46 protein-coding genes and 2 pseudogenes (1 of these 48 running past the window's edge) are annotated in these 57,671 nt (G+C 66.5%); 28 read left to right on the forward strand and 20 right to left on the reverse strand.

All coding sequences use genetic code 11. The features are described from left to right. A partial coding sequence (locus ABZY11_RS01050; RefSeq protein WP_356477085.1) for a hypothetical protein occupies window positions 1-472 on the forward strand: 472 nt, incomplete at its 5' end. A 195-nt stretch (window positions 473-667) separates the two neighbouring features. After that, window positions 668-1,093 (forward strand): hypothetical protein, encoded by a 426-nt coding sequence (locus tag ABZY11_RS01055; protein ID WP_356477086.1) that lies wholly within the window; start codon window positions 668-670, stop codon window positions 1,091-1,093. Window positions 1,094-1,369: 276 nt separating this feature from the next. On the opposite strand, the gene metG is transcribed toward ABZY11_RS01055, so the two are convergent. The 4 genes from metG to ABZY11_RS01075 form a co-directional block, all read right to left on the reverse strand. Then, window positions 1,370-3,091 carry a methionine--tRNA ligase gene (gene metG / locus ABZY11_RS01060; RefSeq protein WP_356477087.1) on the reverse strand — a complete coding sequence of 574 codons (1,722 nt, stop codon included), beginning with the start codon at window positions 3,089-3,091 and terminating at the stop codon, window positions 1,370-1,372. A 377-nt stretch (window positions 3,092-3,468) separates the two neighbouring features. After that, window positions 3,469-4,974, reverse strand: a complete 1,506-nt coding sequence (locus ABZY11_RS01065; protein ID WP_356477088.1) for a LacI family DNA-binding transcriptional regulator — start codon at window positions 4,972-4,974, stop codon at window positions 3,469-3,471. Between the two features lie 30 nt (window positions 4,975-5,004). Then, the gene (locus ABZY11_RS01070; RefSeq protein WP_356477089.1) at window positions 5,005-5,355 is read right to left on the reverse strand and encodes a helix-turn-helix domain-containing protein; all 351 of its coding nucleotides are present in this window, start codon (window positions 5,353-5,355) and stop codon (window positions 5,005-5,007) included. Window positions 5,356-5,551: 196 nt separating this feature from the next. Then, on the reverse strand, window positions 5,552-5,803 hold the full coding sequence (locus tag ABZY11_RS01075) for a helix-turn-helix transcriptional regulator (protein ID WP_356477090.1): 252 nt from the start codon (window positions 5,801-5,803) through the stop codon (window positions 5,552-5,554). A gap of 625 nt (window positions 5,804-6,428) precedes the next feature. Between ABZY11_RS01075 and ABZY11_RS01080 the strand changes: the two genes are divergently transcribed. The 6 genes from ABZY11_RS01080 (at window position 6,429) to ABZY11_RS01105 (ending at window position 12,257) form a co-directional block, all read left to right on the forward strand. Then, window positions 6,429-7,346, forward strand: coding sequence for a hypothetical protein (locus tag ABZY11_RS01080; RefSeq protein ID WP_356477091.1), 918 nt, complete (start codon window positions 6,429-6,431; stop codon window positions 7,344-7,346). Beyond that, window positions 7,343-8,041 carry an ATP-binding protein gene (locus tag ABZY11_RS01085; RefSeq protein WP_356477092.1) on the forward strand — a complete coding sequence of 233 codons (699 nt, stop codon included), beginning with the start codon at window positions 7,343-7,345 and terminating at the stop codon, window positions 8,039-8,041. The genes ABZY11_RS01080 and ABZY11_RS01085 overlap by 4 nt, the downstream gene beginning before the upstream one ends. A gap of 94 nt (window positions 8,042-8,135) precedes the next feature. Next, entirely contained in the window at window positions 8,136-9,431 is a 1,296-nt protein-coding gene (locus ABZY11_RS01090) for a hypothetical protein (protein WP_356477093.1), read from the forward strand. 539 nt (window positions 9,432-9,970) lie between these two features. Next, window positions 9,971-10,237 (forward strand): mobilization protein, encoded by a 267-nt coding sequence (locus tag ABZY11_RS01095; protein WP_329865336.1) that lies wholly within the window; start codon window positions 9,971-9,973, stop codon window positions 10,235-10,237. A 17-nt stretch (window positions 10,238-10,254) separates the two neighbouring features. Further along, window positions 10,255-11,997, forward strand: coding sequence for a mobilization protein (locus tag ABZY11_RS01100; protein WP_356477094.1), 1,743 nt, complete (start codon window positions 10,255-10,257; stop codon window positions 11,995-11,997). A gap of 104 nt (window positions 11,998-12,101) precedes the next feature. Continuing rightward, complete coding sequence (locus ABZY11_RS01105) at window positions 12,102-12,257, forward strand: hypothetical protein (protein WP_356477095.1); 156 nt, start codon at window positions 12,102-12,104, stop codon at window positions 12,255-12,257. Window positions 12,258-12,507: 250 nt separating this feature from the next. Here the strand turns inward: ABZY11_RS01105 and ABZY11_RS01110 are convergent, their stop codons facing one another. Both ABZY11_RS01110 and ABZY11_RS01115 read right to left on the reverse strand, forming a co-directional pair. Beyond that, a complete protein-coding gene (locus tag ABZY11_RS01110; RefSeq protein WP_356477096.1) occupies window positions 12,508-13,332 on the reverse strand; it encodes a DUF317 domain-containing protein in 825 nt (274 codons plus the stop codon). A 332-nt stretch (window positions 13,333-13,664) separates the two neighbouring features. Then, a pseudogene (locus tag ABZY11_RS01115) lies at window positions 13,665-14,003 on the reverse strand (DUF317 domain-containing protein). A 362-nt stretch (window positions 14,004-14,365) separates the two neighbouring features. Between ABZY11_RS01115 and ABZY11_RS01120 the strand changes: the two are divergent. From ABZY11_RS01120 to ABZY11_RS01135, 4 genes are all read left to right on the forward strand, one after another. Next, complete coding sequence (locus tag ABZY11_RS01120; protein WP_356477097.1) at window positions 14,366-15,274, forward strand: aminoglycoside phosphotransferase family protein; 909 nt, start codon at window positions 14,366-14,368, stop codon at window positions 15,272-15,274. 457 nt (window positions 15,275-15,731) lie between these two features. Next, entirely contained in the window at window positions 15,732-17,147 is a 1,416-nt protein-coding gene (locus ABZY11_RS01125) for an AAA family ATPase (RefSeq protein ID WP_356477098.1), read from the forward strand. Further along, window positions 17,147-18,031 carry a hypothetical protein gene (locus tag ABZY11_RS01130; RefSeq protein ID WP_356477099.1) on the forward strand — a complete coding sequence of 295 codons (885 nt, stop codon included), beginning with the start codon at window positions 17,147-17,149 and terminating at the stop codon, window positions 18,029-18,031. The genes ABZY11_RS01125 and ABZY11_RS01130 overlap by 1 nt, the downstream gene beginning before the upstream one ends. Window positions 18,032-18,361: 330 nt before the next feature. Further along, window positions 18,362-19,066, forward strand: coding sequence for a nucleotidyltransferase domain-containing protein (locus tag ABZY11_RS01135; protein WP_356477100.1), 705 nt, complete (start codon window positions 18,362-18,364; stop codon window positions 19,064-19,066). A 138-nt stretch (window positions 19,067-19,204) separates the two neighbouring features. On the opposite strand, the gene tyrS is transcribed toward ABZY11_RS01135, so the two are convergent. From tyrS to ABZY11_RS01180, 9 genes are all read right to left on the reverse strand, one after another. Further along, on the reverse strand, window positions 19,205-20,608 hold the full coding sequence (tyrS, locus tag ABZY11_RS01140) for a tyrosine--tRNA ligase (protein ID WP_356477101.1): 1,404 nt from the start codon (window positions 20,606-20,608) through the stop codon (window positions 19,205-19,207). Between the two features lie 97 nt (window positions 20,609-20,705). After that, a complete protein-coding gene (locus ABZY11_RS01145; RefSeq protein WP_356477102.1) occupies window positions 20,706-21,617 on the reverse strand; it encodes a glycosyltransferase family 2 protein in 912 nt (303 codons plus the stop codon). After that, on the reverse strand, window positions 21,614-22,678 hold the full coding sequence (locus tag ABZY11_RS01150; RefSeq protein WP_356477103.1) for a hypothetical protein: 1,065 nt from the start codon (window positions 22,676-22,678) through the stop codon (window positions 21,614-21,616). Before ABZY11_RS01150 ends, ABZY11_RS01145 begins: the two co-directional genes overlap by 4 nt. 23 nt (window positions 22,679-22,701) lie before the next feature. Beyond that, window positions 22,702-23,412: a methyltransferase domain-containing protein gene (locus ABZY11_RS01155; protein ID WP_356477104.1), complete on the reverse strand. Its 711-nt coding sequence runs from the start codon at window positions 23,410-23,412 to the stop codon at window positions 22,702-22,704. Between the two features lie 15 nt (window positions 23,413-23,427). Beyond that, window positions 23,428-24,444 carry a hypothetical protein gene (locus ABZY11_RS01160; protein WP_356477105.1) on the reverse strand — a complete coding sequence of 339 codons (1,017 nt, stop codon included), beginning with the start codon at window positions 24,442-24,444 and terminating at the stop codon, window positions 23,428-23,430. Further along, window positions 24,441-25,337, reverse strand: a complete 897-nt coding sequence (locus ABZY11_RS01165; RefSeq protein WP_356477106.1) for a radical SAM protein — start codon at window positions 25,335-25,337, stop codon at window positions 24,441-24,443. The genes ABZY11_RS01160 and ABZY11_RS01165 overlap by 4 nt, the downstream gene beginning before the upstream one ends. Continuing rightward, window positions 25,331-26,482: a hypothetical protein gene (locus ABZY11_RS01170; protein WP_356477107.1), complete on the reverse strand. Its 1,152-nt coding sequence runs from the start codon at window positions 26,480-26,482 to the stop codon at window positions 25,331-25,333. The genes ABZY11_RS01165 and ABZY11_RS01170 overlap by 7 nt, the downstream gene beginning before the upstream one ends. Before the next feature lie 17 nt (window positions 26,483-26,499). After that, a complete protein-coding gene (locus ABZY11_RS01175; RefSeq protein WP_356477108.1) occupies window positions 26,500-27,501 on the reverse strand; it encodes an alcohol dehydrogenase catalytic domain-containing protein in 1,002 nt (333 codons plus the stop codon). Continuing rightward, window positions 27,498-28,307: an HAD family hydrolase gene (locus ABZY11_RS01180; RefSeq protein ID WP_356477109.1), complete on the reverse strand. Its 810-nt coding sequence runs from the start codon at window positions 28,305-28,307 to the stop codon at window positions 27,498-27,500. Before ABZY11_RS01180 ends, ABZY11_RS01175 begins: the two co-directional genes overlap by 4 nt. A 451-nt stretch (window positions 28,308-28,758) precedes the next feature. Between ABZY11_RS01180 and ABZY11_RS01185 the strand changes: the two genes are divergently transcribed. Beyond that, window positions 28,759-29,997: a helix-turn-helix transcriptional regulator gene (locus ABZY11_RS01185; RefSeq protein WP_356477110.1), complete on the forward strand. Its 1,239-nt coding sequence runs from the start codon at window positions 28,759-28,761 to the stop codon at window positions 29,995-29,997. Between the two features lie 183 nt (window positions 29,998-30,180). Here ABZY11_RS01185 and ABZY11_RS01190 read toward each other — a convergent pair whose 3' ends face one another. Next, a complete protein-coding gene (locus tag ABZY11_RS01190; RefSeq protein ID WP_356477111.1) occupies window positions 30,181-30,387 on the reverse strand; it encodes a hypothetical protein in 207 nt (68 codons plus the stop codon). 1,331 nt (window positions 30,388-31,718) lie between these two features. Between ABZY11_RS01190 and ABZY11_RS01195 the strand changes: the two genes are divergently transcribed. Both ABZY11_RS01195 and ABZY11_RS01200 read left to right on the forward strand, forming a co-directional pair. After that, window positions 31,719-32,105, forward strand: coding sequence for a hypothetical protein (locus ABZY11_RS01195; RefSeq protein ID WP_356477112.1), 387 nt, complete (start codon window positions 31,719-31,721; stop codon window positions 32,103-32,105). A 606-nt stretch (window positions 32,106-32,711) separates the two neighbouring features. Then, window positions 32,712-33,365 carry a class I SAM-dependent methyltransferase gene (locus tag ABZY11_RS01200; protein ID WP_356477113.1) on the forward strand — a complete coding sequence of 218 codons (654 nt, stop codon included), beginning with the start codon at window positions 32,712-32,714 and terminating at the stop codon, window positions 33,363-33,365. A 129-nt stretch (window positions 33,366-33,494) separates the two neighbouring features. Here ABZY11_RS01200 and ABZY11_RS01205 read toward each other — a convergent pair whose 3' ends face one another. Continuing rightward, the gene (locus ABZY11_RS01205) at window positions 33,495-35,813 is read right to left on the reverse strand and encodes a DUF262 domain-containing HNH endonuclease family protein (protein ID WP_356477114.1); all 2,319 of its coding nucleotides are present in this window, start codon (window positions 35,811-35,813) and stop codon (window positions 33,495-33,497) included. Window positions 35,814-36,328: 515 nt separating this feature from the next. Between ABZY11_RS01205 and ABZY11_RS01210 the strand changes: the two genes are divergently transcribed. From ABZY11_RS01210 to ABZY11_RS01230, 5 genes are all read left to right on the forward strand, one after another. Then, on the forward strand, window positions 36,329-37,507 hold the full coding sequence (locus ABZY11_RS01210; protein ID WP_356477115.1) for a cysteine desulfurase family protein: 1,179 nt from the start codon (window positions 36,329-36,331) through the stop codon (window positions 37,505-37,507). 62 nt (window positions 37,508-37,569) lie between these two features. Next, on the forward strand, window positions 37,570-38,676 hold the full coding sequence (locus ABZY11_RS01215) for a DUF4007 family protein (RefSeq protein ID WP_356477116.1): 1,107 nt from the start codon (window positions 37,570-37,572) through the stop codon (window positions 38,674-38,676). A gap of 2 nt (window positions 38,677-38,678) precedes the next feature. Beyond that, window positions 38,679-42,281, forward strand: coding sequence for an ATP-binding protein (locus tag ABZY11_RS01220; RefSeq protein WP_356477117.1), 3,603 nt, complete (start codon window positions 38,679-38,681; stop codon window positions 42,279-42,281). Further along, window positions 42,278-43,114 (forward strand): phosphoadenosine phosphosulfate reductase family protein, encoded by an 837-nt coding sequence (locus tag ABZY11_RS01225; RefSeq protein ID WP_356477118.1) that lies wholly within the window; start codon window positions 42,278-42,280, stop codon window positions 43,112-43,114. Before ABZY11_RS01220 ends, ABZY11_RS01225 begins: the two co-directional genes overlap by 4 nt. 192 nt (window positions 43,115-43,306) lie before the next feature. Continuing rightward, window positions 43,307-43,849 (forward strand): hypothetical protein, encoded by a 543-nt coding sequence (locus tag ABZY11_RS01230; RefSeq protein ID WP_356477119.1) that lies wholly within the window; start codon window positions 43,307-43,309, stop codon window positions 43,847-43,849. 24 nt (window positions 43,850-43,873) lie between these two features. Here the strand turns inward: ABZY11_RS01230 and ABZY11_RS01235 are convergent, their stop codons facing one another. Then, on the reverse strand, window positions 43,874-44,644 hold the full coding sequence (locus ABZY11_RS01235) for a phosphoadenosine phosphosulfate reductase (RefSeq protein ID WP_356477120.1): 771 nt from the start codon (window positions 44,642-44,644) through the stop codon (window positions 43,874-43,876). 730 nt (window positions 44,645-45,374) lie between these two features. On the opposite strand from ABZY11_RS01235, the gene ABZY11_RS01240 reads away from it, so the two are divergent. Continuing rightward, complete coding sequence (locus tag ABZY11_RS01240; protein ID WP_356477121.1) at window positions 45,375-48,200, forward strand: ATP-dependent DNA helicase; 2,826 nt, start codon at window positions 45,375-45,377, stop codon at window positions 48,198-48,200. A gap of 747 nt (window positions 48,201-48,947) precedes the next feature. Here ABZY11_RS01240 and ABZY11_RS01245 read toward each other — a convergent pair. Then, window positions 48,948-49,394 (reverse strand): arsenate reductase ArsC, encoded by a 447-nt coding sequence (locus ABZY11_RS01245; protein ID WP_356477122.1) that lies wholly within the window; start codon window positions 49,392-49,394, stop codon window positions 48,948-48,950. A gap of 70 nt (window positions 49,395-49,464) precedes the next feature. Here ABZY11_RS01245 and ABZY11_RS01250 point away from each other — a divergent pair, with 70 nt between their 5' ends. Both ABZY11_RS01250 and arsB read left to right on the forward strand, forming a co-directional pair. Then, window positions 49,465-49,773: a metalloregulator ArsR/SmtB family transcription factor gene (locus ABZY11_RS01250; RefSeq protein ID WP_356477123.1), complete on the forward strand. Its 309-nt coding sequence runs from the start codon at window positions 49,465-49,467 to the stop codon at window positions 49,771-49,773. Next, window positions 49,770-50,885: an ACR3 family arsenite efflux transporter gene (gene arsB, locus ABZY11_RS01255; protein ID WP_356477124.1), complete on the forward strand. Its 1,116-nt coding sequence runs from the start codon at window positions 49,770-49,772 to the stop codon at window positions 50,883-50,885. Before ABZY11_RS01250 ends, arsB begins: the two co-directional genes overlap by 4 nt. A 397-nt stretch (window positions 50,886-51,282) precedes the next feature. On the opposite strand, the gene ABZY11_RS01260 is transcribed toward arsB, so the two are convergent. Continuing rightward, window positions 51,283-51,648, reverse strand: coding sequence for a metalloregulator ArsR/SmtB family transcription factor (locus tag ABZY11_RS01260; RefSeq protein ID WP_356477125.1), 366 nt, complete (start codon window positions 51,646-51,648; stop codon window positions 51,283-51,285). A 104-nt stretch (window positions 51,649-51,752) separates the two neighbouring features. Between ABZY11_RS01260 and ABZY11_RS01265 the strand changes: the two genes are divergently transcribed. From ABZY11_RS01265 to ABZY11_RS01285, 5 genes and pseudogenes are all read left to right on the forward strand, one after another. After that, window positions 51,753-53,150 (forward strand): NAD(P)-binding domain-containing protein, encoded by a 1,398-nt coding sequence (locus ABZY11_RS01265; protein ID WP_356477126.1) that lies wholly within the window; start codon window positions 51,753-51,755, stop codon window positions 53,148-53,150. Between the two features lie 58 nt (window positions 53,151-53,208). Then, window positions 53,209-53,493: pseudogene (locus ABZY11_RS01270) on the forward strand (VOC family protein); the annotation flags it as partial. Window positions 53,494-53,698: 205 nt separating this feature from the next. Next, entirely contained in the window at window positions 53,699-55,324 is a 1,626-nt protein-coding gene (locus tag ABZY11_RS01275) for a TIGR02677 family protein (RefSeq protein WP_356477127.1), read from the forward strand. Continuing rightward, a complete protein-coding gene (locus tag ABZY11_RS01280; RefSeq protein ID WP_356477128.1) occupies window positions 55,321-56,646 on the forward strand; it encodes a TIGR02678 family protein in 1,326 nt (441 codons plus the stop codon). Before ABZY11_RS01275 ends, ABZY11_RS01280 begins: the two co-directional genes overlap by 4 nt. After that, window positions 56,643-57,671, forward strand: the beginning of a protein-coding gene (locus ABZY11_RS01285; RefSeq protein WP_356477129.1) for a TIGR02680 family protein. Its footprint extends 3,210 nt past the window's final position; 1,029 of the gene's 4,239 nt are visible here — the first part of the coding sequence; the start codon lies at window positions 56,643-56,645; its stop codon lies beyond the right edge, outside the window. The genes ABZY11_RS01280 and ABZY11_RS01285 overlap by 4 nt, the downstream gene beginning before the upstream one ends.

A 57,671-nucleotide genomic window follows, 5' to 3' on the forward strand; every position in this document is an offset into this window, starting at 1 on the left:
GACGCGACAGCCGGGCCACCAGCATTCCCACGACCAACCCGCAACAGCGAAACGGCCCGACGGAAGAACCGACGGACCGTCATGCAAGATCGAGGTTAAGGTCGCCAAGGTCCGGGAAACTGAGTCGATCAACGTGGCCGGTCGGGTTAAGAAGGCGGGAGGCGACGCCAAGTACGTAATCTTGGAAACCGTGGTTTTCAACGACTCCAAGGCCAGCATGGACCTCACCTGCTCGCTGCCCATCGTGAATAGCCTGCTCGACGAGCAAGAGCGACGCTACGACACCATCGATGACCTATACGAAGTAGCAGGCAATCCCGAGTGCAACGAGCAGCTTCAGCCGGGCTTCAAGGATGAGATGCTGTTTGTCTACCGGGTCCCGAAAGACGCGAAGATCATCGCCTGGGAGTTCTCCGAGTACGACCTCACTTCGAATCGGGAACCGTCGACCATCACACTAGACAGCGCCTGAGGCTTCAGAGGCTGGGGGCGACATGGGAGCCTGTACGGACATCGAGCACAACCAGTGCTTGTCCCCGCCCTGGCTGGGCCCTGGCATCCCTGCCGTGCGAGGGTGGCCGCTCCTCCGACCGCATGAACGATTGTGGTAGTTGCGGCGTCACTGTACGTTGCCGCGCACGGATTGATTTGGCTCGGAGGGGGCGGAATGCCTGAGTACGGCCGCGCGGACAACGAGTGGGACATACTGGTGAAGGCTGGGCGGGATTTTCTTGTCGAGCGCGCGAAGCTCGGCAGGCTCACCTCATACACAGAGCTCAGCGTCACTGTGGCCCGGCGAACCGGCTGCCGTGCCTTCGACTTCGAGCGTGCTGATGAGCGGGCGGCCATGGGGGAACTGCTGGGACGGATCGTGGTCCAAGATCAGGAGATCGCCCCCTCCGACCCTCCTGTCATGCTCTCGGCACTGGTGAATTATTTGGGTGCCAACGACGCTGGACCCGGTTTCTATCAGTTGGCCAAAGACCTGCAGCTTCTGCCCATGAGTGCGTCCTCGGACGAGAAGTTCGAGTTCTGGATCAAGCAGGTAAAACGGCTCTACGAACGCCATGGGGCCAGGCCGGCCGTGGCCTGAGCAGTCCGGGCCATTGCAACGCGTGCTCAGCAGAGCGCTAACGGTCGATCGCAGGCCCAGCAGCTGCTTTCGGACGAAGAGGACAGCGCCGACCCGCGTGTCAGCGCCGGCGCCGGTTCGCTTCGGCTTCGAGGAATGCCCAGCTTCGAAACGTGCTGATGGCACTGTTCGACGAATACGAATCGGTTCGGCAACTCGGTACGCCACGAATCGTCCGGGCACCCCCGCGCCCGTACCACCCGATGACGTCGCGTGATACGGGCGCGGACGCCGCCGTCAGGCGTCGGCACCACCGAAGCGCTCGCGGTAGGACTCCAGTTCCTCCCCGGTGATCTTCGCGAAGAGAACCGGCGGCACGGTGAAGGCCGTACCGGCCGGGACGGCGTCCAGGGACTTGGCCTGCTCGGCGGTCACCCAGGTCGCGGTGTCGGCTTCCAAGGCGAAGGCATCGCGCATTGCGGCAGCCGAGGCGGGGATGAACGGCTCGGAGACGATCGCGTAGAGGTGGATGAGATTCATCGCCGTACGCAGGGTCAGGGCCGCACCCTCCGGGTCGGTCTTGATCTCCAGCCAGGGGGCCTTCTCCTCCAGGTAGGAGTTGCCCGCCGACCACAGGGCGCGCAGCGCGGCCCCGGCCTTGCGGTACTGGAGGGCCTCCATGTACTCCTCGTACTCGGCCAGCAGCCGCGCGATCTCGTCCCCCAGCCGCGCCTCCACCTCGCCGGCCGCGTTGCCCGCAGGAACGTCGTCCCCGAAGCGCTTGCGGGAGAAGGACAGCACGCGGTTGACGAAGTTGCCGAGAGTGTCGGCCAGGTCCTTGTTGACCGTGGCGGCGAAGTGCTCCCAGGTAAAGGAGGAATCGTCGGACTCGGGGGCGTTGGCGATCAGGAAGTAGCGCCAGTAGTCGGCCGGCAACGTCTCCAGTGCAGCGTCGGTGAAGATGCCCCGCTTCTGGGAGGTGGAGAACTTACCGCCGTAGTACGTCAGCCAGTTGAAGCCCTTGACGACGTCGACCTTCTTCCACGGCTCGCGCACACCGAGCTCCGTGGCCGGGAACATCACCGTGTGGAACGGGACGTTGTCCTTGGCCATGAACTGGGTGTAGCGCACGGTGTCGTCGGCCTCGTACCACCACGACTTCCAGTCGCGGGTCTCACCGTCCGGGGCGGCGTCCGACCATTCCTTCGTCGCACCGATGTACTCGATCGGGGCGTCGAACCAGACGTAGAAGACCTTGCCCTCGGCCGCCAGCTCCGGCCAGGTGTCAGCCGGGACCGGCACACCCCAGTCCAGATCCCGGGTGATGGCCCGGTCGTGCAGGCCCTCGGTCAACCACTTGCGGGCGATCGAGGACGACAACTGCGGCCACTGCCCATCGTGTAGCGCCACCCACGCCTCGACCTCGTGCTGGAGCTTCGACTGGAGCAGGAACAGGTGCTTGGTCTCACGGACCTCCAGCTCGGTGGAGCCGCTGATCGCCGAACGGGGGTTCAGCAGGTCGGTCGGGTCGAGCACGCGGGTGCAGTTCTCGCACTGGTCGCCGCGGGCCTTGTCGTAACCGCAGTGCGGGCAGGTGCCCTCGACGTACCGGTCGGGGAGGAATCGGCCGTCGACGGGCGAGTAGACCTGGCGGATCGCCCGTTCCTCGATGAAGCCGTTCTCGTGGAGCTGGCGCGCGAAGTGCTGCGTGATCTCGACGTTCTGCTGCGAGGAACTGCGTCCGAAGTAGTCGAAGGCGAGCTGGAAGCCGTCGTAGACGGCCTTCTGGTCGTCGTGGGCCTGCGCGCAGAACTCGGCCACCGACAGCCCGGCCGCCTTGGCCGCCAGCTCGGCCGGCGTCCCGTGCTCGTCGGTCGCGCAGATGTAGAGGACGTCGTGACCACGCTGGCGGAGGTACCGGGAGTACACATCCGCCGGAAGCATCGACCCGACCATGTTGCCCAGGTGCTTGATCCCGTTGATGTAGGGAAGCGCGCTGGTTACCAGGTGTCGAGCCATCCTTGGATGCTCCATTTCGTACGTACGGCGCCGGTGACGGTGCCACGGCGGGCCAAGACGGGAGGGTGCGGTGGGCGCGACCTTCAGGTCGCTCAACCGTGTCACGCGTCGTGACGGTCGGGTCTGCAAGCCGCCGCAATCGTATGGCACCCCGGCGCCACCCCGGCGAGCCTTTATCCCTTGGCCGAGCGCTCGCGGAAACGCGCTCGGCCGTCCGAGACAGGCGGCCAAGCGAGTCTCGGACGGCCGAGGCGGTCCTCATATTAGGGGCCGTATCGCGGTGGTTGCGCGCTCCCTGTGCCCTCCAAGGTGGAAAAGGTGATTCACATGATCTGATCACCCATTGCCAGCAGGCCCGGGCTTGGCCACGTCCCGTGCTACGGGCGTACTCGCAGGAGGGCATCGAGCACGCGTACGGGCGAGGTGGGGCACATCGCCAGCCGGGCATCGAGGGCCGTCTCCCACTGCTCTGTCATCCCGGCCATGAGGCGCTTACGCATGCCAGGGGTGACGTGGGCGTAGCGCGCCGATACGGAACCGTCGATGTGGCCCATACGCTGGTCCATGAGGACCTTCTCGGTACCGAGGTCTTCCATCACGGTTCGATGGGTGTGGCGCAGGCCGTGGGGTGTGAGGCCCTTCGCGATCGGGAGCCAGCAGGCATCGGCCCGGTTGCCGGCACCGCGCCCCCGTACTGGGACGCCGGGCCACGGCTCGCCGAGCAGAGGAACGGGGCGCGCCTCCTGCGGGGCCTTCTTCGGGTACCAGCCTGACACCGCCGGGGTGAACAGCCAGGTCCCGAAGCCGTTCCTGCGCCAGTGAGCCGCATGTTCCGCCACGGCTCCGCCACGCACGAACCCGAGGTCGCTGACGGCCCTCTCCACCCGTATTCGGGTCACCTCAGCGACGCGATCAGGGTGGTTGAGGACATTGGACACCGTCCCCGTGGAGACCTCGGCCCGGCGTGCGACGTCGACGATTTTCGCGCCCTGGTGCCCTCCGGTACGAGCCGCGCCTTGGCCACGGAAGACGTAGGTCCTGCTGTGGCAGGTGCAGGGCGTCGGCTTCGTGCGGGCGACGTGGTTGGCGACCAGGGCGGACAGCCAGTCCATCGAGTCGATGGTGCGATAGCTGTCGTCCTTGGGCGGGCAGCGCACCATCTCGCCCGAGTCCAGCTCGTAGAGCTGCCACTCGACACGGACGGAGCCAGAGCGAACGAACTCGGTCTCCAGCCCGACGATTTCGCCCCAGCGCATGCCGGTGTACCCCTTGAGGACCACGGCGACGAACTCGTCATCGCGGCCGGACAGCAGGGCTGCCCGTTCGGCGGTCAACAGGATGCCAAGCGGATCGGTGACGACCTTCTCCGGGCCTCGGTCACGGGAGCGGCCCGCGCGCTTGCCCCGCCCCCGCCGCCTGGTCGCCGGGTTCGACGTGATCAGCCCTTCATCGATCGCGTCCTCGAAGATCAGGTGGAAGGTGGAACGCCAGGTCTTGACGCTGGAGGCCGCGTACAGGGACCTTTCCTTCTTCTCCCACCGGTCGACGTCCGAGCGCAAGATGCCGGCGAGCGCATGGTCCTCGAAGTCGGGGAGGAGGTGCTCCTCGATGTGGCGCTTGTAGTTCTGCATGGTCGAGGCGGCCAGATCCTGGGCCTCGTACCAGCGGCTCGCGTACTCGCCGAACGTCTCCTGCCCCAGGGCGGGGTCGCGCCAGTCGCCGCGTCGGTACTTGTTCTCGGCCTCGCCCGCCGAGCGCTGGGCCTCGCCCTTGGTGGCGAACTTGATGACCTTGCCATGCTCGTCGACGACTGTGAGGTGCTTGCCAGGAGCAGTCTTGTATCGGGCACGCCAGTAGCTTCCGCGCTTCTCCGCGAAACCCAAGTACGTTTCCTTCCTCTTCGGTGCGGCGTTCTACGCGACGGTGTCGAATGCGGCTCGGTCGAATCGGCGCGGCTGCCTGGCGCGCAGGCGGCCGGAGGGTGCACCCGACTCGGGGGCGCTGGAACGTCGGGCAGGTACCGCAGGCAGGGCACCGGGGGACGGCGGCCGCGCAGCGACGATCGGTCGCTCCTCGTGAAGGCGGATGATCTCGGCGAGATGGGCGGCGGTGAAGCGGTAGGCACGGCCCACGCGAGCAAAGGGGATCTGGCGACGGCGGGCGCGGTCCTTGACCCACCAGGCAGAGCAGCCGAGTACGGCGGCGACCTCGTCGGGGCGGTAGAGGCGGGTCGGCGCGACCTCGACACCTGGCTGCTCAGCCACGCGGGATCGCCTCCTTCACGGTCCAGCGGCGGAAGGGCGACAAGGCAGGGGGAATGGCCTCTTGGTGCAAGGGAGTTCCTTTTCTGGCGCGGGGGTGTGACTCGTGACGCGCCGGTTGATCACTTGGTACGGGCGAGGTGATGTAAGCGGACGCTGCCGGGTGTTGGCCCACCCGGAAAGCGTTGCGAGCGCTCCGCTAACTCGTCTCGGCGAGCAGCGTGAGCGGCGAGACGTCGAGGGCGGCCGCGATGGCGACGAGGTCGTCCGCGTCGCAGCGGCGCTGCCGGCATTCGATGCGGGACAACATCGTGATGGTCATGGGGCGGCCGAGCGCGGTCATCCGTTCGGCCAGCTGGCGCTGAGCGAATCCACGCGTTGCGCGGGAACGGGTAATGGCGCGGGCGGTCAGCACACCGGCCGGACCAATTCCCAGAGGGATTTCAGGCATGCGTCTGTTGTAGCTCTGCATTGCCGGTTTGGGTAACCGGCGATCTGCTGCTATGTTCCACGTCTTTTTTGTCAGATCTGGTCCTCTGGCTCCCGAGAGCGGCGCAACATAGCCCGGAATCCGCCGTTGACCAAATCCCTATGCCCATCCGGAAGGCGCGCCGCCTTCACCTGCCCTGACGTGGGTTGTTGCATCACCCGGTCGTATCAGCCAGCTCGCCAACGCCGGCTGGCCGCGATTTGCCAGTCGCCCCTTTTGTGCCACTTCTAGGTCAACCGCCAATTCGGGTCTACCGTTATAAAGAGGCCGTGCACGACGCGTTCACCGAGAGCTGTTTACTTTCTCGTCGGAATGCTGGACTTGTGCGGGGAGGGTGTGGCTGTCTTAGCCATGCGCCCGAAACCCTTACGGCTCCGAGCACATGAAAAACCCCCGGCGGGCCAACGCCGGGGGCCAGGGAGTCCCCTACCGATATCGCCCGTACCTGAACGATCAAGACGGTGGCGGTCACAACGCCACCGGGTGAGGAACCGTCTATGCCCCAACAAGCTACAGCCCTCGCGGCCGTAGTCGCATCCTCGTCGCCGAACTCTTCTGCTCTGCCCACGAAGGCGGGGCGATAGGCATGGCGCGGATACGCACCATCAAGCCGGAAGCCTTCATCTCCGAGTCGCTCGCCGCAGTGAGTGTCCACGCAGAGCGGACCTTCTTCGGCCTCCTCACCCAGGCAGACGACCACGGCCGCTTCCGAGACCAGGCCGCCGTCATCGCCGGCGCCCTGTGGTCCCTGCGCCCCGAACACGGCCCGCTGGAAGTCGAGGACGACCTCACGCAGCTCGACGGCGCCGGTCTGATCTGCCGGTACGAGGGCGACGACGGTAAGCGATACCTGCACATCGTCACCTGGGCTCGCCACCAGAAGATCAACCGGCCCAGCGGCAGCCGCTGCCCGGCCTGCCCGCGACACCAGGGCGGCCGATCGGCCGAGCCGGCCTCGCCTGTTCACGGTGTCCTCCGTGAACAGGCCGTGAGCCCTCACGGTGGAGGACCTGAGTGGTCCCGCGAATGCAGCGCGCCCTCCGTGAACCGGGAAGTCGCAGGTCAGGGCAATCTCAGTGAGCCCTCACCACAACGCCGGGAGACTGCAGTGAGGACTCAGGGTCCGGATCTAGGACCTAGGATCCTGGATCTAGGATCACCTCCGGTGGGGAGCGCCAGCGCCCCCGCGCCACCCACCGTCTCGGGGTCGATCTCGGCCAAGGACCTGGTCAGCGAGTACGTCGCCTCCTGCGAACACCGCCCGCCCAGCGACGTGCTGGGCCGCCTCGGCAAGATGGCCGGCAAACTGCTCGGCGAGGGCATCTCTCCCGACCATATCCGCGCCGGGATGATCCGCATGCGTGCCAAGGGCCTGTCCGTGAGCCTGCTGCCGAGCCTGGTCAACGAGGCCATGAACGCCCCTCATGCAGCTGCCGCCCCGCACCGAGCATGGACCAACCCGGCACCCGCTGACATCGAGGCGGCCTACGGAGGCCAGCTGTGACCACAGCCGCCACCAGCAATGAACCGCAGCGCATCAGCTCCCTGGCGGCCCGCCTCGGCACGATCCTCGCCGACCGGGGCATCGACGCAACCGCCGCACCCGCCGAGGCTCCTTCGGAGCGGGTGACCGCACTGAAACTGGCCGAGGCCCGCATCCCGCCCCGCTACCGCCACGCCCTCGCCTGCCACCAGCAGGTTGCCGCCTGGGCCGACGAGGTGGCCCTCGCCGCGCGGCCCGGCCCGAGCGGCACCCGGGGCATCGCGCTCGGACCGTCCCTGCTGATCGCCGGGCCTACCGGCACCGGCAAGACGCACCAGGCATACGGCGCGGTGCGGTCGCTGCTGACCGCCGGGGTGCGACTGCGGTGGGAGGCAGCCACCACGGCCGACCTGTATGCCCGCTTGCGCCCACGCGCCGGCCACGACGCCGAGCGAGACCTCGCCACTCTCAGCAGCTGCCCGCTGCTGATCCTGGACGACCTCGGCGCGGCCAAGCAGTCGGAGTGGACCGAGGAGATCACGTACCGGCTGATCAACCGCCGCTACACCGACCTGCTCCCCACGCTCATCACGACCAATCTGCCGACCGCCGCGCTGCGCGACGCCGTCGGCGACCGCGTCGCCTCCCGTCTCGCAGAGATGACCACGACCGTCGTCCTCACCGGCGCAGACCGCCGACGCCGGCCCAGCGCCTGACCGCACGGCGCCGACCCACCTCACCCCTTGCCCACGCCGCCCGCCCCACCCACGCCTGCTCAAACGGCGCGGCGGCCTCTCTGGAGACCCCTGTATGACGCAACTCGCCCTGCCCACGCTCGGGCACTGGACCTCGACGTCTCTCGCGCTTACCGCCCTCCTGAGCGCTTGCACGATGCTGCTGGTCGGCTTGCTGATCTACCGACGCACTACCCGAAACCGCAGCAAGCACCAGCCCGGAACGCCCGCAATCAGGGTTGCCGCACTGGCCGCAGTCGGCTGTACCGCCTACAGCGCCGACACCAGCTGGCGGTTCGCCGCCGACTACCTGGACATGAGCGGCACCACCGAGCGCATCGCGATGTTCGCCGCCGCCGAACTCGCCATCTTCGCCACGGCGCTGCTCGCGCGACAGAACCTGCACGGTCCCAAGCAGGCACCCGGCCTGCCCGGCACCCTGACCTGGGTGATCACCGCTGTGCAGGTGATCCCCGCGTACGCCGAGTCAGGCGTGGTCGGCGGCACAGTGCGAGCCTTCATAGGCCCGGTCATGGCCGCGCTGCTCTGGCATCAGGCCATGGGCATCGAACTGCGCATCCGCACACCCGAGGCCGCTTCCCATAGCGTGCTCGCCCGGGTCGGGCGCGAAGTACGCGAACGCCTTCTCTCCCGCCTTGGCATCGCTGCACGCGATCGTGATGCCGCGCAGATCACCCGCGACCGGGCCACCCGCAAAGCCGTCGCCCTGGCCGCCCAGCTTGCGGAGCGAACCCAGAAGCAACGCACCGGCTGGCGAGGTCGACGCACTTCACGACAGTTGTCACAGGCCATCGCCCAAGCCTCGGTGGGCATCGACCAGCGCCAGCGCGAAGTGCTGCTGCAACAGCTCGCCGTCCGCCGTCACGCGACAGCGCTGGCCACGATCGAACTGGCATCGCCTTGGACTGCTTCCACATTGGATGGGAGCGCGACGCGTCGCAGCGAGACGCCGACGCTCCCGCGCATCCAGCCGGGTGCCGACTACGCCTTGCAGAGCGAGGGAGCCACGGAACGCCCTGACTCTGGCTTTCGTTCCGAGTTCCTGCCTCCTCGATCCGTGCAGAACCAACTTCCCCTGCACGATTCGGCCCCTACTCGCGAGATCACCGAGCCGTCCCCCGAGGACGATGTCCCCACGGCACAACGCTACGGACGTCCTCCCGGTGCCGAAATGGACGAACTACTCGCGATCGGCCGCGGAGCCATCGCCATGCACGGAACAGCCACCCGCGCCGTGCTGCGGAACGCCATCCGCAGGGCCGAACTCACCATCTCCGAAGACCGGCTCACCGAACTCAAGGCCCTCCTAGCCGCAGAGCAGGGCGCCAAAACCAGCATCCCGACGGGCTGACCGGATATCCGGTCAGCCCCGAACGCCCGCACGGGGACCCGTGGACCAGCAACTCCGTCTGGTCCACGGCCCCGCCTCATTCGCGCCGCTATGCCAGGCACGCACGGCCCTCCCCCGCGATTCTCCGCTCGAACCAGCGGGAGGCGGGGCTGCTGCCCATTCGTCGGCCTGGTGCGCTCTTCCTCCCCCACTAGGAGCTGCTCGCCATGCAGGATTCGTGCACCAACAGCCCGGAGCACCAGAACGCGACCCAAGCCACGCCAGCCCAAAGCGGAGCAAGTTGGAGGTTCGGACACTCCCCCGCCGGGGGAGCATCCGAACCAGACCCCGTCCCGGGGGTGGCGGGGCCCGACCAACGCCAGGGGGCGCCGGACGGGAAGGCTGCGACCGGGGGCGGATCGCAGCCAAGTACAGCCAGCCACAAGCGCCGGGCCAAGGGGAAATCACGTCCGCGTGACAAGAAGCAGCGCCCCGCCCAGAGCGTCCGCCTCAACGAACGCGAACACACACTCATTCAGGCCGGCGCCGACGCTGTCGGCATGAGCGTCGCGGGATTCCTTGCCCACTCCGCCCTGGCCGCCGCCCGCGACCAGACCCGCACCGCCGCAACCATCGCCGCCGACCACGACGTCCTTACCGAGCTCTTCGCCACCGGCCGCAAGCTCGGCTGGGCCGGCAGCAACCTCAACCAGATGACCAAGGCCCTCAACTCCGGCGGCGATATCGCCCGCATTGAGGAAGCCCTCGACAACGTCCGCCGCGCGGCCGCCGCCACCAGGGCGGCCGTCGAGCGGATCAACAACTGACAGAAAGACGAGACCGCTTGATCCCCCGTATCCACAATCAAGGCAGCAGTACCCGCGGGCTGCTCAACTACCTCTACGGCAAGGGCACCCGCGAGGAGCACGTCGACCCGCACCTGGTCGCCTCCTTTGACTACCTGATGGCACCCGACCCCGGCCGCGACCCCTCCGCAACGAAGGAAGATCTTCAACGGCTTCTCGATCAGCCACTGCACCTGCTCGACGAAGACCAGCGGCCCGACCAGCACGTGTGGCACTGCTCTGTACGCGCCGCGGGCACCGACCGAATCCTGAGCGACGTGGAGTGGGGCGACATCGCCCGCCGCATCGTGGCGGCCACCGGCATCGATCCCGGCGGCGCAGACAGCGCCGGGTGCCGGTGGGCCGCCGTCCGCCACGCCGACGACCACATCCACATCATCGCCACCCTCGTACGCGAGGACGGCCGCCGCCCCAACCACCACCGCTCCGGCCAACGCGCACAGGCCGCTGCCCGCCTCATCGAGACCGACTACGACCTGCACCGCGTCACCCCTGGCGACGGCACCGCAGCCAAACGCCCCACCAGCGCCGAACGCCACAAAGCCGAACGGCAAGGGCGGGAACGTACGGCGCGGGAGAAGCTGCGCGAGACCGTACGCAGTGCCTCGGCCGGCGCCGCCTCCACGGATGAGTTCTTCGACCGTCTGGCCGCCGACGGTCTGCTGATCCGCAAGCGGATCGCACCGTCGGGCGACCTGCTCGGCTACAAGGTCGCGCTGCCTGACGACCGCAACAAGGACGACGAGCCAGTCTTCTATGCCGGCTCCACACTCGCACCCGACCTGTCCCTGCCCCGCATACGCGAACGCTGGTCCCTACACGCAGTAGCGGTCTCCGATGGCGAGCCTGAGCCAGTGCGGCCCGCCCTACCGCCGGTGACCCATCCCGCGTTCGCTCGGCGCCGGGCCGCCGCTGCCACCTGGCAGGCTCTGTTGATCATTGATCACGGCGACGACGGCATGGCAGCCGCGCAGATCGCCGCAGCAGGGGAGGTCCTGGACGCGCTCGCCAAGACCTCTGCCGCCCACAATCGCGCTGAACTCCGGCAGGCGGCCTTCGTGTTCGAGCGGGCCAGCCGCTCCCACGTGCGTGCCGTACGCGGGCGTGAGATCGCCCTGCGCCAGGCCGCCCACGATCTCGTCCACAGCGGCCCCGCCCTCGGCCGTGGCGAAGACGGAGCCACCACGGCGATGGTCATCGACATGGCCGTCTTCCTCGCCATCACCGCGGCGAACTGGCACGCCAAACGGCACCACAGTCAGCAGGCAGCCGCAGCCCAGCAGGCCGCCGAGCATCTGCGCGCCGCCTACCAGGCCGCCGCAGCCCACCCCATCGCCACCCTCCGCCAGCGAGGCCAGCGCCTATTGCCGCGGATCCGGCAACGGCAAGCCGATCTCCTGCACCAGGCGCTGCCGGAGCTCGCGGAGCGAATCCAGGCCGAGCCCGGCTGGCCCGCCCTGGCCGCCACCCTCGCGGACGCCCGGCAAGCGGGCCACGACCCGGCCGCACTGATTGCCGAAACCACCCGACGTCGCGAGCTCGACACCGCCGCCTCCATCAGCGACGTCCTCGTCTGGCGCCTGCGCCGCAGCGCCCACCTGCCCGCCGCACCCGAAAACCCCCAGGCCACACCCGCCCGAGACGGCCGGCGAACCCCGGCCCCAACCCCCGCCACACCACCTGCGGCCAGGGCAGCGAACCCCTCCAGCCGTCGGCCCTGACCCGGGGAAACGGCCGCAACATAGCCGACGATCGCCGGTTAGCCAAACAGGCGGTTCTCCAGACCATTGATGCACCCCAACCGATTCCGCGAGGAGCACCAGTCATGAACCGATTCCTTGCCCCATTCATGAAGCAGCTCACTGAGAAGAACCTCGGCAACGCCGTCGGGCTCATGAGCAAGGATGAACGGGCCGAGTTCAATCGCCTGTTCGCACTCGCGGACGAACGGGTGCGTCCCTTCACCGCCAACACCTTCTGACGAAGGGCCCCTTCACTCATTGACCAAGGCGAGGTGATGGCCTGGCCGGAGCGCTTATCGGCCCCGGCGATCGGTGCCAGGAAGGATCAAATGAGCACCATCTCTCGGCAGTGCCCACGAGCTGGACACAGCATCCAACACTGACACGGGCCCGCCTCGGTAGCCGCCCGCTACACACAGAAGCTGTCCGAGCAGCGCGAAGCCGGGCCACCTGAACGGGAGGCCCGGCTTCATGGCGCGGGAGTACTGCTCAACTGGCAGGGGCACGCAGGAGCCGGTCCCGTGTGCTCTCCGGCAGCACCCGGCGTAGAACCGGTGCGGTGGAGCTGAGCGAGGAGGCAAACGCGGCGGCAAGGCTGTGCGGCACGCTTGCACTAAACGACGCAGCCCACAGATACGAGGCGCCCATGCCCGGCTCAGCCCACGCCTGCCAGCCAGTCGCCCCTGGCTCCTCCGCCTCGACGCTCAGGGCGCGGGGATCGGTGTCCTGAATGAGGGGTGGGACCTCACCGAAGCTGAGATGGGAGGTAAAGGTGGGGTGCATCGCCACCGAGTCGGGCTGGTCGACGTCGCGGAGCCAGCCGTGCTCCGCGACAACGTCCATAACGAGCTCGGGACCGATGAGCGCCGTGGTGGGCTGGTCGCGGGCGTCGAGCGCGAGGAGAAAGTCGCAGAGGACCTCGCCCGGGATGCCGGGGGTGAAGTAGGCCGACCACCGCGCAAGCGGGCTGTCTGGGTGCTCGCGGGCGGAAATCTGCCAGGCGATCGGCAGCTCGCCCAGGTGGAACGGCTCATCCGGCAGCACCCATTGAGCCCACCGGAGGGTGTCAGGGCTGATGTGGAGGACGGTGCTGCGCACGACCTGCCGGTCCTCCCATGCCTCGTTGGGCTCCTGCCGCCCGCGGACGATCACGAGGCTCGTCCAGCCGAGGTCGGCGAGCGTGTCAGCGACGGCATCGTAGAGACGTCCGTCATCACCGGCCAGGTGCCGGGGACCGACCCAGTACGCAGGCAGAGCACCCCGGTTCGGAGTCGACGGGTCTAGCAGAGGGTCGGGATACAGGAGCGCCTCCAAGGCTTAGGTGCGGATCTACTTGCCGCCAGCAGCGCGGCAAGGGCGGCGGCGCCTGGACGCCTGCCAGTTCAAAGCGACGGCCGCCACGGGCGGCAAGGACCCGATCGACGACCTGTGTCGCGCGGTGGGGCATGGGAAACAGGTTCATCAACAGCCGCAGGGTGCAGTCCGGTCGCATACGGCTATGCAGTCAACGACGTCACCGACGGTCATTCCCGAGGACTCTGGGGAATCGTCATTGCTACGGGCAGCCGGGTGACGGACGCAAAGTACCGCCCAGTTCGGTGAGCGAGGACTGTCAGCACCGAGTCAGCCAACGTCGGCTGGCGTACTCACCGGGGACGGGTGGTTTCCAGCACGCGCGTCACAGCGGCGGCGACGATATCGGCCGGCGTCTCGGTGTCGAAGGAATTGCTGTACCCAGGCACCCTCGTGGTACCGGTGACGGCGATCTTCCAGCCTTCGCCGTCGGCCCCAGGGCGGCCGAGCGGAAACCAGCCCAAGTAGAATCGGCCGTCCTTCGAATTGACGTGCACGTCGGCACGGTCGTCCACAACCATGTGGAAATCCTCGGCGGAGAACTAATCCATCACGAGCGTGGGCTGGCCTGGGCAAAGCTGCCAGTCGCGCACTTTCAGGGCCTTGGCGGTGGTGGAGAAACCGGGGCTCATGGATACCACGGTCACGGCGATCACCTCTCTGACCTGGGGTTCCGGAAGGTCGTCTACGTTGACATCCCTCTGCACCCGCTGGCCAGTCTTTCGCGACTCTTTCCTGTCTGCCCCCGGCGAACTGGGGACCGGGGTACTTCTGTGGGATCTCATATCACATGGCCGAATCTCACGGTCGGTGGCCACTCTGTGACCGATCGGCCACGCTCCTAGCTTCCGCGTGGTGTCCTGTCGCACTGAAGGTGACAGATTCCCACTCGGTCTCACCTGGCCTGGCGGATTCTCAGTGGATCGGGTTCCGAAGGGCAATCGTCGCGGGAAAATCACTGGCGACGGCGAAGCCCGGGCAGAAGGCTCTCACCATGACACTTCACAAGAACGAGATCCATGCGGACGAGGTGGTGGTCCGGTCGCTGCTGCGCCAGCAACGGCCGGAATGGGCCGACCTCACCATCTCGCCAGCCGGTGCGGGCACGGACAACACGATGTACCGGCTCGGCGACCAGCTACTCATGCGGCTGCCACGCACCCCGGACAACGCGCAGGCCGTCCGGAAGGAGCAGACATGGCTGCCGCGGCTGGCGCCACATCTGCCCTGCCGCATCCCGGAGCCAGTGCACGAGGGCACTCCGAGTTCCGCATTCCCGCTCGCCTGGTCGGTGTACCGCTGGATCGACGGCGACGAAGCCGGCCCGGGCTCGGTCACCGACTGGCCCGCCTTCGGGGCCGATCTTGCGGCGATCGTGCAGGGCCTGCATTCCGTCCCCCTGATGGGAGCCACTCGGCAGGACGAACTCAGCTGGTACCGCGGCGGTGGCCTGCGCGCCTGTGACCGCTGGATCAGCATGTGCTTCGACAACTGCCTGACGATCGAGGGCCTCGACCTGGACATCCCACACCTGCGACAGCTGTGGCAGAGTGCGCTCACCCTGCCCGAGCCGTCCGGCCGCCAGGTGTGGCTCCACGGAGACCTCAAACCCAGCAACCTTCTGGTCCAACAAGGAAAGCTGCACGGGGTCATCGACTTCGGATGCCTCTCGGTCGGCTTTCCCGACGCCGAGCACTCACCCCTGTGGGATCTTCCACCCCAGGCCCGACGGACGTACTGGGACGCCATGAGCCTCGACGACGTCACGCGGCTGCGTGCCCGGGCGTGGGCCATCGCTGTCGGAGTCAGCGGGGTGTCGTACTACTGGGACACCTACCCCCTCTTCGTCAGCGAATGCCTGTCGCGTCTTCACGCGATCCTGGAGGCTGCCAGCGAGCGGTGAACCGGTCTCGGACGGAACATCAACCACGAGCTCCAGTTCCGCAAAAGCCAGCCCGCTTGAGAACGATATCTGGCTCGATTCCCAAATCAACTGGCAACCACACAGGTTGGAGACCTGCCGGCTGCCAGTTCAGAAGCGACAGGACACGTGGGGACGAACTGCACACGTACTAGGACGCCAGCGGAACCATTCGCGACGCAATGACCAACGACGACGGCGGGAACCACCGCGGCCTTCCCGCCGGATGACTGATTTCGCGACGAGCGCTCCCCCGCGCAGTCCTTCGGTCCACACCTTAGGATCTCCAGGTCACGGTGGAACACAATAGGCGGGGGCAGCCGTGCGATTCACGGTAATCAATGACGACCGTCGCTGGGCCGAGGGTGGCGCCATACCGGAGGACGCCTTCGATGCGCTCCTCGTCCGCGACGCCTGGGACGACTTCGGGTACCGCACCATGTTCACGTTGCGCGTTCGTACGAGGGACGGCTGGACCGAGGTCGGCACCGTGAAGATCGGCCACGTGGCGATGGACGGCGAGGATGGAGCCAACGTGCTGCTCCCGGAGCGCTTCAGCCGACTGGATAGCTCGCGGTACTTCTCCGTGGGCCAGGATGAAAGCTATTACTACGCGCTGCGCGAGATGCCCGGCGCCGTCCGGGAGGAAGTGCTCACCGCGCTCCGGGACATCGCCTACAACGAGAACTCCTTTCGCCTCGCGCGGAACCAAGATGTGACCCGCACTTCGCTACTGCGCTTCGTCAAGATGTCGACCGTGCGCGGGCAACTGCAGCGCATCGCACGCGGTGGAGCGCGCCGGGTGAACTTCGACATTGCCTACGAGCCGCCGCTGCCGCCGGCGACGGATCCCGTGCGGTTCCGATTCCAGGTCGAGCCCGGTTCCCGTCCGGCCAGTAACGTGCACGCCCTGACCGGGCGGAACGGCGTGGGGAAGTCGTACGTCCTTTCCCACTTGGCCCGCGCCGTCGCTGCGGTCGAGCCGCAGCCGCAGGAGCTCGGGCAGATCATCGAGTACGGCCGCGAGGGCCGCTCCTTCAACAACCTGGTGGCCGTCTCGTTCAGCGCCTTTGACGACTTCCCCCTCGTCGAGGGCGACGAGATGTTCGTCGCTTCCTATGTGGGTCTGCGTGTTCAGGGTTCACGGTCCCCCAGGTTCAAGACTCCTGGCCGGCTCAGGAAGGACTTCGCGCAGGCGATGAAGGCGTGTCTGACGCGTGAGCGCAGCCCGCAATGGATCAAGGCGTTGCGCACCCTCGACTATCCGGGCAGCGGGCTTCTGGAAGAGGGATGGCTGGAGAACTTCGAGGACACCGCCAGCCTGAACAGCCGCGAGAAAAAAGCCCGGCAGCTCTTCCGCCGTCTCAGCGCCGGCCACCGGATCGTTCTGCTCACCATGACCCGGCTCATCGAGCACGTGAGCGAGCGGACCCTCGTCATCATCGACGAGCCGGAAACCCATCTCCATCCGCCCCTGTTGGCAGCGTTCATGCGTGCGCTGTCTGATCTGCTCGCCGAGCGCAACGGGCTCGCCATCGTCGCGACACACTCGCCGGTTGTGCTCCAGGAGATTCCGGCCCACTGCGTCTGGAAACTCTGGCGCTATGGCGGGCAACTCGGAGCCGCGAAGCCCCGCATCGAAACGTACGGCGAGAACGTCGGCGTGCTGACCCACGAGGTCTTCGGTCTGGAACTCACCGAGGCCGGCTTTCTGCATGAGCTGCGGCGTCTGGTCGACGTCGGCTACTCGTACGACGCTGTCCTGGAGCACTTCAGCGGACAGCTGGGCAGCGAGGCACAGCTGGTGCTCAGCGCCTTGCTCGGCCAGCGCGACGACGTGGACGGGCAGGGCTGATGCAGCACATAGACCGACCGCCCTTCGATCCTCGCGACGTCTACACCACCTGCATCGGCAACGCCCGCCCCAGCAGCCGAGCACGGCTGGAGGCGTACACCGACGCGGTGGCCGATGCGGCCACCGCCTATGAGGCAGCCGCTAAGAGCCAGGCCCTTCACACTCTGGGTGTCCTCGCTGCACAGCCCCTCGCTCGTCGCGACCGCAAGGCCCTGGAGGCTGTCTATACCGACCGGATGGCCAAGGAACGCGCCCCGGGCCGCCGTATCTACGAGGCTCTCAAGGGCACGACCGACGAACAAGGCAACCGACGCGAAAACCGGTGCCCCCTCTGCGGGGAGGGTCTGGTAACCACGCTCGATCACCACCTACCAAAGACCAGCTACCCGCTGCTCAGCGTGGTCCCGGTCAACCTCATACCGGCCTGCCGCGACTGCAATACCGGCAAACACGCCACAGTCCCTGTCACGGCGGGCGAGCAGACCCTGCACCCCTACTTCGACGACTTCTCCCACCACCCCTGGCTCCGCGCTCGCCTCAGGAGACCACGCGGCAATGAGCAGCCGTCCATGAAGTTCTTCGTGTCCCCCCACTGCGATTGGGGCGACACACTCACCGAACGCCTCCGCACCCACTTGAAGGTGTTCGACCTGGATTACCGGTACAGCCTTCTGGTCAGTAGCCACATCGCATCCACCAACCATGACCTCACGATGATGCCCACTAACGCCGTCGCCCCGTGGCTCGAGCACAAGGCCGAGGGCTGGCGCTACCGGGGTAACCCCAACACGATGGGATATGCGTTGTTCAAGGCCCTGGCTTCCGACGAGTGGTACGTCAACGGCGGCTGGCACAGCTCAAGCGCGGGGGCGAACCCCGATTGATCCGAATCCGGCCGCCTGTTTCCGAGAAGGCCGATACGAGGAAATGTGACCGCTTCTGAGACGAGGGCGTCTGGCTAACAGGTGATACTCCCTGGAACACGCTGATCAGCGTGGCGCGCAGTGTCCACGAGCCGCAAGACCTACAACTTCCCCTACGTCGTCGGACGCACCGGATAGAAGCAGTCCACCCCAACCACACCCCGCTGCGCGGCAGCAATGTGAGCCGCGTCAATGGCACCGTCGACGGAGGCCAATCTCAGGGGACAGCGCTGCCGTATCCCCGAAGAAACCCCCGTGCGCGCGATAGGCAGAGTGCTGAATAGTTGCTGCATGGATGCAATTGACGCTGCGCGTGCCGTTGTAGAGGAGCACCACCCTGACGCTCGGGCTGCGTTCCTGGGAGGCAGCGTCGTGACCGGCCGCCGCACGCCGATGTCGGACCTCGACATCGTGGTGCTCCTCCACGGATCCCCAGCCCCGTACCGGGCAAGCCTCCGGAGCGGTGAGTGGCCAGTGGAGATGTTCGTGCACACCGAAGCGACGTGGCACACGTATGTCGAGCGGGAAGTACGCAAGCGCCGGTCACCGCTGCTCTGGATGTGTTCCGACGGCCTCTTGCTCTTCGACAGCGATGGAGTCGGGGCCCACCTCGCCGCTGAGGCCCGCAAACTGACCGCCGCAGGACCGCCCACGGTGTCGGCTGACGAGATCGATGACTGCCGCTACGCGATCACCGACCTCCTCGACGACCTCGCGGGGAGCACCGCCCAGAGCGAACGGCTGTTCATTGCCACCGAACTGGTGAGACGCACCGGCGAGTTGGCACTGTCTGCTGGCGGGTCTTGGAACGGGGGCGGGAAATGGCTGGCACGCCGTCTTGAGACCACAGCGCCGGGGCTCAGCATGCGCCTGCACGATGGCCTACGCGAGGTATTGGCGGGGCGGATAGAGCCCCTCGTGGCAGTCGTGGACGACGTGCTGGGGCAGGTCGGCGGCCGGTTCTGGGTTGGCTACAAGCGCGGGGGAACTCCATGAATGAGGTCGCCGTAGGGCGGCAGGCCAGCGTTGGAGTGGTCGTGCATCGCGCACGTACAGCTCGTCCTCACCGTGTCGCACAGAGACCAAACGGGGCGGCGCCGACCCACCGATGTGGGCCGGCGCCGGGTCTCAATCTCAGGCGTCGATGCGAGCCACCTTGCGGCCCACCTTGAGGTACAGCTCGCCACCGTCGAGTGCCTCAACCTCGCTCACCACTGCGCCGAGCGCCTGCTGGACGGAAGCCTCGGTGAGCTGAGTCGTCTGCTGCTCTCCGTCGGCCTCACGAATGAGACGCAGGCCCTTCTGCTGAGCCACACGGCGCACGGCGGAGATGCTGGGGGCGAAGTCCAGCGTGCGGCTGATCAGGGCCCCGAGGGTGTCCTCGGCGTGCTCCTTCAGGGATACGGCGGGGAGGTTCTGGGCGTCCCCGAAGGACCGCTTGGAGAAGCGGGCCGTGAACTCCGCGCGGGCGGCGGCCGCAACGGGCGGGCCGTGGAGGGCGGCCACCACCTCACCGGCGAGGATCCGCTTAACGGCCATCGGGTGCGCGGTTCCCTCCTCCAGGCGCTTGGTCACCACGCGGATCTCGTCGTCCGTCCACTCGGTGAGGAGCTGGAGGTACGGCTCGGTCAGGTGGTCGGGGATGGACATCAGCCGACCGTAGACATCATCGGGGGCTGCCGTCAGACCCACGTAGTTGCCCTTGCTCTTGCTCATCTTGGAGCCCGTGCCGTCAGTCCCCTCGATGAGCGGGGTGGTGATGACGACCTCGGGCGTCTGCTCCGAGATCTCCATGACCTTGCGGCACATCTGCAGGTTCAACAGCTGGTCGACTCCGCCCAGTTCGACGTCGGCCGTGATGGCCACCGAGTCCATCGCCATGACGACGGAGTAGACGAACTCGGCGATGGACAGGCCCTGCCCCTCTGCGAGCCGGGTGCGGAAGTCCTCACGCTGGAGCGACATGGAAACGGGTACTCGGGCGAGGATCTCGACGAGCTGCGGGAGGCTGACCTTGTTGAGCCACTCACCGTTGAAGCGCAGGTCGGCACGCTCGAAGTCGATGAACGGTGCTACCTGCTGCTGGTACGTGCTCAGATTGCGGGCGATGTCCTCGTCTGTGAGAGCCGGCCGTTCAGAGGAGCGTCCCGAGGGATCACCGATCTTCGCCGTCACGTCACCGATGATGAAGACGACGTGGTGGCCCATACGCTGCAACCGGCTGGCGATGATGATCGGCACCGCGTGGCCGAGGTGGACGTCAGGCGAGGTCGGGTCGATGCCGTACTTGATGACGAACTGGCGCCCCTCCGACCGCGCGGCTTCGATCTTCTCGGCGAGTACCGCGGCCGAGGGAATCAGGTTGATGGCGCGCCCCTCGACCAGCGCGGCCTGCTCCTGGGGGGAGAGGTCGGAGAGGTCCAGGGAGCGCCGGGCTGTTGTCTCGTCGAGCAGCTGCGAGACCGTATAGTCCGCGCCCAGGTCTGCTCCATCGAGGATGTGCATGACACTGGTGACGGACTCACTCAAACGGCTCATGGCGCGTATACGCTCCTGCGTCGGACAACTGGCCTGGCCAGTAGGGATGGGAAGCGGCGATTTTATCACCGCCACTCTGGGCGCGCGGCTGAAATGATCAATAATGCGCTGAGTGCCCTTGACTCGTCGTGAGCCGGACCTGCGGCCGTCCCGCGATGGCACTGGAGAGCGACCGGAACCACGGGACTATTGGGTCCCGTGCCCAGATCGTGTCGTTGAGCATCTCTGGGATTAGAAACAGAGCGGAAAGTCTTTCCTCTCGCTGCACGGAGGATTCCACTCTGTGTCCTGAAGCGAGTGCCCGAAAATGTCGCGAGATCCTTTTGAGCTGGCGGCCAGTAGCCCATGGGGGAGGATTTCCAGACATCGCATGGAGCCGATCCGCAAGCGCGATGCACACCTCTGCCCGATAGTCCTGTGAAACCCCTGGCGTACTCCGGTCAGTCATGCTGCGCGGGTGGACCCGATAGAAGGTCACTGGATCCCGGAGAACGAAACCTCGGCCGGCCTCGCGCAGCGCGTGGAAGAAGATCTCGTTGCTCACCGGCAAGAGGCTGAGGGCCGCCTCGCGGTGAACAAGGAGCGTGCTCGTATTGCCGCCCGCGTGCGGGTCCTTCAGCTTCGGGTGGCCGAGGGAGTCGACGACGTTTTCCCAGTGCTCGATGAACAGTGTTTCCCTCGTCATCACCTCCGCACATGCGCGCAGCTTCGCCGGGTGGAACCAGTCGTCGGCGTCGAGCGGAGCCACCCAGTCGCCGCTACTGAGGAGAATGGCGTCTGTCAGGGTCTGCCCGAAGCCCTGTCGCTTTCTCCGGATTACTTTGATGTCACTTTCGCGGCGACGGCACACCTCCTCGGTTCCATCGGTGGATCCATCGTCGATGACGATGACTTCATGAAGGATGTAATGCCCGGGTTCCTGCTCCAGGCAGCTCGTTATGGCCTGGTCGAGATACCTGCCGTAGTTGTGGCACAAGATCACGCACGAAATACGCGGAAGAGAGGTCACTGGCCGCCCCCGTAAACATGGGCGTAGTCGTCCAGAATCGTCTTGTGCTCGTGAGCGCGGTACTCCAGGAAGTCACGGTCGAGGAGTCGTGTGCCCGAACCGAGGCGAGCTGTCGCATGTTCCAGGGCGGCCAGAAATTTCTCGCCGAAAAGGTTCGGGTGTCCGTGCGACCAGTCGAACCATTCGGGTTCCTCAACCATGCCCTTGTGCCGCTCGTACTGCTCGGGCAAGTGTCCGGTGAGGGAACAGATCGGAAGCAGATTCAGGTCGAAGGCCAGCTCCAGCTGCCCGGAATGACTCCCCCAGAGGTAGGGGAGAAGGAGGGCGTCCGACGCCAGCCCAGCTTTGGCCACCTCCTCGTCTTTGGGGTAGGGGCGCATGGTCAGCCGGATGCGAGGATCACGTTGGGCGGTCTCCAGGAGTAACGGGGCACGGCCTCCCTCGGCAAAGTCGGCGGGGCTGAAGGCGCGGAGCAGGAGGTGAAGGGTGCCGCGCGGGTCAGTTGTCCCGAGGCTCCAGTTCGCCATGGTGGACAGCTGATCGCGGCTGGCTCGTGAGGCTCCGAACATGAGATACCGCCCTGCCGAGCTGGAAGGCTCCCGCTCCAGGTCAACCAGCGACTCCGGGGCTGCGACGTACCCGTGTGGGATAACAACCGCCTCCGGACGCTCACCGATCAGCTCCGTCAGCTTCGTGGCAGAGCCCTCTGTCAGGCACACCCAACCGATCTCGGCCGAGTGAAGCATCCGCAGTCGCTCTGTGAAGCCGTCGGCGCTGCCGACCATGGGACGCGTGTCGTGGGCCGTGAAGACGACGTTGACTCCTCCCTCCATGCACGCGTCGAGCAGGCGTTCCAGAGTGGCGACGTCTTCGAAATCGATGTGGTGCAGGTGCAGGACATCAAGCCAGCTGAGAGGGCGGTGGGCGAGGAGCCACTCGGCACCGACTGCGGCCGGCACCGTCTCGCCTCCCCGGATCTCCGTCTCGTTCAGGATGTGGAAGTCCCGGCTCTGCAGCTTCCACGCGTATGGGGTTCTGGCCGGCAGGTGCACGACTCGCATGCCCCTGGGTCGGGGAGGTGCTGTCACGGTCGCTCCCCCTCTCCTGTCTGTGCGCCGACGAGGAACAGCTGAGTGGACAGCCCGTTTGAGAAGTCGTCGCTTCTAGTGAGGCCGGCGTGATGGATCTGGAACCCGGACGCACGAAGCAGCGCCTGGAACTCGTCGCTCGCCCACTCGCGCACATGGCTGGGGTTGCGGGGCGGGCCGGGAGTGTCGTAGCCACTGCGGCACTCGCGAGCCGGCGTGGACAGTACGGCTTCGGCGCTGCCTTCGTCGAGCAGGCCACGGATCAAAGACAGAACGGGCATCGGATTGACCAGGTGCTCGACGACATCGGAGCAGACCACTAGGGATCGGCTTACGAGGGAGGGGGCGATGGGCAGCCCCTCGGTCGACTCAAGGTCGGCCTCGACCCACTGCCCGAACGAGTGGTTGTCGCGGCACCAGATGAGGTTGTCTCCGAAGTCCACTCCGATGAAGGTCCATGCCGGGTACTCGCTGGCCAACGACGCCAGCTTGCCCGCCCTCCCGCAGCCGATGTCGATCAGAACGTCGCGGCCGAGTTCCTTCGCCCGGGCGGCGGCGTAAGGGTAGACGTCGGGCTGCCAGGTAATAGCGTCGTCCGTCTCGTCCAGGAAGTACTCCACCTGGTTCCGACTGCGGTAGCCACTCCGGATGAAGTAGGACTCGGCGCCACCGAGGGGCTGGCGGGAGATTGTGGTGTCAGCGTGCACGGGAAGGCTCCTTGCCTACTTGGGCCAATGGGAGAACAGGTGGAGCATCCGCTCGACGAGCTGCTCGCGTACGGCGTGCCACTCGGTACCTCCGGAGCGGCGCGCGGTTGAGGCCCTGTCGTACGCCCGTCCGTCGACCTCGGGCAGGCAGGCGTACATCTGGAGCAGTGCCGAGCCGTCGTCGGTGGGCGCGCTGTCGGTGTCCGCCTCAAGCAGTGCCCGGATGTCACCGACGTACATAGAGGCGTCGATTCCGGATCCGGGGATGCTCTTGCTCATTTTCGGGAGGCCGCCGAGGCCGGGGATCATCTTGGTGTAGATGCCGGACAGTCGTTCTGCGGGAAGACCCCAGCGCTCCGCCCCACGCCGGGCGAGGGCCACGTACTTGTGCTCGTCGACACCGAGGGAGACCAGGACGTGGCGCCCGTCGCGGAGGAGCTGCACGAAGTCCGCGGCCATGAGCAGCGTGGCCTGCTTCATGCCGTAGTTGAGGTGGTCGAACACGCCGTGGTTGCGGTAGAGCCCGGCGAGGTCCTCCTCCGCCCAGCGGAAGTCGTCGTCCTCCAGATAGCGCGACAGCAGGAAGGCGGTGGCAAGGACATCGGTCTCGCCCTCCTGCCTGCGGAGAACACCGCGCCCGGCGTCGAACCCGAGGCGCAGGACGAACTCCTCGTACTGATCGGCGAGTCGCCGCACCGAGTCCAGCGGTTTGCGTCGCGCGTTGAAGGAGTCGAGATCCCCCAGCACGATCTGTACGTCGAGGCCGCACTGCTGCAGCTTGACCGCGCGCAACAGCTGAAAAAGAGTGCCGGCGTGAGGCGGACCACCAAGTCCGATCCCGGTAGTGACGATGGCGGGTTGGCCGGCCGTGACCGCCTCAGCGAACTGGCGCGCTCCGGTGTGGCACACCCATTTCGTTTGCAGGTCGTCAGGGCCCATCCCTGCGAGAGGGAAATCGATGGCTCCAAGGCCCAGCCGTTCATAGTGGTGCTGGTCGATGACGTCCTCGTAGTACGCGGCGTCGAACTTCATGCGATCCCTTCCAACTGTGACTGCTCCCGGAGGTCGAAGGCCCTACGGACCAGGGGCTCGAAGCCGTCGACCAGAAGGTTTCCGAGCACCGCGTTGCGGGGCGCGGCCACGCTGCCAAGATCCGCTGTGACCGTTCCGTCCGCGAGGACCCAGACCCGGAAGGGGTACGGGTCCTGCGGGGCACGCGTCGGCTGGGCGTAGATCGTCACTCCTTCGACGACGTCACGCACGCCCTCCACAGCCCGAACGAAATCACCTCGCTCGAAGCCATAGACCTCCGCCTTGCGCGTGCTGGCGCGGCCGATGGGGCGGTACTGGGAGATAAGCCAGTACTCGACCTCGGTCCGGTGGGCCGCCCCGGCGATGAGTTGCGCGAGGCGGGGCAGTTCCTGAATCGAGCCGGCCGTGGTGAACGTGTTGAACGCGAGCCGGCACTGGTCGGCGGTGAGGAACTCGACATTGGCCTGGAACCGTTCGAAGTAACCCTGTCCGCGGAACCAGTCGGCAGTCTCCGGGTCCGGACCGTCGACCGCCAGGGAGTAGACGGTCACGTGGTCACGAACACCCGCGTAGCGGTCGCCCAGGAGAAGCCCGTTGGTGTGGAGGTTCGTCTCGAAGCCGACCTCTCGCGCGTGCTGGAGGGCGACCTCCAGGTGGTTGTCGTACGGCATCACGGGATCGCCGCCGGTGAACACGCATCGATGGGCTTCGGACTCGGAACGGACGCGCTCGATAACGCGGCGGACGGTGTCCTCGTCGGTCCTGACCCGGTTGCGCTCGCGGTAACAGAATTTGCACACGCCCGGTGAGGCACTCGTCGGTTCAAGGTCCCAAGCGTTGCAGTCGGTGTTGAGAACCAGGTGGATGATCGCGAGCTCGTCGTGCGTCAGCATGGCGCCTTCTCCCTCTTCCCAGGGCTGACCAGGACGGCGGCCGGAGCGGCCGACTGAATGAGCGCGCGCAGCCTGTACGGGGCCCCACCTGTGAGACGTACGAACTGCCGAAGCGTGTCCAGTCCCGCGCCGGCCTCGATGATGGCGAGGGCCTTGTCGATGCCTGACTGAATGGTGGGGACCGCCTCGGACATCACCAGGAGCAGCGCCGCGTTGAGGGCGACCGCGTTGCGCGCCTGGCTTCTGTCCTGCCCGGCTAGGACGCGTATGGCAGCGGCGACGTTCTCCCGCGGGTCCTCGTGCTGGGCGACGGACATCAGGTCTTGCGGCATCGAGGCCGCGACCCTGCGCACGCCGTCGTTGAACAACAGGTTCTCTTGGCCGGCGTTGATCCGACAGGCCCGCACCTCGCTCCCGGGGAGCAGTTCGTCGACCTGGCCCGCTTCACCGAGGCTGGAGTTCATGACCGTCACGTCGGGCAAACCGAGCATGGAGAGCAACCGGGCGGAGGCACTGACCGCGGGGTGCGAGAGACCGTACACGTAGGCGGGACAGGTGACCGGGCTGAGGAGCGCGGGAAACGCCAGACTCAGGGCGTGTACCGCCTGGAACCTGCCTCCGTAGCGGCGGTCGAACTCGGGTACCCGGTTCTCGATGGAGAAGAACCCGAAGCCGATCTCCACCGTGATGTCGACCATCTCCCGGTGCGGCACCGTGTCACACGTCGCACCGATCTGGTCGATGAAGTCGCGGGACCCGGTCTTCGACGACGCGCTGCGAGATCCGAGTTTCGCGATATGTGCTCCCCCGGTGGCCGCCACCAGCGCGGCGGCGGTACTGAGGTTGATCGTCTTGAAGGTCTTCTTCCCGCTGCCGGTGTAGCCGACGAACCGCACCCCGGCCGGCGGATGGAGGAAGTCCCACCCCTTCCGGTCCAGGTCTGTCGCGGCCCGGATCGCGGCCTCCGCCTCCTCCAGCCGCGGCCCCCGCAGGAGCAGCCCTGTCAGAACGCTTCCCAGCATCACGTCGCGCGTGGGGCCGTCCGGTAACGCGAGTATGCGGGTGATCCCCTCGTGGACGTCCTGGGGGGCAATGTCGGCTGGTGAGTTGATCTTGTGGACCAGCAGGGGCGTTGTGACCGCCACGGTGTGGGCTCCATTCATCAGATGCCGGATGTGAGCAGGACCTTGAACGGGAGATGGCGCGATCCATCTCGCAGGGCCTCAAGCCCCTGGGGCAGCTCACCGAGGGGGTACTGGTCCTGGGTCATCAGGGCAGCCCAGTCGCCGCCCTTGGCGATGACGTCGATGGCGTCCCGGAAGTCGTCGCGGCCGTCCGCGCGGCAGTACGAGAAGGAGCCGCGCAGGGTGATCGAGCGACGGAACACATCCCGCAGGGGGACGGAAAGGACGACGCGCGGCGCGTACGCGTTCTGTACGAGGACCGTCCCGCCGTCACGAACGGCGCTCAGCGCCTGCCGCACCGGGGAGTCGCTCTGGCCGGACGCGGCGTCCACGACGGCGTCGCACTGCGGGAGGCCGACGGAGTGGAGGATTATGCGGGAGTCGAGAGCGTGTCGCAGGTGATACGCCCGCGAGGGCTCCCTGACCATCATGTGGACGTCCCACCCTGCCTCGGACGCACAGATGGCCGTGCACACGCCCACGACGCCGCCCCCGATGACGCCGAGCCGCCCCACGGGCGTACGAAGTCCGCAACGGACTCCGTGCAGGGCCACCGCCATCGGATCGGCGAGGACTCCATGCGCGGGGTCGTGCAGATGGGGAAGCGGGACAACACTGTCGCGCGGCACTCTCACGGTGTCCGCGAGACCACCCGGAAGATCCCATCCGATACGTCGAAGCCTCGGGCAGAGGTGGACATGGCCGCAGTCGCAGTAGTGACACGAGAGACAGGGCACAAGCGGGTCGACCGCGGCCCAGTCCCCGGTCTCCGTATCGACCCCGACGATCTCGTGCCCGGGGTACCAGGGTTCGGGTAACGGTCCCGGCCACGGGTGATTGAGCTTCGCGACGTCGCTCCCGCACAACCCGGCGTAGCGGGTCTCGATGATTGTCGTGCCGCGTGCGGGAGACCTGACGTCAGGGGTGGGTAACTGTCGGAGGGAGCCCTTTTCGACGGCCCACGCGTACGTGTCGCTCATCGCTCGCCCCACCCGTCGAGCAGGGAGGGGAGGACCTCCACGGCGGAAATCGTCCTGCCGGACCAGGGAGCCTCGCCGAACGCCAGACCGGCCGGTCCGCCCCGGCGCGCCACACGTAACGCACGCATCCCGGCTCGTTCCGCGCCGGCCAGCTCGTCACCGCCGCCGTCTCCACAGAACAGGACCCGACCGGCTTCGACACCAAGCTTCCCGAGCACCCCCTGGAAGAGCCGACGATCGGGCTTCACCGCGCCAACCCGGCAGCTGAACACGACCACGTCAAAGTGCGGTGCGAGCTCACTGCGGTCCCACGCCTCGGCGATGTCAGGAGAGGCATCGCTGAGGACGGCCATCCTGATCCCTCCCTCACGGAGCTCCTTAAGGGCCTGCAGGAGAGTCCTGTCGGCCTGCAACCTGTGGTGTGCCAGCCGAGCCAGGACCGCTTCAACTTCACTCCTGCAGGCTGCGGAAGCGCCACAGCGTTCAATGAGGTGCGTTGCGACGGCCGTACTGGATCGCAGCCGCCCGTCGTGTCGCGGCTGCCAGCTACCGGACAGAACGGTCTCCGCGACCGCCATTGGCACGCGCATGACCCAGGCCAACTGGGCTGCTGCGGCGCTGCGTTCTGACGACGCCGGGGCCGCGACGAGCGTGCCGAAGAGATCAAGAATCACGGAAGTCGGACGCGATTCCACCACTGCCTGGCCCCAGGGCGGGCAAGCGTGGGGCACGACGTCGCTTGCTGCTCCCCTGCCGGGCGAGAGCAGACTCGTCGCCAGGTGAGTGCTCGTCGGCGGACAGCGCATGTCAGAGCTCCATCAGTAGGACGGCGATCCTGTGCGGATCCGAACTTTCTGGCCGAGCGGGCATCCGCCCCCGTGCGACCTCCTGGTCGTCGTGCAAGCAGGGAGCGGGGGGTTCTTTGCGGAACTGGACCCCGAGCGGCGTGCGTTGTGTACAGAACAATCGCAGCGAGGAGGACCAAAGAGCGGACAGACTGTCCTGGCTTTCTCACGCATAAGCCTTGACCAGTCGCATGGTTGTAGGTAATGAGCAGATCCCGTGCGCAGCCCTGCCGAGCAGAAGCAAAAGCCCCCTTTATGGCGGTCTCAACATCTTTGGCGACTCGGGCAGCTTGATGTCCGACCCCACACCTGCTGGCGGCGAGGCCGTTAACAGTTGGCGAGCACATCCGCGAGGCTGGACATTGTCCGTACGCTGAACTGAGTGCTCCGTCGCGAAGGGATCGATCCACCGATGAGTGAAAACCTGACGCTGGGAGACCGCCTCCGTATAGCCCGTCGGACACGGAAGCTGTCTGCCGCCCAACTGGCACAAAAGGTCGCGATATCGCCCAGCTACGTCCAGAAGCTCGAGTCCGGCGCACGCAAAGCTTCTCCATCGCTGGCTCTGGCGCTCGCCAAAGCGCTCCATTTCGGCCCCGAGGTTCTGACCGGCCAGCCGTACTACGGTGAGCCGGAGGCCGAGGACGGAGTGCACGCCGTCGTGCCCGAACTCCGCAGGATCATGCTGTGCTACGACCTCCCGGACGAACTTGAGATCGCCCCGCGAGCACTGCCCGTACTCGCGTCCGAGGTCGACCAGATTGCCGCTCTACGCCGGGATGCCCGCTACGCACCCATGGGGCCGCTCCTGCCGCCGATCATCACGGAACTGACGCATCTCGCCCTCGGTGGCCGCAATGGTGACCAGGCACAGGCGTTCTGGCATCTCGCGCGCGCCTACCGAGCCGTTAACTCACTGGCCCACAAGATGGGGCACCACGATCTGTCCAACACCGCTTTGGAACGCGTGCGATGGGCCGCGGAGCGGTCGGGCGATCCGCTGATGAACTTCACTGCGGGCTACCTGGTAGCCGGCGCAATGCTCCGCCAGGGCGCCTACGCTTCGGCACGCCGCAAGCTTTACGGCCTGCGCCAGGAACTGGAACGACTCCAGCCCGAGCGCTCGTTCACCAACGACGCCCTCGCGGTCGACGGCGCGCTCTTGCTGAAGCTGGCTGTCCTAGAATCCAGGGAGAACAATCCGGACCGGGCGGACGACTATCTGCGCGAGGCGGAGGCTGTGGCCACGATGGCCGGCAACCGTGACTCCCTCGCCTACGAGATGTCCTTCGGGCCGACGAACATCCGTATCCACGAAGTGCACGCCATGATCGACACAGGAGACACGGAGCAGGCGCTGGCGCGCCTCACAGAGTGGTCCGATGTGCCAGGCCAGGAGTGGATGCCCCCGACCGCAACGGTGGGCGAAAGGTCGAGCCACCACTTCATCGACGTAGCATCCGCGAAACTGGCGATGACGGACAGGGCAGGCGCGTTCGCGGACCTTCGCCGCGCGCGGAAGGTCGCTCCGAACCACACGAGGTTCCACCCGTCCGCCCGCGAGACAACAGCCGCACTCCTGCGTATGGGCGCCCACCCTTCCAATGAGCTCTCTGCTTTTGGTAGTTGGGCGGGGGTTATCACAAGCTGAAGCACCGTCAAGGGTGTTCACGGAAGAAGCCCACGGACAATCTGTCCGCTCGCGGCGCCAACTGAATGGAATGGTCTCCTCACTGATGGTTGCGAGGAGGCCGTTCTCATGTCCGATGCCAGCCAACGTTTTCCTGCCCTGCCGCCTCGATGGATGCCCATAGGCGAGGGGCCCGAGCTGTGCTCAGCGGGCCAGTGGTGGGACGCAGTACGCGCCGTTGAGGTCATCGGCCGACGCGCGATCGAGCTCCTCCATGATGGCGGTGCACCGGTCGGCCCGGTCGTCCTTGATCCTGGAGGTCCGGAGCCCCGCCTGTACTTCCTCGTGCCGCCCGGTACGGCCGACGGCTGGGAGGAACCGGGAACGGTACCGCTGGGGCAGAAGTGCCACGTCGTCGTTCCGCCATCCAGAGCCACGGAGCCACCTGGGTTGCACTGGCATGTCTTCCCACGCGGGCCGAGGTCGCTGACACAACCCGGTCCGCTGCGTAAGGCACTCGCCCAAGCGCGCCAAGAGCTGCGCGGACCCGAACGAGCCACGGATTCCGAATGTCTCTGAGAATCTCCCTTGCTCTGCTTCTCGGGATCGTCCTGACGTTCCTGATCCGAGGCGGCTCCCTGAAGTGCGGCCCTGCGGCCGCGAGCTTCCTACGCTCCCCACCTCGGGTGTAGCTACGGCGCCACCCGTGCGCGAGGTCGACCACAAGGGCCACAGCGTCCCGCTTGAGGGCTACCAGGCTCACCAACGTGACCCCCATGGCAGAAGGGGCGCTGCACACTGATGCCAGATGCCTCGTCAAACGACCACCCTCAACCGGTGGGAAATCGAAACTGGAGACACTTCGGTGCTTGACCGAATGGTGATTCCCGGGATCGCTGAGTTTGCGCGCGGAGGCTTACCAGCGCCAGCTCAGACCGGTGATCGGAACTCGTGGGTAGACGGGACGTGCTGGCTGTACTGCGGCCAGCGCTGGACGCGCGTTCTATGGATCGGCCCTGCATGCGTCGCAGGCATGCAAGCTCCCATGTTTGCCTGCAGCCCCTGCATAGCCGAACTACACGAGCGAGTGTGGCAGTCGGTCTTGCTCGGCGACGAGCCGAAGGCCCCGAAGTTCCAAGCGAAGCCTGTCGTACATGGCGAGACCGGCCGACGACGCGGGGGCCGTCACCGCGGCCGCAGCAGGTTTCTGCGCTCCGAGACACGGTGACGACAGTTATCCCGAGGTTCACCGCCCGCTGGCGGGATCCTTTACCGTCGGCCGGCACGAACGCGTAGTGCGTATCAGCCGACATTCTATGGACTGGCGCCCTGGTGGCAGCATGCCTTCGCGTCTCCCGGACAGCTGCGGGCAGGTCGAGGCTGGGGGAACGCGTGATCGTGGCCGAGGGATTGCTGGCCCAGGGAGTGCCGCGAGGCTGCTGCCGACCGCCACCAGTACGGCCGTCCAAGACGGGCGGCCACACGTCGCACTGTGCCCCGTCGGAGCCTTCGAGCAACAGGCGACTTTCCGTCTTTCGCCTGCGCAGGCGAGGTCAAAGCCGTGCTGGCCAGCCCGACCGGCGGCTTCGCCGACCATCTCGAAGGCTGTGGCACGAAGCAAGCACCTTCCATCGAGGCCAGCGCCTCCACCGGTCCCCATGCAGCGTGTACGGCTGGGGTCAGGGTGTGAGGTTGTTGGGCCCCCGAAACAGCAACACGGCCTCGCCGCCTACCGTGACTTCATGGATGATCTGCTTGCGGAGCTCGCCTACGTCAAGACGCGCCGCCGCGAACTGCGCTCTGCCGAGTACGTCTTGACTGAGAAGGCCCGAGCGGTGGCCTCACGAGCCTTCACTGAAGGTATGCCAGCCGAGCTGGTTGCAGAACGGCTCGGCTACAACCTCAAGGTCATCTTGAAGTGGCAGAAGTCAGCCGACTCCCCGAGGGAGCAATGGGCAGAACTCATCGAGTGGCGTGGGCGGATGAACCGCGCCGTCCGAGACCGGGACGCGAAGTCGGCGCGCAGGCGTCTGCGACTTCTCCGGACTCGCTCCAGAGGGGGCAGAGACGGCTGGAAGGCACGCGGCCACGCCGATCCCGACGGCCGCCAGGGCGACTGCAACATGTGACAAGCCACACAATGAGAATGTCGCATTCCGTGGTACGCGCGCGCACGCGCCCGGGCGCGACCAGGAGTTCTCAAGCTGGCACAACTCTGCTTTTGATGGGCGCACTTGTCCTCCAGTCGCATGCCTAGACTCGGAATGCAATGAGAGCCCCTCCCGACCGGCGCCTCCTACAGCAGACGGTCGAGGGGAGCCCTCTCACGAGCCACCGTCGATCACAAGACTTGGGAGACCCGTATGCCTCGTAAGCGTAAGCGACCTGCCTCTAGGCAGCCGCGCGCTCTGGCCATCCGCCCGCGACCCAGCCTCACCACCCAGCAGGTAGGACTCTTCTTTGCGCGACACGTAACAGCCGGACTCTTGACGGGAGCCACCAGCGCGATCGGCGCGGTTCTGGTCAGGTTCTGGCTCGAATGATCTGAGTCCGGACATCCCGCAATAGCCCGATTCTGACGAGACGGCCCGGCCTTGACCGGGTCGTCTCGCTGTCCGTCTCATTGCCCCTGCGCTACGAACCGAGGGGCATCAACGTGTGGCAGTTCAGCCGGCTGGCACCATGGAACGGACAGCTGGATGGAACGACGAGACCTTGAACGGTGGCCTTGGGCCATGAGTGGTGATTGGTCCCCCACCGGGGATGGCACCGCCGCGGCCAGGGGAACCGCTGGCTATGCCGAGGCAGCGGAAGCGTTGGCTATCCAGTACGAGGCAGTCACCTTCGACGACGTCCACTACAACGTGCTTCAGCTGCTTCCTGCAGAGCCCGGCCGCATCCTGGATGTAGGCGCTGGCACCGGACGCGATGCCGCCGCGTTGGTAGCCCGTGGACACCATGTTGTAGCTGCCGAGCCGACTGCGGAGCTTCGGGCCCACGGACAACGAATCCATGCTCACTGCGGGATTGATTGGGTCGACGAAGCTCTCCCAGACCTGACGCTGAGCCATCAGACCGGCCAATTCGACGCTGTCTTTGCCACGGCGGTGTGGATGCATCTGAACGCTGAGGAACGTTGCCACGCGATGGCCAGAATCGCCGCTTTGCTGGTGCCAGGAGGCCGTTTCTTCGTGAATCTACGTCACGGCCCTGTCCCCGACGGCCGCCTCATGTTTGATGTGTCCGCTGCGGAGACAGTTGAGCTGGGCCGTATGTACGGCCTGCGGACGGTCCACCGCAGCGATAGTCCCGATCTGCAAGGCCGCGGCCGCGTCCGGTGGAGCAATCTGGTGTTGCAGACAAATTGCGCCAATGGCGCACCCGACTGAACGCGAACTGCCAAAAAGATCAGTTGCGCCAGGCCCAAGAGAAAAGCGGGTACGCGCAAGCCCGGACCAAGAACAGCCTGGTAGTCGGCGCCAGTCCGACTACCAGGCATTCCACTCTTGGGGAGATCTTCAGAGACCAAGCCAGGGAGCGAGGGAGTCCCAGGCAAGGCCAGCGAGCCTCTTCGAACGCTCCCGGACGAAGTCCACGGTCCAATCCTCCTCGCGCTCGGCCAGGGCGGCGACCAGAGGCAAGTGACGTGCCCTTCGGATGATGGCCTCGGCCCCTTCACCGATCTCGATGCCCTCATGGGCAGCCCGAGCGAGGGTTTTCTCCGCCTCCTCCACGGTGGTCGCCGAAAGCGCCTGGAACATCAGCCTCTTGATCGCCCAAGAGCGCTGTCGAGCCGAGGAGTTCTCAACTCGGGGCAGCAACGTGAGGTTCCCGAGCACGTGAACCGTGTTCGCTTCCTCGAAGAGCTTGCTCTCCCAGTCGCTCGCACCGGGCCCCTTCGGCGCGACGTGCTCGATAGTCGCGAATGCCTCATCGTGCCAGCGCTGCACGCTCAACGTGCTGAGGAGGTCTTTCCTTCCGGGCGTGATCAGGCCAGGCCGCTCTCGATCGGGCGTCGAGTCGTTGGACGCCGCCAGGAGCAGGAGCTTGGTCAGCTGGCGCGAGCTCTGATACACGGGGACTTCAGCAGCCTTGGCCACCCAGCGCTCTTTCTCGCCCAGGCCCTCCTCCTGGAGGTGCTGGCGCAGAAAGCTGAGCATGTCCTCGACGTGAGGCACCTCGGTGAGCTGCCGGCCGAATCGCATGAACCGCAGCCCATCGCTGCCGGAGGCGGACTCGAGCATAAGCTTCCGATAGACGTTGTCGATCCCGTTCGTGCCCCCGAAGGCTCCTCGCCAGAGACCGTAGAAGGCGCCGCAGGCACGCACAGCCGTCAGGAACTGACGCGCCCTGTCGTCGATGTCGTCCTGAGCGAGGCGATGCGAGGCGTAGTACCGCGTCAGCGGCGCCACGATGATGTCGTGCTTGGCCTCGCGAAGCACCTGCGCACACAGGGCAGCCTGATTGCGGAGTTCGTCGTCACTGCACTGGGGTAGCTTGTCCGGTTGGGCCCACGGCCCAGAGACGAATCCAGTTACCTGAGCAAGCGCTTGAAGGAAGACACGTCGCTCGCTCTGGTCGGCTTCCTTGTCGAACGCCGTACGAAGGTAGCGGCGCTGCTCACTGAGGCGCTTACTGAGCTTGTTACCGTCGTTAAGCAGGGCGAAGGGGATGAGGATGTTGTCCGTGGCGGTTTGACGCTTGTCTGCAGACGAGGCGCCTTCGGCGTCAAGGTACTTCTCGATCGTGTCGAAGTGCTTGTACGACTCGGACTCGTGCCACTCCTTCAGAGGCTCGTTCTTTATGGCCTTGGGCTTGAAGGTTTCGATCGCCGTAAGCGGCTGCCCTGTGGTGTTCAGGGCCTCGAACATGTCGAAGCCGTAGTCCTCATGCTTCGAGGTGACGACCGCGACGGTAACGCGGTTGAGCAGGTAGTTCGCGAAAACGATCAGGCGGAGGAGAGTTCCGATCCTGTCATCTTCCCTGGCTGCCTCGATCACGTAATCCGGGAAGGGACTGTTGAAGAGGGCCTCTTGCAGAATGTCGGACTCCGCCATCGCCGACCCCGAGGGAAGCTCTGCCTCGTCCTCTCGGGCCTGGCGGGACTTGGAGACCGCTTGGCGAAGGGTCCGGCGGATGAGGGCGCGTGTCAGCTCAAGGTGCTTATGTGCCTGGGCGTTGGCGTCCTGGGCTTCACCCTCGACGAACGAGCTGTGCTTATAGTCCTGCCAGTTGCTGTCGTCCCGGCGGTACCTTCCGTACTGGTGCAGGTAGTACCCGATCGGGGACTCGTACTGAGCTTCGCCCTTGTTGCGCGACCAGACATCGTGAAACGAGCGGATCATGCGCGGGTAGTAGCGGAAGTCGTCCTCGCCCCAGCGCATGTCCTCCTCGAACGTGTCGGTGAGGCGGACAGTCACGTCAATGGCCTGATTGAAGCACCAGTCCCGGGCATCACCCCCACTCTTGGGGAGCCGATGAGCACGGGTGCTGATCTCTTCGTGGAGGACGGTAGTCAGAAGGAGGAGGGTAGTCATCCTCTGCTGACCATCGATGATGCTCATGACCTTTGGCGGCACCATTGGCCGGTGAATGGGATCAACCGTCGTGTATTGAAGGTCTCGCAGAGCAATAACCGACCCGATGAAACAGATCGACGCAGGGAACTTCGTGATCTGATCAACGCCGTGGGCAACGTCTGCAATAAGGCGCTTGACCTTACTGGCCTCCCAGCTGTATGCACGCTGGTACGGCGGAATATAAAGACACTGCCCAGTTTCGCTGAGGAATTGCGCCACCGTGTAAGGGGCGGCGTCGAAGATCTCGCGAGTTTCCAATTCTGAGGCTCCCGTGCTTACGCGGTCCTGCTTGTCGGTTCGGACTGTGCGCCGCGGTCGCGGCTCGTGATGTCGAGAAAGAGGTGAGGGTGGATGCAGCCCTGCGTCGCCGAAAAATGTGGTGTCCGCTACGAACCCTGCCACCCCCCGCGAGCTACATCTCCCTATTACGGGCACGCAGTCGCAGCGTGCCCCCCCTCACATGCACAGCCTTGCTGGCCGCGGTCATGGAGCTCAGGAGCCGCAGCTAACGATCAACTTTAGACCGCACCACTGACAGCGGGGCAGGATCGGGAATTTTCACTCGCGACCCCCGGTCGGCGGCGCTAGTGAGCGCCTCTCTTCACACGGACGGCTCTCGACGATCACCGAGAGCGACTGTCGGTTCTGACGGGCCTGCTCCGACTGTCGCCGGGGTTGGATAGGATCTCAGTGCACTCCTGGAGGATCTGATCCGCCCACCGAAGGAAGCCGCCAGGAGTGCGGCGTGCACATCGGGCCAAGAGAGGGCAAGCATGGCAAAGAGTCGGGCTGTAGCGACTGACGTGGTATACCTCGACTACAACGCCACGGCTCCCATGCGTCCCGAAGCCCTAGAGGTAACGCTGTCTACTCTCAAGAGCGTTGGCAACGCATCCAGCATGCACCACTCGGGGCGGGGCGCCGCTGCCAGGGTCGATGCGGCCCGTCGACAGCTTGCAGACTTGCTTGGTTGCTCACCCGGAGAGATCATCTTCACCTCGGGTGCCACTGAGGCGAACAATCTCGCGTTGCGCTCGGCCCACGCGCGTGGAGGCATCTTGGCGACCACCGCGGTCGAGCACCCGGCTGTCCTCGAAACCGCCCGCGCTCTCACCACCGGGAAGCCCGACACACTCGTCATTGTGCCGGTCGACAGTAATGGCATCGCCGAGATGGAGCCGATCTACGAGGCCCTTCGGGCTCAAGATGTCGCGTTGATCTCGGTCATGCTCGCCAATAACGAGACGGGCGTGCTGGCCGACCTGGCCGAGCTAGTCGAGGCTGCGCATGAGGCGGGAGCCCTGGTTCACACCGACGCCACCCAATACATCGGTCGGCTTCCCATGGACCTCGCCGACCTGGAGGTCGACCTGCTGTCCCTCTCGGCGCATAAGTTCGGTGGACCGCAGGGTGTCGGAGCGCTCTTCCTCCGGCGCGGTGCAACCTTGCCGCACCGACCGCTGATGATCGGCGGCGGCCAAGAACGCGGGTGGCGAGCGGGCACACTCAACGTAGCCGGCATCGCGGGACTCGGGGCTGCTGCCGAAGCTGCCCGGCTCAACGTACGGGCCGAGTCAGTCCGTATCTCTGGGCTCCGCGACCGGCTGGAGACCGGACTCCATGCGCACGTGCCTGACTGCCAGATCAACGGCTCCAGCGTGCCCCGCCTGCCGGGCGTGACTAGCGTCACCTTCCCTGGTGTGCCCGCCGACGCCGTTCTCGCCGCGATGCCTCACGTGGCCGCATCTGACGGAAGCGCGTGCTCGTCCGGTGCGCCGAGCCCGAGCCATGTCCTCCTTGCAATGGGCCGCACCCGCGACGACGCGGATGCGACAGTTCGGTTTTCTCTTGGCTATGCCACGACCGAAGAGGACGTTGAGCGGGCGATCAAGGCTGCCGCAGACGCCGTCGCGCAAGTCCGAGCACTGCTGGCCACCACTGCGGAGACGTGACCGGCGTTCTCTTGGATACCCACCTTCCCCTGAGTGTTTTGCCCACCGAAAGGCATCCCCCGATGTCAGACAGCCGGCTCGCCGTAGCCGTCGAACTCCACTTCAACCGTCACGAGACCTTCGCTCCCAGGTTCGGCTGGATGCACAAGGCATACATGCAGGTCAAAGACGTTCCTGACATCTTCATCAGGGATGACGCGCGCGTTCGGCTCGGCGTCGGACGCAACATGGTCAACGCCATGCGCTACTGGTCCAAGGCTTTCAAGCTCGCCCAGGAGTACGCGCACGAGGACCCGTCGCAGCGCGCACACCTCGCTGCACCCACATGGCGGGCGCGCTGGCTCCTCGACGAGGAAGGCGCAGACCCGTACCTGGAAGACACCGGCAGCCTCTGGCTGCTGCACTGGTGGCTGCTCTCGTCCGAGCCAGGCACCAAATGCATGGCGCCAAGTTGGTACGTGATGTTCAACCTCGCCCCCCGCTCCCGCGTCACTGACGCGGAGATGGAGAGTGTCATCACGCGCTACGTCCGTGAGAACTTCGAGGAGAAGTTCTGGAAGGCTGCGGAGTCAGTCGGTCGTGATGTGGACTGCCTGACGAAGATGTACTCGCAGGACCAGGAGTTCAATCCCCTGTCCCCTGGCAGCTTCGAAGATCTCCTCATGTCGCCGTTCCGTGAGCTTGGACTGCTCGAGGGGCAAGGCAAGGGCAAGCAGCGTACCTGGCGTTTCACGAACGGCTCGCGGTCCAATCTGCCGGCGCCGGTTCTCGCCTACGCCTGCCTTGACTACGCCTCTCGGTTCTCCTCGGGTGCTGGTTCGATCTCACTGGCCAGGCTCTCCGCCGAGGAGGGCTCTCCGGGGCGTGCGTTCCGAATGCGGGAGCCCGAGCTGACCAAGGCCATCGAATCCCTTGTCGCCGATCATCCCAATCTGCAGATCGTCGAGGCGCTGGGCCAACGCAGCCTCGCCTTTGCCGGGACCCCGCAAGCTCTGGCCTGGGACGTGCTGGACGAGTACTACGGGCGGGTGCGGGACCGCGAGGGCTTCCCCACCCCCGAGGAGTGGCTCGGGAAGTACCCGGGTCTTGTGAGTGGAACCACAAAGCCCACGCGCAAGAAGCCCTCCCGGCAGATTGACGAGCTGGTATTCGGCGAGGAGAACGCCTGATCATGGCAACGAAGAACAAGCAGCCTCTGAAGAACAGCGCTACCGCACAGCTCCCTGCAGGTATCACCCTGGTCGGCTCAGAATTGCGGTCCACCAACCTTGAGCGGGACGTCCGCGAGCGCCAGCTGAACTCACCGTACGTCGGTGCGCGCGCTCTCGATGTCCTGGAGCGCCTCACGAATGCAGTGGGTGATCTCGGGCGTACGCGCGCGTGGTCGTTTACCGGCCCCTATGGCTCCGGCAAGTCCACGCTTTCCAACCTCTTCGACGCGTTCCTCGGCCACGACAAGGCCCGCCGTACTGAGGCTGAGGCAGCAGTCACCGCGACGAGCCCTGGCTACGCCGCCCGACTGGTGCGAGTGCGAGACGAGCTGGCCCCTGGGGGGTTCCTCGGTGCGGTGGCCACCGCGCGACGGGAGCCTCTGGCTGCAACGATTCACCGCGCTTTGCGGACGGCTGTAGAGCGCAGGTGGAAGTCACGGCCTCCGAAGGCCGTTGCCCAGGTGCTTGCCCAGTGCGCTGCGCGGGAAGTACCGACAGCGCAGGACCTGGAGGATGCGGTCACCGTCCTTTGCGACACGGCGCCGGTCCTGCTGATCCTCGATGAGTTCGGCAAGTCGCTCGAATACCTGGCCGCCGCAGGAGACGCTGGCGATGCCGACAGCGACGTGTTCCTGCTTCAAATGCTGGCTGAGAAGGGGGCCGGCCGCTCCGGGCTGCCTCTGTTCATCTTCACCCTGCAGCACTTGGCCTTCACTGACTACGCGGCGCGATCCAGTGCCGTGCAGACTCAAGAATGGGCCAAGGTCCAGGGCCGGTTCGAAGACATCACCTTCGCGCCGAACCTCGGGGACGCTGTTCACCTGATGCGGCGGCGCCTGGACTTGTCGGCAGTTGGGGAGCCTGGCCTGGCCCTGATCCAGGAGCAGGCGCGGGCCGCCGCGGGGGCGTGGAGTGATCACGCCCTCAACTCAGTCGTCGATATCTCCGCGGAGACGTTCGCCGACCTCTACCCACTTCACCCGCTTACTGCGATCGCCGCGCCTCTCCTGGCATCCCAGATCGGTCAGCACGACCGCAGCCTCACCGGGTTCCTCGCCGGCGACGAGCCCAATACCGTTCGACGCTCGCTGGAGACCCTCGGGTCTGGAGCGCCCGAGCGGGCATCGACGGTGCGCCTTCCGCAGCTGTACGACTACTTCTTCGCCTCCGGCCGGACGACCATCCTTGCCTCTTCCAACGCCAGTCGATGGCTCGAAGTGGATATGCGGCTGAACGAGGCACACGGCCTACCCGCTGAAGACCAGGAAGTCATCAAGGTCATCGGCGTCCTGAACCTGATCGATGCAGACGGCCTGCTCCGAGCCACGCCGTCCATGATCCAGTTCGCGCTACACGACCCGACCGACGCCTCCGACGAGGATCGCTTCGCCGCGTTGCAGGAACGCCTGAATCGCCTCGTCGCGGAGGGTTTCGTCGTCCACCGCGCTTACAGTAATGAGTACCGCGTTTGGCAGGGCACCGACGTCGACATTGACGCGCGGATGCGTGAGGTAGCCACCAGGATCCAGGCAGCCGACGTGGTCGAGTACTTCAGCAAGCACCTCGGCAAGGTCCTCCCCGCTGCTGTGGTCGCCGGCCGTCACAGCCAGCGCACGGGGATGCTCCGCTACTTCGTCACCGCCGTCAGTCACGAGGGCGAAAAGATCGACGGCCCCGAAGTCGTCAAGGACGCCGCTGACGGCCTCATCGTCTACCACCTGGGCGCGCTGGAGACTCGGCCCGCCGTGAACTCGCCGCTGCCAGTTCTGGTTGGCGTTACCGAAAATCCTGAGGCCGTACTGCAGGCAGGAATCGACCTGGTAGCGCTACAAGAACTCCTCGACGACGACACCATCGACCACGTTGCTTCACGGGAGATTGCCGAACGAGCAGCCGAGATCGCCCAGAACATCGGAGCCCAGCTCGATGAGGCGTTCAACCCTCGCAGCAGCCAGTCGACCTGGCACCTGTGGCACGCGGCCGGTGAGACCAACAGCGAGCCAGACGCCGTTGTCGAGGCCCGTAGTTACGCGAGCCTCGTCTCGCAGGCATGCGAACGCGTGTACCCGTTCACCCCATGGGTCCGCAATGAAATGGCTGGCCGCCACCAACTCACCAGCAATGGCGCGCGGGCTCGTCGCGAGGTCCTCACCGCAATGCTCCAGCGATCGGGTGTCCACATCTTGGGGTTTGATCCGGACAACTACTCCGCGGACCGAGCGATGTACCACGGAGTCGTCGAATACCTCGGTCTCCACCGAGTCGCTGCCGAGGGCGGCAGCGACGTCGATGGCGACACCATCCTCACCCATGGCATCTCGCGACCCAGTGCCGATGCGAACGAGAGTGTCATGGCCGCGTGGGAGGCGCTTGAGGAAGCGCTTACCAATGCCAAGCGGCCCACCCCCATCGTGGACATCTACCAGCAGCTGATGGCGCCGCCGTACGGCGTCAAGGCGGGCGTCGTACCCATTCTGGTGGTCACAGCGCTCATCCTGCGCGGTGAGGACATCGCACTCTTCGAGGAAGGCAACTACTGCCAGCGACTGACCCCGGAGATCATCGAGCGCCTCAACGTCCCCTACCCCGACCGCTTCACAGTAAAGGCCGCACCTGTAGGCCGTGGGCAACGCCGGCTGGTTGTCAATGGCCTCGCCAAGGCACTTGGCGTAGTCCCGCCGCGCTCCCGCCTGGCTCGTAACCCCGTGCTACTCTCCGTCACCCGCACGATCCTGGGGCGCGTGATGGACCTGGAGCCGTACGCGGTGAAGACCAACCGGCTGAGCGAGAACGCCCTAAAGATCCGCGAGGTCCTGGAAGGCGCAACCGATCCAGATAAGTTGATCTTCACTTCGCTTCCCGAAGCGCTGGGTCTGGAACCGATCGCGGCGGACTCGGTCAAGGACGAGGACAACGCCAAGGAGTACGCGGTCAGGCTGACCGCTGCACTTGACGATCTCTCTGGGGCGCGCGCTGCTCTTCGCCAAGAGGTTCTGCAAGCCATCGCCAACGAGTTCCGGCTCCCTGCGGAGACCGCAACCCTGCGGTCTGGCCTTAGCGAGCGGCTGCACGGCTTCGCCAACGCCCCGCTCGAACTGAACCTGAAGGGTTTCGTTTCCCGAGTCCTCAACGAGAGCCTTACCGACGAAGACTGGTTGGACCCGATCGTCATTCGCCTGACCAACAAGGCTCTCGGCGACTGGACGGATAAGGACGTTGCGAGCTTCCCCGCCAAGGTGAAGGAGATCGCGCGAGCTCTCGAACGAGTCAGCCACCTTTACGATGCGCATGACACCCCCCTCCCTGGCCAGGCAACTGCGACTCCGCGGCAGATCGAAACACGCCTGCTGACACTGACGACTCCCCAGGGCACGGAAGAGCGGACGCTCCTCCACATGCCGAAGCAGTCACGACAAGTGGCCGACGACCTCGTTGTCAGTGTCATCAGGCAGGCTGAGAAGGCACTCGGCCCTGACGGCGCCCGCATCCTGCTCGCCGCCTTGGCGGAACGTCTGGCGGCGGCCGACACCGACAAGGCCCACGAGATGAAGGAGAAGCTGTGAGCGACGCCAACAGCTCCGGCAGCAAGAAGCGCCATGTCCTCGGTCTGTCCGGCGGCAAAGACTCCTCCGCGCTTGCCATCCACATGCGCGACCGGGTGCCGGACATGGAGTACTTCTTCTGTGACACCGGCGCCGAGCTTCCGGAAACCTACGAGTACCTCAATCGCCTGGAAGCCGCGGTCGGTAAGCCAATCGTCCGACTGAACGCCAGCCGCGACTTCGACCACTGGCTCGAGGTCTACCAGGGGACCCTCCCCAGCCCCCAGATGCGCTGGTGCACCAAGAATCTGAAGATCAAGCCACTGGAGGAGTGGGTAGGCGACGACGAAGTGATCTCCTACGTCGCCATCAGGGCCGATGAAAATCGAATCGGCTACGTCAGCACCAAGCCGAACATCACGGCAGTGTTCCCCTTCCGTGAGGACGGGATCGACCGAGCAGGCGTTGACCACATCCTCGAGGAGGCGGGCATCGGCCTGCCGGCCTACTACGAATGGCGCACCCGGTCTGGTTGCTACTTCTGCTTCTTCCAGCGGAAGCACGAATGGGTTGGACTCAAGGACCGGCATCCCGAGCTGTTCGAGAAGGCAATAGCCTACGAGGAGAAGGTCAACTACCGGCACACCGCTATGCAGGGCCGCGAGTACACGTGGTCGCAGGGGGAGTCCCTGCATGAGCTGATCGAGCGCCGCGAAGAGATCGAAGCCAAGCACCAGGGCGCCCTCGAACGGGCGGCCAAGCGCGTGCGGCCCAACAGGCCCCTTCTGGAAGTTCTCGCCGACGCGCACGATGAAGACGACGACGAGGCTGGCTGTTCGGTGTGCCATCTCTGACAAGCGCCGGCTCGAAGGTCACGTGGTAGGCGGCCGGCGGCTACCCACCACGTGACACGTCCCGCTCCCTACACCGATCTGGTCGCGACCCGATCCCACTGGGCAGCACGACAGGGCGGGGAGGCTATCTTTTAGGGGCCCTGCGGGTAGCAGGGCCCCTTTCTTTGCGCGACGTATGGAGAAGTACAGGTCATGGCCCGGCAGATGCCGTACCTGGTCGGCCACACAGAGATCGCGGGGCTCTTCGGCATCGAGCGCCAGACATCGCAGAAGTGGCGAACCGAAGGGGTTCTCAGCGAGCCCGACCTACTGGCATCTGGCAATCCGTACTGGCTACTCGGGACTGTCCTGCGCCTGGATGGCCACAACGGCCGGGAAGCCTCGGCAGAGCGCCTTGCACGGTACAAGGACTCCGTTCCAGGCGGCTACATGCTGGAAGACCCAGTGGACTTGCCCATCCTGCTAGGGAGTAAAGAGGCGGCTCTGGTCCTCGGGACCGACGAACGAGCGATCGCCCGATGGCGACATAGGCGCACGATCGCCGACGCCGATTTGCTGCTGTCCCGGTCACCCTTGTGGCTGCTGGAGACGATCACTTCAGACGCCGCTGCGCGAGGTCGGCCCGTGATCACGGAAGCAGTCAATGGAATCAAGGCCGGCCGACGAGCCGCTCAGAAGCCGCGCGGCCGGAAGGGATCTAGCGCAGCGCCCACGTCAGAGTCGCAGGTCGGATGAGGAGCACAGCCTCGGCGGCCGATTTCACGTCATGCACCACCCCGTGTCGCACAACCCATCATCCTCGTCCCCTGCTGTGTCCGGTGTGGGGATAGCTATTGCCTCCGTCAGCGGGCGGCCGAACCTACTCAGGTACACGGGATCACGGCCCAACGACACCCTCCGCTGATTGACCAGCTCCTCGACCTCGACGGACTTGGCGAAGAGTTCAGGGTCCGCTGCTCGCTGCTGCCTCCATGCTTCGACCGTCTTGAACGGACAGAAGAAGCAGGAACTCTTGGGCGGCACCGGCAAGCCTGCTTCCTCGATCAGGCGCTCGCAGTCTGATCTACGGAGTCCCATGTCGAGCAGCGGGTAGTCGATCTCCTCATGTGGTTCTCTCCGGCGCCGGTTAGCCCGGTGTATCTCGTCGACGGAAATTCCAATGGCGACGGCTGCTGGAGTTGCCGCAGTGGCCCCGTTCTGGCGAAGCCATCTTCCCACCACCCTGATCTTGAAGTCTGCCGTGCACGAGCGCCGGCCCGGTGCCCCGTTCGCCATCCGTACTGGGATTGGGATTGACCGGAGCTCCGGTCGTGAGAGCCGCTGAAGCAGTGTCTCGGAGGTGCCATCCCGTCGGCGACGTTCAAGGGACTCCAGCCGGATACCAGCCGCCGCAGCAAACGGGAGGGCAACATCCCGTAGGTAGGCCAGGGTCGCCGGGTGCTCACTGTCGTTGCCAACATTGGCGAAGAGGAACGTGCGGTAGTCGATCTCTCCACGCGCCGCGAGCACGAGGAGCGCAGTGGACTGCACGCCGCCACCGTAGGACACCACTCGCAGGCGCCCTGTCGGGCCACTCGACGGCACTTGATGGTCTGTCTCTGTACTCGGTTTGTGATTCCGCGGCTGCACCACGACTCCCCCTACGGTTCGACTTCAGCACGATGAAATAATCTATTGACGTTGATCCATTTAGTCAACTGTTTATCTCACCGTCGAGTGGAGCGGCCAACCGGGAAGGGGGTTCGTCGACCTGGGCACACGGTCGCCATCACGCCAGCAGCCCGGAAGGCTCTATCGGCGTGCCGTGCATCAGGCTCCACTGCGCGAGCGGCCGGGGCTACAGAGGGTGGGTGGCGCGGAGGCCATCACGGCCGAGCATGTCGGGCACGATCTCAATGTCCGCTCCGCGGGTCATGCAGGCGGATCGGCAGCAGCGCGCTCCCCTCGACGAACTGCTCGAGCTCACCGGCCTGCCACTCGAGGCGCTTGCTCAGCACCACCATCGCCTTAACCTCGATGCCAATGACGCGCGGATCCGCCCTGCGCCTCGGGCCAGCCCACGCGACTTCCCAGCCACCCTCGACGATTCGTGGGGCGGTGGTCGACGGCTTCACAGTGGGCTTTGCGTCACGCTTCCGCAGGCCGCCGGCTATCACAATACGAACCTTGAGCTGGGATAACCCTCGAGAAGAACACCACTGTCAGTGGCGCCTGATACACCAGGAGTCACGATGAAGGGCTGCCCCCTTCGTCGCGGCTCATGGATCAACGAGGAGTCCCTACAGTGAAATTGACGAAGCCTCAGCTTTCCGCTATCAACACGATCCAGCGGAATTTGCTCATCGTCGCGTGCGCTGGGTCCGGCAAGACTGAGGTGATCTCGCGTCGTGTGGTCGAGCTGCTGAAGCAGCCCGGCGTACATCCTCGCAACGTCGTGGCCTTCACCTTCACGGACAAGGCCGCCGGCGAGCTGAAGGAGCGGATCAACGCGCGGGTCCGGGAAGAGCTCGGTGAGATCCACGGACTTGCCGAGCTCTTCGTCGGCACGATGCACGGATACGCGCTGGACCTGCTCCACTCCCACGCTCCGGAAGCGTTCAAGTTCACGGTGCTCAGCGATGTACAGGCCCGCGTCCTCATCGACCGGAACAGTCGCAACAGCGGGCTCACGGGCACCTTCGTCCGAGTAACGGGCAAGCCGCCCCGCGAGCTGAAGCGCTACACGGAATCGCGGCTCTACCAGCAGGTTCTCAGCCTTCTGCGCGAGGACGACGTCGACGAGAGCCAGCTGTTCGACGACACCCGCGAGGGGCTGGCCAGCTACCGGAGCCTGCTCGGGCGGCACCACTACTTCGACTACAGCGAGATCCTGCGGCAGGCCGCCGATCTCCTCGATCCCTCAGCCGGCGATGGTCCGGTGGGGCAGGATCCGGTTATCAGCCTTCGCAATCACGTGCGCGACACCGTCCGCTACGTCGTGGTGGATGAGTATCAGGACACCAACCCCGTTCAGGAGCAGCTGATCCGCGGCCTGATCCAGTTCGGCGCGAACCTCTGCGTGGTCGGGGACGACGACCAGACGATCTACCAGTGGCGCGGCAGCGCCGTGGCCAACATCCTGACCTTCGCCGACCGGTACGAGGACGTCGAGACGGTCACGCTCAACGACAACTACCGCTCCAGCCGCGCCATCGTGGACCTCGGCCGGACAATCGCCGAGGGGATCCCGAGCACGGAGCGCCTCCAGAAGAGCATGGTCGCTTCCGGGCACCAGGAGTACGAGCGCGGTGATCTCCTTGCCCTGAAGTTCTCCTCGCCGTCGGACGAGGCTGCGTGGATCTGCGACCGGATGCAGTGGATGCGGGGATTGCCCTTCACCGACCGACCCGGTGGCGAAGCGCGTGGTCTGGACTGGTCGGACTTCGCCGTCCTCTACCGGAGCGTCTCCGGGGACGCAGGCCCGCTGGTGGCGGAGCTGAGGCGGCGCGACATCCCTTACGTCATCAAGGGCCTCAGCCGACTCTTCGAAACCCCGGAGATCAAGGCGGCGAAGTCCTGCTTTTCCTACGTCGTCGGGGAGGTGAAGCAGGACGAGGTCGTGACCGCCTGGCTTGACGCCCGGCTCGGATTCACCCCGGTCGACATCCAGCGCGCCATCACCGTGCTGGACGAGGCGCGCACATGGACGCCGGACATGCCGTGGGACTCTTTCACGATCCAGGGTGTCTACCTCCGCTTCCTGGAGGAGCTCGGGCTGCGGGAGGAAGGCGTCAGCGAGACCGTGGGCTCCGAGCGCGGAGAGCTGGTCTTCTACAACCTCGGAAGGTTCAGCACGGCCATCGGGGACTACGAGCGCATCCACTTCCTCAGCAGCCCGCCCGACCGATTCGCGACATTCGCGAAGTGGCTGGAGTACCAGGCCGCCGACTACTACGAGGAGAGCGACGCGGATGCCGGTTACGCCCGGCCCAACGCCGTCACAATCGCCACGGTCCACCAGTCGAAGGGGATGGAGTGGCCGGCCGTCTTCGTCCCCTGCCTGAGGAGCAACCGCTTCCCGGGCAAGCGGCAGGGAGGACTCAACGTCTTCCACGTGATTCCCGAGACGGCCGTCAAGGGCGCCGCGCGGTACAGGGGCACGGAGGAGGACGAGCGTCGTCTGTTCTACGTAGCGATCACGCGCGCACAAAAGTACCTCGCCATGACCTTCTCACCGACCGAGAAGAGGCTGTACAAGAAGGAATCGCGCTTCTTCGCCGAGGTGACGCGGAACACGTACGTCCTGACCAAGGAGTCCGTCCGGCCGCAGGAGAGCGACATCGGTCGGCTGCGGCCGAGTTCGCGGAACAAGACGCCTGATGTGGTCCTCAGCTTCAGCGAGCTCAAGTACCTCTTCGAGTGTCCGTACCAGTTCAAGTTGCGCTTTCTGTACGGCTTCGATTCACCGCTGCAGAAGGAGTTGGGCTACGGCAAGTCGCTGCACGACGTCATGGCCGAAGTGCACAAGCGGGCCGTGAAGGGTGACATTGTGACTGGTGCAGAGGTGGAGGATCTCGTTGACCGGCATCTTCACGCCCCGTTTGCACCAACCCCACTCAAGGATCAGCTTCGCACTGCGGCGGTTCGGGCAGTTGGCCGGTATCTGCGGGACAACGGAGCCCGGCTTGGGCTGACGGAGCACTCCGAGCAGCCCATCGAGGTGCACGTCACGTCCGGGGTCACGGTGAAGGGCCGGATCGACTTGATCCGAAGGCTGGACACGGGCGAGGTGTCCATCGTCGACTTCAAGTCGACCGAGCGGGCGCAGGCCGAAGACGTCACGAGGGATCAGCTTCACATCTATGTGGTCGGCTACGAGGAACTGAGCGGCACACGCGCAGACCTTGTGGAGGTGCTCAACCTTGACGAGGGGAGCGGAAGCAAGAGGGAAGAGGTCAGCGACGACCTGCTGTCGCACATCACTGGGAAGGTGGCGGCAGCCGGCAATGCCCTCCGGATCAATGACCTGTCCCGCAAGTCCACGTGGTGCGACACATGCAGCACGTGCGATTTCGCTGCCGTATGCCGCGACCGCCCAGGCCAGTAAGGTGCAGGTTCGGCACGGGACAGGGTGCGCCCGATATGTGCCCGAATCGCGGGTGAGCACGTGTGGGACCTCGTCGGCTGCTGGGAGCCAGCTGGGAGCCGATCTGCTCCCCGAGGCCCCTTGAGACTCTCCCAGACCATGCGAGACCAAGCCCTTGACCAGGGGAAATGCCGTTCGCGCAGGTCCCGATGTTGGGCGGACCTCATTCGGGACGAAGAGGTCGTGGGTTCAAATCCCGCCACCCCGACAGCTGAAATACCAGGTCAGGGGCCTGATTCACTTAGTGGATCAGGCCCCTGAGTGGTTTCCGGAGATCGTTCGGGAGAAATCCGGGAGGAGATCTTGGTCGGGGTCTTCCAGCTCGCTGCCCGGTCTTGGCCGACCGCGACTCAACCTTCCAACCGATCACTCCGCGCAGTTGCAAATCGGCAGAGCGCGGGACTCTCGCACGCCACCAGGTGACGATGACGCTTCACATCGCGCCAGCCATATCGCGCGGTTCCGGACGGCGTAGACGTCATCTCATTCGGCTCGGCAAGCTGTTGGCCGTGGTGGGGACTGTTGAGCGGCTGGTGCCGGACGAGTTGTGGGAGTTGTTCCAGCAAGTGGTGCGGAGGCGCCGTCGCGGCCCCAGGGTGGCGGTCGACGTCGGCACGGTGACCGTGAGGTGCTGAACGCGAGCGGCGTAGAGGGCGGCGGTGCAGCAGGCGGGGCCGGAGCCGATGATGACGATGTCGCGCATACCGCTCACGCCGTGGCCTCCGAGGCGATCTCGGCGATCAGGCCCTCGACGAGATTCTTGATCTCGTCGCGGATGGGGCGGACGGCTTCGACACCCTGTCCGGCCGGGTCGTCGAGCTTCCAGTCCAGGTAGCGCTTGCCGGGGAAGACGGGGCAGGTGTCGCCGCAGCCCATGGTGATGCACACGTCGGACTCACGGACGGCATCGATGGTGAGGATCTTCGGGGTCTCGGCGGAGATGTCGATGCCGACCTCGGCCATTGCCTCGACGGCGGCGGGGTTGACGGAGACGCCGGGGTTCGAGCCGGCCGAGCGGACCTCGACGCGGTCCCCGGCCAGGTGGGTCAGCCAGGCGGCGGCCATCTGGGAGCGGCCGGCGTTGTGGACGCAGACGAACAGGACGGACGGCTTGCCGGAGGACTCGGCCACGTTGATCGCTCTCTCTCGTCGCATGGCGGTACCAGCCGCCAATGACTTCAGCCCCCACTGATATCAGCAGGCAGTGATGTGAAAGTATCAGCACATGCTGACTTCAGTCGATCCTGACTTGATCCGGGCACTGGGCGATCCGCTCCGCCTCCAGATCGTGACTCTGCTGACCCGCGAGACGCTCTGCACGACGCACCTGGTCGAGGAGACCGGAGCGAAGCAGACCAACCTCTCCAACCACCTGAAGGTGCTGCGCGAGGCCGGAGTGGTGGAGACGGAACCGTGCGGCCGCTTCACCTACTACAAGCTGCGCCCCGAGGTCCTGGCCGGCCTCTCCGAGCAGTTCGCGGCGCTGGCCGAGTCCGCCCGCACCGCAGCCGGGAACAAGAGGGCCTGCCCGTGACCTCCACCGAACCCACCGCCGCCGCCACGGCGGGCGGGGATGAGTCGATCGTCAGGAAGCTCTCCACGCTCGACCGCTATCTCGCGGTGTGGATCCTGCTCGCCATGGCCGTCGGCCTGGGCCTGGGGCGGCTGATCCCGGGGATGAACGACGCGCTCGCGAAGATCGAGATCGGCGGGATCTCCCTGCCGATCGCGCTCGGCCTGCTCGTCATGATGTACCCGGTCCTCGCCAAGGTCCGCTACGACAGGCTCGACACCGTCACCGGCGACCGCAAGCTGATGGTGTCCTCGCTGGTCATCAACTGGATCATCGGCCCGGCCGTCATGTTCGCCCTGGCGTGGATCTTCCTGCCCGACCTGCCCGAGTACCGCACCGGCCTGATCATCGTCGGCCTCGCGCGCTGCATCGCCATGGTCATCATCTGGAACGACCTCGCGTGCGGCGACCGCGAAGCAGCCGCCGTACTCGTCGCCCTCAACAGCGTCTTCCAGGTCATCGCGTTCGGCCTGCTCGGCTGGTTCTACCTCGACCTTCTGCCCAGGTGGCTGAGCCTCGGCGACGGCCAGGGCCTGGACGTCTCCGTGTGGCACATCGCCCTCAACGTCATCGTGTTCCTCGGCATCCCGCTGCTGGCCGGCTTCCTCACCCGCCGCATCGGCGAGCAGAAGATGGGCCGCGAAGGCTACGAACAGCGGTTCCTGCCGAAGATCGGCCCCTGGGCTCTGTACGGCCTGCTCTTCACGATCGTCGTCCTGTTCGCCCTCCAGGGGAAGACGATCACCTCGCAGCCCCTGGACGTGGTCCGGATCGCCGTCCCGCTGCTCGTCTATTTCGCGGTCATGTTCTTCGGCACCTTCGTGCTCGGCAAGGCCCTCGGACTGGCCTACGACCGCACCGCGACACTGGCGTTCACCGCGGCGGGCAACAACTTCGAACTGGCCATCGCCGTCGCCGTCGCGACCTTCGGCGTCACCTCCGGCCAGGCCCTGTCCGGAGTCGTCGGCCCGCTCATCGAAGTCCCGGTCCTGATCGGACTCGTGTACGTCGCGCTCGCCTGGCGCAAGAAGTTCACGCCCGCAGCACTCACCACCCCGGGAAGGGACAGCTGACGCACTGCCTCGACTGTCGCACCGCCGGAACGAACCGTCCCACCGTTGGCATCTGCCAGGGCTGCGGCGCCGGGGTCTGCGCGGCGCATGCCCACATCGCGACCCGGAGCGTGCGACACGGCAGTCTGATCGGAACCCCGGTGAGGCCGAAGCGCGGACGGTGCTGTGCCCGGTGTGTGCCGCAGCCGAGGCACCGGCCGCAGCGGCGCTACGGCCTGCCCGTCCACCGCCCGGTCCGCGTGCAGGAGGTGCGCCGGGATGGTGATCGAGCAGGTCTTCCACCGGGCCGACGGCGCCACCATGGTGAAGCGCGTCTCCGCACTCCAGGCATACCTGGCGCGCTGCTGCCCGCCCGACTGCGCCGGCCGACCCACCGGTGCGGGCCGTTGGCCGTTGGTCAGGAGCGCAGGTCGAGCATGGCGGACATGGCCGCCACGACGGACGGGGCGACCCGGTAGTAGACCCAGGTCCCGCGCCGCTCCGAGGTCAGGAGCCCTGCCTCGCGCAGCTTCTTCAGGTGGTGGGAGACGGTCGGCTGGGAGACGCCGACGTCGGAGATGTCGCACACGCACGCCTCGCCGCCCGCATGCGAGGCGACCTTGGAGAACAGGCGCAGCCGCACCGGGTCGGACAGGGCCTTGAACATGAGGGCCATCTTCTCCGCGTCGTCCTGCGACAGCTCCCCGGCGGTGATCGGCGGGCAGCACGGCACCACGGCACCCGTGTCCAGGACCGGCAGTTCCGCAATCTCTGACTTCGACATGTGTCTATGTTGACGCTCGTCGATACTCAGTGGCAAGCTCCAGATATCGACAACAATCGAAACAGCGTCCGGACCGGCCGCCCACCTCGGAGGACATCACCGCCATGACCACCACTTCAGACCTGCCGGTCGTCGTCATCGGCGCCGGCCCCGCCGGGCTGGCCGCCGCCGCCCACCTGGTCGGGCGCGGCATCGAACCACTGGTCCTGGAAGCAGGACCGGCCGCCGCCGCAGCGGTTCGCGACTGGTCGCACGTGCGGCTCTTCTCCACCTGGGGCGAGGTCACCGACCCGGCCGCCGAGAAGCTCCTGGCCCCGACCGGCTGGACCAAGCCCGACGCGGCCACCTACCCGTCCGGCGGGGACTGGGCCGAGCAGTACCTCCAGCCCCTGGCCGATGTCCTGGGCGAGCGCGTCCGCTTGGGCGCCACCGTCACCGGTGTCTCCCGCACCGGCCGCGACCGCATCGTCGACGCCGACCGTGAAGCCCAGCCCTTCGTCGTCCACTTCACCACTGCCGACGGCAGTGAGGGGCGCGTCTTCGCCCGCGCGGTCATCGATGCCTCCGGCACTTGGACCACCCCGGGCCCGGCCGGGGCCGACGGCCTGCCCGCCCTCGGCGAGAAGACGGCGGCCGACCGCATCACCTACCGCGTCCCCGATCTCAAGGACCCGGCCGTCCGCGCCCGTTACGCCGGCAAGCGCACCGCTGTGATCGGCTCCGGCGCCTCCGCGTTCACCGCCCTGGCCATGCTCGCCGACGTCGCGAAGGACGAGCCCGGCACGCACACGGTGTGGATCCTGCGCCGCGGTATCAGCGGATCCACCTTCGGCGGCGGCACCGCCGACCAGCTCCCCGCCCGTGGTGCCCTCGGCCTGGCCGCCAAGGCCGCCGTCGACAACGGCCACGCGGACGCGGTCACCGGCTTCCGCACCGAAGCCATCGAGCGTGACGAGGACGGCTGCCTGATCCTGGCCGGCGAGGACGGACGCCATCTCGACCCGGTCGACGAAGTGATCGTCCTGACCGGCTTCCGCCCCGACCTGTCCTTCCTCTCCGAGGTCCGCCTCGGCCTCGACGAGCGCCTCCAAGCTCCCACCGAGCTGGCCCCGCTCATCGACCCCAATCAGCACTCCTGCGGGACCGTCTACCCCCACGGCCACCGCGAGTTGGCCCATCCCGACTCCGGCATCTACCTGGTCGGCATGAAGTCCTACGGCCGCGCCCCGACTTTCCTGGCCATGACCGGCTACGAGCAGGTCCGCTCCGTCACCGCCGCCATCGCCGGTGACATCGAGTCCGCCGACCGCGTCGAACTCACCCTCCCCGAGACCGGAGTCTGCGGCGGCGCCGGACTCTTCGACGACCCGGCAGCCGACCAGGCCGACGGCGGAGGCTGCTGCGCTGCCCCGGCACCCGCTCCCGTACAGATCGGCGCCGGTACCTCTCTGCCGGTTGCGACCACTGAGGAACCGTCGTCCGGCGGGTGCTGCGGATCCTGAACCACCGCGCCCCGGCCTGCCCGCCGGGGCGCTTCCACCCTGCGTCAGGAGGATCGTCATGTCCCGGGTACAGCTCGCCCTGGGCGTCCCCGACCTTCCCGCCTCGATCGCCTTCCACAGCAAGCTCTACGGCGCCGAGCCGGCCCAACCGCGCGACGGCTACGTCAACTTCGCCATCGCCGATCCCCCGCTCGGACTCGTCCTCGTCCAGGGCGCGCCGGACGAGGACACACGCGTGGACCACCTCGGCGTCGAAGTCGACACCACCGAGGCCGTTCACGCCGCTACCACCCACCTCGCGGACCAGGGCCTGGCAACAGACATCGAGAACGACACCACCTGCTGAAAGCCGTCGTCGAGTGCGGGCAGAGGGCGGCCGGCTCACAGGCGAGGGCGAGCCGGTCCCGGTTTGCGGTGTCGGGCCCGCGACTAGCGCCTGGAGCACCGGCCGAGGGACCGGGCATTCCTGGTCACCGCCTCACCGCGGTCGCGGAGCATTTCCAGCCACCCCGCGATGACCGCCGAACGCTCCACGTAACCTCGCAGACATGGAGGCACCCGCACCCGGCACGCCGCCGGAACCCGGCGACGACGAGACGCGCAGGCGGCTGGACGCGTACGCCTACCTGAGCGCGCCGGAGCGGCTGGAGCACATCGCGATCATGCGGGTCTTCTGCGGGACGCTCCTGGCGGACCTGGCCGTCCCGGACGTCATGGCGAAGCTGCGCGAGTCCGGCGGGCCAGGTGCCGGGCTCGACGCCGACACCCTCACGGCCCGGCTGGAACAGCTGGAGCGGTGGGGCAACCTGCTGCGCGGCAGCCACACGGTGAAGGCGTCCAGCATCACCGAGTACCAGCGTTCCCGCGCGCGCTACCAACTGTCGAGGCTGGGCGAGCGAATCCAGCGGGACGCCGACGGGGTACTGGCCGAGGCCGATTCCGCCCGGGAGGTGAGCAACGAACTGCTGGCCCTGGTCGAGCGCGGGCTCCGGGAACTCGCCGAGCTGGTGTCCGAGCCCGGCGGTATCGCCCCGCAGGACGGGCTGGAGCGGGTCAGCACACTGTTCGTGCAGTTCGCAGAGTTCGCGGACTCCGTCCGGGACTTCTACGCCTACCTCGGCCAGGTACTCGCCCGGTACGACCTGGACAGCGCCGAGTACCAGGGCTTCAAGGAACTGCTCCTGGACTACGTCGAGGCGATCACGGAGGACGTGGCCTTCCGCGCGCCCCGGATCTCGGCGGCACTGGACACGCTGTGGCCGCACCTTCCGGCCCTGCTGGACCGGCTGGACGCCCACGCCCGGGGCCTCGCCGGGCTTTCCCCGCAGGGCGAAGGCCGCTCGGAGACCCGGGTGCAGCGCAGCCGGGGGCGCGAGCTCGCGGACTGGGAGGGGCTGCGCGGCTGGTTCAGCGACACCGACGGTCAGGGCAGCCAGGTCGATCAACTGCGGGACGCCACCCTGCGGGCCCTCCAGTCGCTGCTGGCCAACGCCAAGCGGATGCTGCGTTCGGCCACCGGGGAGATGTCGCGGCGCCGGGATCTGCTGCGGCTGGCCCGGTGGTTCGACGAGGCCGCACCGCAGGACGCGCACGACATCGCCGTCGCCGCCTTCGGGCTGTACGGTGCCCGCCACCTGGGCATCCCGCCTGCCACCGATGAGGTGGTGCCCGCCCACACCAGCTGGTGGACCGGCCCGGTGGTCGAGGTCCCGGTCGCGCTGCGCGAGAGAGGCAGCCGCGCGCAACGGGGCCGGGCGTCGTCGGTGGAGGACCACTCCACGCAGAAGGAGCGGCTCCGGGAGGCCGCGCGCAAGCAGGCGGCGGACAGGAAAGCGGCGGCGGACGAGCTGCGCAGCGCGTCGGGCCGCTTCGACGACGTACGGCTCACCTCGGCGGCGCTCGGGCTGCTCCTGGAGCTGTTGGCCACGGCGCTCGGGAACGCCCAGCTCAAGCGGAGCGCCGGTGCGGACGGGGAGGGAACGCCGGGGTTCGGCCTGGACGCGGCGTGGAGCGAGGACGCCGATCTGGGTATCCGGCTCACCGTGCACCGGACGGCGGGTGGCCGCACACTCCTCCACTCGGCCGACGGGGACCTGCTCCTGGACGACCTGGAGCTGGTCATCGGCCGGCCCTCCGCCACGGCCGACGGTGAGGCGGAGGTGAACGTGTCATGACCCTCCCTTCCGCCCACGACGTGGCCCTCGCAGCCGAACGCCGCACCGCGGCCCGGCTGTTGCTCGCCCATCCGCTGGTCACGTCGGACGGTCCGCACGCCGACCTCTTCCCACTGGTCCGCAGGCACGCCGACTGGCTGGGCAAGCGGTTCCATCAGGTGCTCGGCTATCGCCTCCTGGTCGACAGTTCCTACGCCCGGCTGTTCAAGGCCGGGCTGGGAGCACGGGCGGGACACCGGCTTGTGCGGTCCACCGGCACTTCCTTCACCCCGCACACGTACGCCTGCCTCGCGCTGGCTCTGTCGGTGCTGGTGACCGCGCCCGAGCAGATGCTGTTGTCGCAGCTGGTCGCCGATGTCCGGGCCGCGGCGGCCGACGCGGACGTCGAACTGGAGGAGACGGGCCGGGCGGCCGGGAAGCGGACCCTGGTCGCGGCTCTGCGCCAGCTGGTCGAGTGGGGCGTACTCATCGAGACGCATGGCCACGTGGCCGCCATCACCCAGGAAGCCGGCGGAGAGGCTTTGATCACGGTGGACCGCGAGCTCGCCCGCGCAGTCGTTGCCGGACCGCTCGCCCAGGCCCGGGACGGCGCCGATCTGGTCCGGAGGGCAGCGGACCCGGGCTTCGGAGGACCTCGTACCTATGTGCGCCGGATGCTCGTCGAGACACCCGTCGTCCACCTCGACGAACTGACCGACGCCGAACGCGACTGGCTGCGTACCCGGCAGCGCCGGGAAGCCCAGGCATTCTTCGAACTCCTCGGTCTGGAGACGGAGATCCGTGCCGAGGGAGTGGCGCTGGTCGACCCCGAGGAGGAGCTGACCGATCTCCACCTTCCCGGCACAGGAACCGTCGCCCAGGCCGCACTGCTGCTGGTGGAACGGCTCGTTGAACGGCTTCGTCCGCCCCGTCCCGGACATCCTGCGACCGGCGGCGTCCTCGTCGTCGGGGTGGCCGTTCCGGACGGCCTGGTGGATGAGCTGCTGGCTGACCTGGTCGCCGAGTACGGGGGCCGCAGCAACTGGCAGCGCGGCTATCTGGAAGATCTCCACGCCCTGCGGGAAGCCGTGCTGGACCTGCTGGCCCGCATGCGGCTGCTGGCCCCGGCCGGCCCGGTGCGGGCCGAGGGGGAAGGGCTGCCGGAGGGGTACGCCGACGAGCTGCCGGAAGGACGCCAGGTGACCGATGTCCGGGGAGCCCGGCCGGGCGGCGAGGGCTGGGTGCTGCTCGCCGCTGCGGCCCGCTACGCCACCCGCGTCACCGTGCGCACGGCCGGCACGGACCGCGAAGTTACCGAAGCACAGCAGGAGTTTCCGCTATGAGCACCGACGCGCGTGGCCTCGTCCCGCTGCCACGTTCCGCCCCGTCGCCGACAGCCGGTACCCGGTTCCGGCTGCACCGCGCGGGCATCCAGAACGTCTGGCAGTACGACGAGCAGGAGTTCGCCTTCGGTGACGGTCGACTGCTGCTGCGCGGCAAGAACGGCGCGGGGAAGTCCAAGGCCCTGGAAATGCTGCTTCCATACCTGCTGGACGGCGACTCCCGGGCACTGGACGCGACCGGCACCGGGCGGACGACGCTCGCCTGGCTGATGCTGGACGGCTTCGAGCAGACCAACCGCCTCGGCTACCTGTGGGTGGAGTTCCGGGGCACGGCCGAGGGCGGCGACCACCGCTACTTGACGCTCGGCGCCGCCGTCCGCGCCTCGAAGTCGACGCAGAAGGCGGTGCCGACCTTCTTCGTCACCCCGCTACGGGTCGGTGAGGACCTGCACCTGGTCGAAGCGGGCAAGCCGCTCCCCGTCGACCGGCTCAAGGAGCTCATCGGATCCGACAACGCGACGGACCGAGCGGTCGACCACCGTGCTCGCGTGGCGCGGGACCTCTTCGGCATCACCGACGCGACGCGCTACCGCAACCTCACCCAACTCCTCCACCGGCTGCGGCGCCCCACGGTCGGGGACCGCATCGAGCACGGGGGCCTGGCCGTCCTGCTGAGCGAGACCCTGCCGGGACTCGACGAGGACGTGGTCGAGAAGGTGGCACGCAACCTCCACGACCTGGACGCCGTACGGGACGAACTCGGCCGCCTGGAACGTACCGACGCAGCGCTGCGCACGTTCCTCGCCGACTACCGCCGCTACCTCGCCGGAGTGCTGCGCGCCTCGGCCCGGAACGTGAGCAGGGAACTGGACGCCCTCTCCCGACGGCGCCGAGCGGCCGGGGACGCCGCGCAGCGAACGGGCGACCTGAAGAGGCGGGAGGAGGAGTCGGAAGCCGGGCTGGAGACCCTGCACGAGGAGGAACGGACCGCCCGGACGGAGCTTGCCGCTCTGCACGCCAGTCAC

Origin of the sequence: Streptomyces sp. NPDC006510, assembly GCF_040611955.1 — a bacterium.
In the GTDB taxonomy this organism is placed as follows: Bacteria; Actinomycetota; Actinomycetes; order Streptomycetales; family Streptomycetaceae; genus Streptomyces.

Bases quoted from the DNA above. Each gene is read 5' to 3' on its own strand.
- ABZY11_RS01055 (WP_356477086.1), top strand. From the start codon at position 668: ATGCCTGAGTACGGCCGCGCGGACAACGAGTGGGACATACTGGTGAAG.
- metG (WP_356477087.1), bottom strand. From the start codon at position 3,091: ATGGCTCGACACCTGGTAACCAGCGCGCTTCCCTACATCAACGGGATC.
- ABZY11_RS01075 (WP_356477090.1), bottom strand. From the start codon at position 5,803: ATGCCTGAAATCCCTCTGGGAATTGGTCCGGCCGGTGTGCTGACCGCC.
- ABZY11_RS01080 (WP_356477091.1), top strand. From the start codon at position 6,429: ATGGCGCGGATACGCACCATCAAGCCGGAAGCCTTCATCTCCGAGTCG.
- ABZY11_RS01090 (WP_356477093.1), top strand. From the start codon at position 8,136: ATGACGCAACTCGCCCTGCCCACGCTCGGGCACTGGACCTCGACGTCT.
- ABZY11_RS01095 (WP_329865336.1), top strand. From the start codon at position 9,971: ATGAGCGTCGCGGGATTCCTTGCCCACTCCGCCCTGGCCGCCGCCCGC.
- ABZY11_RS01105 (WP_356477095.1), top strand. From the start codon at position 12,102: ATGAACCGATTCCTTGCCCCATTCATGAAGCAGCTCACTGAGAAGAAC.
- ABZY11_RS01120 (WP_356477097.1), top strand. From the start codon at position 14,366: ATGACACTTCACAAGAACGAGATCCATGCGGACGAGGTGGTGGTCCGG.
- ABZY11_RS01125 (WP_356477098.1), top strand. From the start codon at position 15,732: ATGTTCACGTTGCGCGTTCGTACGAGGGACGGCTGGACCGAGGTCGGC.
- ABZY11_RS01130 (WP_356477099.1), top strand. From the start codon at position 17,147: ATGCAGCACATAGACCGACCGCCCTTCGATCCTCGCGACGTCTACACC.
- ABZY11_RS01135 (WP_356477100.1), top strand. From the start codon at position 18,362: ATGGATGCAATTGACGCTGCGCGTGCCGTTGTAGAGGAGCACCACCCT.
- tyrS (WP_356477101.1), bottom strand. From the start codon at position 20,608: ATGAGCCGTTTGAGTGAGTCCGTCACCAGTGTCATGCACATCCTCGAT.
- ABZY11_RS01150 (WP_356477103.1), bottom strand. From the start codon at position 22,678: ATGCGAGTCGTGCACCTGCCGGCCAGAACCCCATACGCGTGGAAGCTG.
- ABZY11_RS01160 (WP_356477105.1), bottom strand. From the start codon at position 24,444: ATGAAGTTCGACGCCGCGTACTACGAGGACGTCATCGACCAGCACCAC.
- ABZY11_RS01165 (WP_356477106.1), bottom strand. From the start codon at position 25,337: ATGCTGACGCACGACGAGCTCGCGATCATCCACCTGGTTCTCAACACC.
- ABZY11_RS01175 (WP_356477108.1), bottom strand. From the start codon at position 27,501: ATGAGCGACACGTACGCGTGGGCCGTCGAAAAGGGCTCCCTCCGACAG.
- ABZY11_RS01180 (WP_356477109.1), bottom strand. From the start codon at position 28,307: ATGCGCTGTCCGCCGACGAGCACTCACCTGGCGACGAGTCTGCTCTCG.
- ABZY11_RS01185 (WP_356477110.1), top strand. From the start codon at position 28,759: ATGAGTGAAAACCTGACGCTGGGAGACCGCCTCCGTATAGCCCGTCGG.
- ABZY11_RS01195 (WP_356477112.1), top strand. From the start codon at position 31,719: ATGGATGATCTGCTTGCGGAGCTCGCCTACGTCAAGACGCGCCGCCGC.
- ABZY11_RS01200 (WP_356477113.1), top strand. From the start codon at position 32,712: ATGAGTGGTGATTGGTCCCCCACCGGGGATGGCACCGCCGCGGCCAGG.
- ABZY11_RS01210 (WP_356477115.1), top strand. From the start codon at position 36,329: ATGGCAAAGAGTCGGGCTGTAGCGACTGACGTGGTATACCTCGACTAC.
- ABZY11_RS01215 (WP_356477116.1), top strand. From the start codon at position 37,570: ATGTCAGACAGCCGGCTCGCCGTAGCCGTCGAACTCCACTTCAACCGT.
- ABZY11_RS01220 (WP_356477117.1), top strand. From the start codon at position 38,679: ATGGCAACGAAGAACAAGCAGCCTCTGAAGAACAGCGCTACCGCACAG.
- ABZY11_RS01230 (WP_356477119.1), top strand. From the start codon at position 43,307: ATGGCCCGGCAGATGCCGTACCTGGTCGGCCACACAGAGATCGCGGGG.
- ABZY11_RS01240 (WP_356477121.1), top strand. From the start codon at position 45,375: ATGGATCAACGAGGAGTCCCTACAGTGAAATTGACGAAGCCTCAGCTT.
- ABZY11_RS01245 (WP_356477122.1), bottom strand. From the start codon at position 49,394: ATGCGACGAGAGAGAGCGATCAACGTGGCCGAGTCCTCCGGCAAGCCG.
- ABZY11_RS01250 (WP_356477123.1), top strand. From the start codon at position 49,465: ATGCTGACTTCAGTCGATCCTGACTTGATCCGGGCACTGGGCGATCCG.
- ABZY11_RS01260 (WP_356477125.1), bottom strand. From the start codon at position 51,648: ATGTCGAAGTCAGAGATTGCGGAACTGCCGGTCCTGGACACGGGTGCC.
- ABZY11_RS01265 (WP_356477126.1), top strand. From the start codon at position 51,753: ATGACCACCACTTCAGACCTGCCGGTCGTCGTCATCGGCGCCGGCCCC.
- ABZY11_RS01275 (WP_356477127.1), top strand. From the start codon at position 53,699: ATGGAGGCACCCGCACCCGGCACGCCGCCGGAACCCGGCGACGACGAG.
- ABZY11_RS01280 (WP_356477128.1), top strand. From the start codon at position 55,321: ATGACCCTCCCTTCCGCCCACGACGTGGCCCTCGCAGCCGAACGCCGC.